49 protein-coding genes, 2 tRNA genes and 3 pseudogenes (1 of these 54 only partly in view) are annotated in these 55,797 nt (G+C 71.7%); 28 read left to right on the top strand and 26 right to left on the bottom strand.

Annotated features, from left to right (window positions below; all coding sequences use genetic code 11):
* Positions 1 to 60: 60 nt before the first annotated feature.
* Complete coding sequence (locus tag ACZ7OO_RS23630; protein ID WP_471507300.1) at positions 61 to 1,002, top strand: cation diffusion facilitator family transporter; 942 nt, start codon at positions 61 to 63, stop codon at positions 1,000 to 1,002.
* Positions 1,003 to 1,213: 211 nt separating this feature from the next.
* Complete coding sequence (gene idi / locus ACZ7OO_RS23625; RefSeq protein WP_471507298.1) at positions 1,214 to 1,807, top strand: isopentenyl-diphosphate Delta-isomerase; 594 nt, start codon at positions 1,214 to 1,216, stop codon at positions 1,805 to 1,807.
* 6 nt (positions 1,808 to 1,813) lie between these two features.
* Here the strand turns inward: idi and ACZ7OO_RS23620 are convergent, their stop codons facing one another.
* Positions 1,814 to 2,308, bottom strand: a complete 495-nt coding sequence (locus tag ACZ7OO_RS23620; RefSeq protein ID WP_351743605.1) for an ATP-binding protein — start codon at positions 2,306 to 2,308, stop codon at positions 1,814 to 1,816.
* 273 nt (positions 2,309 to 2,581) lie between these two features.
* Here ACZ7OO_RS23620 and ACZ7OO_RS23615 point away from each other — a divergent pair, with 273 nt between their 5' ends.
* Positions 2,582 to 3,337, top strand: coding sequence for an enoyl-CoA hydratase/isomerase family protein (locus tag ACZ7OO_RS23615; RefSeq protein WP_471507296.1), 756 nt, complete (start codon positions 2,582 to 2,584; stop codon positions 3,335 to 3,337).
* On the opposite strand, the pseudogene ACZ7OO_RS23610 reads toward ACZ7OO_RS23615, so the two are convergent.
* Positions 3,309 to 3,609: pseudogene (locus tag ACZ7OO_RS23610) on the bottom strand (DJ-1/PfpI family protein); the annotation flags it as partial. The gene ACZ7OO_RS23615 and the pseudogene ACZ7OO_RS23610 overlap by 29 nt on opposite strands.
* Positions 3,610 to 3,661: 52 nt before the next feature.
* On the opposite strand from ACZ7OO_RS23610, the gene ACZ7OO_RS23605 reads away from it, so the two are divergent.
* Positions 3,662 to 4,531 carry an SCO6745 family protein gene (locus tag ACZ7OO_RS23605; protein ID WP_471507294.1) on the top strand — a complete coding sequence of 290 codons (870 nt, stop codon included), beginning with the start codon at positions 3,662 to 3,664 and terminating at the stop codon, positions 4,529 to 4,531.
* A gap of 156 nt (positions 4,532 to 4,687) precedes the next feature.
* The gene (locus ACZ7OO_RS23600) at positions 4,688 to 7,096 is read left to right on the top strand and encodes a Tex family protein (protein WP_471507292.1); all 2,409 of its coding nucleotides are present in this window, start codon (positions 4,688 to 4,690) and stop codon (positions 7,094 to 7,096) included.
* Positions 7,097 to 7,297: 201 nt separating this feature from the next.
* Here the strand turns inward: ACZ7OO_RS23600 and ACZ7OO_RS23595 are convergent, their stop codons facing one another.
* Entirely contained in the window at positions 7,298 to 7,420 is a 123-nt protein-coding gene (locus tag ACZ7OO_RS23595) for a hypothetical protein (protein WP_471507290.1), read from the bottom strand.
* Positions 7,421 to 7,433: 13 nt separating this feature from the next.
* On the opposite strand from ACZ7OO_RS23595, the gene ACZ7OO_RS23590 reads away from it, so the two are divergent.
* The gene (locus ACZ7OO_RS23590) at positions 7,434 to 7,919 is read left to right on the top strand and encodes a DUF4232 domain-containing protein (protein WP_471507288.1); all 486 of its coding nucleotides are present in this window, start codon (positions 7,434 to 7,436) and stop codon (positions 7,917 to 7,919) included.
* A 56-nt stretch (positions 7,920 to 7,975) separates the two neighbouring features.
* Here ACZ7OO_RS23590 and ACZ7OO_RS23585 read toward each other — a convergent pair whose 3' ends face one another.
* The gene (locus ACZ7OO_RS23585) at positions 7,976 to 9,616 is read right to left on the bottom strand and encodes an ABC-F family ATP-binding cassette domain-containing protein (protein ID WP_471507286.1); all 1,641 of its coding nucleotides are present in this window, start codon (positions 9,614 to 9,616) and stop codon (positions 7,976 to 7,978) included.
* 58 nt (positions 9,617 to 9,674) lie between these two features.
* Positions 9,675 to 10,697 (bottom strand): oxidoreductase, encoded by a 1,023-nt coding sequence (locus ACZ7OO_RS23580; protein ID WP_471507284.1) that lies wholly within the window; start codon positions 10,695 to 10,697, stop codon positions 9,675 to 9,677.
* A 65-nt stretch (positions 10,698 to 10,762) separates the two neighbouring features.
* Between ACZ7OO_RS23580 and ACZ7OO_RS23575 the strand changes: the two genes are divergently transcribed.
* Positions 10,763 to 11,758 (top strand): NAD(P)/FAD-dependent oxidoreductase, encoded by a 996-nt coding sequence (locus tag ACZ7OO_RS23575; RefSeq protein ID WP_471507282.1) that lies wholly within the window; start codon positions 10,763 to 10,765, stop codon positions 11,756 to 11,758.
* 4 nt (positions 11,759 to 11,762) lie between these two features.
* Here ACZ7OO_RS23575 and ACZ7OO_RS23570 read toward each other — a convergent pair whose 3' ends face one another.
* A complete protein-coding gene (locus ACZ7OO_RS23570; RefSeq protein WP_471507280.1) occupies positions 11,763 to 13,718 on the bottom strand; it encodes a Xaa-Pro dipeptidyl-peptidase in 1,956 nt (651 codons plus the stop codon).
* 222 nt (positions 13,719 to 13,940) lie between these two features.
* Between ACZ7OO_RS23570 and ACZ7OO_RS23565 the strand changes: the two genes are divergently transcribed.
* Complete coding sequence (locus ACZ7OO_RS23565; RefSeq protein WP_471507278.1) at positions 13,941 to 15,425, top strand: M1 family metallopeptidase; 1,485 nt, start codon at positions 13,941 to 13,943, stop codon at positions 15,423 to 15,425.
* A gap of 69 nt (positions 15,426 to 15,494) precedes the next feature.
* Here ACZ7OO_RS23565 and ACZ7OO_RS23560 read toward each other — a convergent pair whose 3' ends face one another.
* A complete protein-coding gene (locus ACZ7OO_RS23560; RefSeq protein ID WP_471507276.1) occupies positions 15,495 to 15,986 on the bottom strand; it encodes a macro domain-containing protein in 492 nt (163 codons plus the stop codon).
* 42 nt (positions 15,987 to 16,028) lie between these two features.
* A complete protein-coding gene (locus tag ACZ7OO_RS23555) occupies positions 16,029 to 17,498 on the bottom strand; it encodes an amino acid permease (protein WP_471507274.1) in 1,470 nt (489 codons plus the stop codon).
* Positions 17,499 to 17,762: 264 nt separating this feature from the next.
* Between ACZ7OO_RS23555 and ACZ7OO_RS23550 the strand changes: the two genes are divergently transcribed.
* Positions 17,763 to 18,488: a MerR family transcriptional regulator gene (locus tag ACZ7OO_RS23550; RefSeq protein WP_471507272.1), complete on the top strand. Its 726-nt coding sequence runs from the start codon at positions 17,763 to 17,765 to the stop codon at positions 18,486 to 18,488.
* Positions 18,489 to 18,557: 69 nt separating this feature from the next.
* Here the strand turns inward: ACZ7OO_RS23550 and ACZ7OO_RS23545 are convergent, their stop codons facing one another.
* Genes ACZ7OO_RS23545 through ACZ7OO_RS23530 form a run of 4 tightly spaced genes read right to left on the bottom strand, consistent with a single transcriptional unit; the run spans position 18,558 to position 24,216 of the window.
* Positions 18,558 to 20,735 (bottom strand): 3-hydroxyacyl-CoA dehydrogenase NAD-binding domain-containing protein, encoded by a 2,178-nt coding sequence (locus ACZ7OO_RS23545; protein ID WP_471507270.1) that lies wholly within the window; start codon positions 20,733 to 20,735, stop codon positions 18,558 to 18,560.
* Positions 20,736 to 20,773: 38 nt separating this feature from the next.
* Positions 20,774 to 21,988 carry an acetyl-CoA C-acetyltransferase gene (locus ACZ7OO_RS23540; RefSeq protein ID WP_471507268.1) on the bottom strand — a complete coding sequence of 405 codons (1,215 nt, stop codon included), beginning with the start codon at positions 21,986 to 21,988 and terminating at the stop codon, positions 20,774 to 20,776.
* Between the two features lie 39 nt (positions 21,989 to 22,027).
* Complete coding sequence (locus ACZ7OO_RS23535; RefSeq protein WP_471507266.1) at positions 22,028 to 23,041, bottom strand: LLM class F420-dependent oxidoreductase; 1,014 nt, start codon at positions 23,039 to 23,041, stop codon at positions 22,028 to 22,030.
* Positions 23,041 to 24,216: a CaiB/BaiF CoA transferase family protein gene (locus ACZ7OO_RS23530; RefSeq protein WP_471507264.1), complete on the bottom strand. Its 1,176-nt coding sequence runs from the start codon at positions 24,214 to 24,216 to the stop codon at positions 23,041 to 23,043. Before ACZ7OO_RS23530 ends, ACZ7OO_RS23535 begins: the two co-directional genes overlap by 1 nt.
* 179 nt (positions 24,217 to 24,395) lie before the next feature.
* Here ACZ7OO_RS23530 and ACZ7OO_RS23525 point away from each other — a divergent pair, with 179 nt between their 5' ends.
* Positions 24,396 to 25,574: a saccharopine dehydrogenase family protein gene (locus ACZ7OO_RS23525; protein ID WP_471507262.1), complete on the top strand. Its 1,179-nt coding sequence runs from the start codon at positions 24,396 to 24,398 to the stop codon at positions 25,572 to 25,574.
* Positions 25,575 to 25,583: 9 nt separating this feature from the next.
* Here ACZ7OO_RS23525 and mmpA read toward each other — a convergent pair whose 3' ends face one another.
* The 4 genes and pseudogenes from mmpA to ACZ7OO_RS23505 all read right to left on the bottom strand — a co-directional run bounded on the left by mmpA (position 25,584) and on the right by ACZ7OO_RS23505 (position 28,154).
* Complete coding sequence (mmpA, locus tag ACZ7OO_RS23520; RefSeq protein ID WP_471507260.1) at positions 25,584 to 25,730, bottom strand: morphogenic membrane protein MmpA; 147 nt, start codon at positions 25,728 to 25,730, stop codon at positions 25,584 to 25,586.
* A 62-nt stretch (positions 25,731 to 25,792) separates the two neighbouring features.
* Positions 25,793 to 26,439, bottom strand: a pseudogene (locus ACZ7OO_RS23515) (endonuclease V).
* 232 nt (positions 26,440 to 26,671) lie between these two features.
* Positions 26,672 to 27,004, bottom strand: coding sequence for a plasmid stabilization protein (locus ACZ7OO_RS23510; protein WP_471507258.1), 333 nt, complete (start codon positions 27,002 to 27,004; stop codon positions 26,672 to 26,674).
* Positions 27,005 to 27,050: 46 nt separating this feature from the next.
* Complete coding sequence (locus tag ACZ7OO_RS23505; RefSeq protein ID WP_471507256.1) at positions 27,051 to 28,154, bottom strand: WD40/YVTN/BNR-like repeat-containing protein; 1,104 nt, start codon at positions 28,152 to 28,154, stop codon at positions 27,051 to 27,053.
* 203 nt (positions 28,155 to 28,357) lie between these two features.
* Between ACZ7OO_RS23505 and ssgD the strand changes: the two genes are divergently transcribed.
* Positions 28,358 to 28,774 (top strand): spore wall synthesis regulator SsgD, encoded by a 417-nt coding sequence (ssgD, locus tag ACZ7OO_RS23500; protein WP_471507254.1) that lies wholly within the window; start codon positions 28,358 to 28,360, stop codon positions 28,772 to 28,774.
* A gap of 6 nt (positions 28,775 to 28,780) precedes the next feature.
* Here ssgD and ACZ7OO_RS23495 read toward each other — a convergent pair.
* Positions 28,781 to 29,652: pseudogene (locus ACZ7OO_RS23495) on the bottom strand (isocitrate lyase/PEP mutase family protein).
* A gap of 276 nt (positions 29,653 to 29,928) precedes the next feature.
* On the opposite strand from ACZ7OO_RS23495, the gene ACZ7OO_RS23490 reads away from it, so the two are divergent.
* From ACZ7OO_RS23490 to ACZ7OO_RS23480, 3 genes are all read left to right on the top strand, one after another.
* Positions 29,929 to 31,566: an ABC-F family ATP-binding cassette domain-containing protein gene (locus tag ACZ7OO_RS23490; protein WP_471507252.1), complete on the top strand. Its 1,638-nt coding sequence runs from the start codon at positions 29,929 to 29,931 to the stop codon at positions 31,564 to 31,566.
* Positions 31,567 to 31,663: 97 nt separating this feature from the next.
* The gene (gene ddaH, locus ACZ7OO_RS23485) at positions 31,664 to 32,440 is read left to right on the top strand and encodes a dimethylargininase (RefSeq protein WP_471507250.1); all 777 of its coding nucleotides are present in this window, start codon (positions 31,664 to 31,666) and stop codon (positions 32,438 to 32,440) included.
* Positions 32,441 to 32,667: 227 nt separating this feature from the next.
* Positions 32,668 to 33,642 carry an acyl-ACP desaturase gene (locus tag ACZ7OO_RS23480; protein WP_471507248.1) on the top strand — a complete coding sequence of 325 codons (975 nt, stop codon included), beginning with the start codon at positions 32,668 to 32,670 and terminating at the stop codon, positions 33,640 to 33,642.
* Positions 33,643 to 34,255: 613 nt separating this feature from the next.
* Here the strand turns inward: ACZ7OO_RS23480 and ACZ7OO_RS23475 are convergent.
* The 4 genes from ACZ7OO_RS23475 to ACZ7OO_RS23460 form a co-directional block, all read right to left on the bottom strand.
* Positions 34,256 to 34,525, bottom strand: coding sequence for a hypothetical protein (locus ACZ7OO_RS23475; RefSeq protein WP_471507246.1), 270 nt, complete (start codon positions 34,523 to 34,525; stop codon positions 34,256 to 34,258).
* A 30-nt stretch (positions 34,526 to 34,555) separates the two neighbouring features.
* A tRNA-Ala gene (locus tag ACZ7OO_RS23470) sits at positions 34,556 to 34,627 on the bottom strand.
* 11 nt (positions 34,628 to 34,638) lie between these two features.
* Positions 34,639 to 34,710, bottom strand: a tRNA-Gly gene (locus ACZ7OO_RS23465).
* 90 nt (positions 34,711 to 34,800) lie between these two features.
* Positions 34,801 to 35,055: a WhiB family transcriptional regulator gene (locus ACZ7OO_RS23460; protein ID WP_351705417.1), complete on the bottom strand. Its 255-nt coding sequence runs from the start codon at positions 35,053 to 35,055 to the stop codon at positions 34,801 to 34,803.
* 259 nt (positions 35,056 to 35,314) lie between these two features.
* On the opposite strand from ACZ7OO_RS23460, the gene ACZ7OO_RS23455 reads away from it, so the two are divergent.
* Positions 35,315 to 36,103 (top strand): VOC family protein, encoded by a 789-nt coding sequence (locus ACZ7OO_RS23455; RefSeq protein ID WP_471507243.1) that lies wholly within the window; start codon positions 35,315 to 35,317, stop codon positions 36,101 to 36,103.
* Positions 36,104 to 36,386: 283 nt separating this feature from the next.
* Here the strand turns inward: ACZ7OO_RS23455 and ACZ7OO_RS23450 are convergent, their stop codons facing one another.
* The 3 genes from ACZ7OO_RS23450 to ACZ7OO_RS23440 form a co-directional block, all read right to left on the bottom strand.
* A complete protein-coding gene (locus ACZ7OO_RS23450; RefSeq protein WP_471507241.1) occupies positions 36,387 to 37,424 on the bottom strand; it encodes a LacI family DNA-binding transcriptional regulator in 1,038 nt (345 codons plus the stop codon).
* Between the two features lie 120 nt (positions 37,425 to 37,544).
* Entirely contained in the window at positions 37,545 to 38,564 is a 1,020-nt protein-coding gene (gene ligD / locus ACZ7OO_RS23445) for a non-homologous end-joining DNA ligase (protein WP_471507240.1), read from the bottom strand.
* Between the two features lie 40 nt (positions 38,565 to 38,604).
* A complete protein-coding gene (locus ACZ7OO_RS23440) occupies positions 38,605 to 39,162 on the bottom strand; it encodes a hypothetical protein (protein ID WP_471507238.1) in 558 nt (185 codons plus the stop codon).
* A 154-nt stretch (positions 39,163 to 39,316) separates the two neighbouring features.
* Between ACZ7OO_RS23440 and ACZ7OO_RS23435 the strand changes: the two genes are divergently transcribed.
* Together ACZ7OO_RS23435 and ACZ7OO_RS23430 are read left to right on the top strand one after the other, a co-directional pair.
* Entirely contained in the window at positions 39,317 to 40,381 is a 1,065-nt protein-coding gene (locus ACZ7OO_RS23435) for an ATP-dependent DNA ligase (protein ID WP_471507236.1), read from the top strand.
* 125 nt (positions 40,382 to 40,506) lie between these two features.
* Positions 40,507 to 41,481: a DUF3048 domain-containing protein gene (locus ACZ7OO_RS23430; protein ID WP_471507234.1), complete on the top strand. Its 975-nt coding sequence runs from the start codon at positions 40,507 to 40,509 to the stop codon at positions 41,479 to 41,481.
* Here ACZ7OO_RS23430 and ACZ7OO_RS23425 read toward each other — a convergent pair.
* Positions 41,478 to 41,942 carry a MarR family winged helix-turn-helix transcriptional regulator gene (locus ACZ7OO_RS23425; protein ID WP_471507232.1) on the bottom strand — a complete coding sequence of 155 codons (465 nt, stop codon included), beginning with the start codon at positions 41,940 to 41,942 and terminating at the stop codon, positions 41,478 to 41,480. The genes ACZ7OO_RS23430 and ACZ7OO_RS23425 overlap by 4 nt on opposite strands.
* Before the next feature lie 222 nt (positions 41,943 to 42,164).
* On the opposite strand from ACZ7OO_RS23425, the gene ACZ7OO_RS23420 reads away from it, so the two are divergent.
* From ACZ7OO_RS23420 to ACZ7OO_RS23385, 8 genes are all read left to right on the top strand, one after another.
* The gene (locus ACZ7OO_RS23420; RefSeq protein WP_352221859.1) at positions 42,165 to 42,920 is read left to right on the top strand and encodes a CoA transferase subunit A; all 756 of its coding nucleotides are present in this window, start codon (positions 42,165 to 42,167) and stop codon (positions 42,918 to 42,920) included.
* Positions 42,920 to 43,564 carry a CoA transferase subunit B gene (locus tag ACZ7OO_RS23415; RefSeq protein WP_352221860.1) on the top strand — a complete coding sequence of 215 codons (645 nt, stop codon included), beginning with the start codon at positions 42,920 to 42,922 and terminating at the stop codon, positions 43,562 to 43,564. The genes ACZ7OO_RS23420 and ACZ7OO_RS23415 overlap by 1 nt, the downstream gene beginning before the upstream one ends.
* Positions 43,561 to 44,763, top strand: coding sequence for a thiolase family protein (locus ACZ7OO_RS23410; RefSeq protein ID WP_471507230.1), 1,203 nt, complete (start codon positions 43,561 to 43,563; stop codon positions 44,761 to 44,763). Before ACZ7OO_RS23415 ends, ACZ7OO_RS23410 begins: the two co-directional genes overlap by 4 nt.
* Positions 44,764 to 44,874: 111 nt before the next feature.
* Entirely contained in the window at positions 44,875 to 45,648 is a 774-nt protein-coding gene (gene pcaH, locus ACZ7OO_RS23405) for a protocatechuate 3,4-dioxygenase subunit beta (RefSeq protein WP_471507228.1), read from the top strand.
* A 6-nt stretch (positions 45,649 to 45,654) separates the two neighbouring features.
* A complete protein-coding gene (gene pcaG / locus ACZ7OO_RS23400) occupies positions 45,655 to 46,257 on the top strand; it encodes a protocatechuate 3,4-dioxygenase subunit alpha (RefSeq protein WP_471507226.1) in 603 nt (200 codons plus the stop codon).
* Positions 46,258 to 46,262: 5 nt separating this feature from the next.
* Positions 46,263 to 47,594, top strand: a complete 1,332-nt coding sequence (gene pcaB, locus ACZ7OO_RS23395; protein WP_471507409.1) for a 3-carboxy-cis,cis-muconate cycloisomerase — start codon at positions 46,263 to 46,265, stop codon at positions 47,592 to 47,594.
* Positions 47,591 to 48,712, top strand: coding sequence for a bifunctional 3-oxoadipate enol-lactonase/4-carboxymuconolactone decarboxylase PcaDC (gene pcaDC / locus ACZ7OO_RS23390; RefSeq protein WP_471507224.1), 1,122 nt, complete (start codon positions 47,591 to 47,593; stop codon positions 48,710 to 48,712). The genes pcaB and pcaDC overlap by 4 nt, the downstream gene beginning before the upstream one ends.
* Positions 48,713 to 48,776: 64 nt before the next feature.
* On the top strand, positions 48,777 to 49,568 hold the full coding sequence (locus tag ACZ7OO_RS23385; protein WP_471507222.1) for an SDR family NAD(P)-dependent oxidoreductase: 792 nt from the start codon (positions 48,777 to 48,779) through the stop codon (positions 49,566 to 49,568).
* A gap of 100 nt (positions 49,569 to 49,668) precedes the next feature.
* Here ACZ7OO_RS23385 and ACZ7OO_RS23380 read toward each other — a convergent pair whose 3' ends face one another.
* Positions 49,669 to 52,350, bottom strand: coding sequence for an ATP-binding protein (locus tag ACZ7OO_RS23380; protein ID WP_471507220.1), 2,682 nt, complete (start codon positions 52,348 to 52,350; stop codon positions 49,669 to 49,671).
* 181 nt (positions 52,351 to 52,531) lie between these two features.
* Here ACZ7OO_RS23380 and ACZ7OO_RS23375 point away from each other — a divergent pair, with 181 nt between their 5' ends.
* The 3 genes from ACZ7OO_RS23375 to ACZ7OO_RS23365 form a co-directional block, all read left to right on the top strand.
* Entirely contained in the window at positions 52,532 to 53,803 is a 1,272-nt protein-coding gene (locus ACZ7OO_RS23375) for an MFS transporter (protein WP_471507218.1), read from the top strand.
* A gap of 3 nt (positions 53,804 to 53,806) precedes the next feature.
* Complete coding sequence (locus tag ACZ7OO_RS23370; protein WP_471507216.1) at positions 53,807 to 54,949, top strand: anhydro-N-acetylmuramic acid kinase; 1,143 nt, start codon at positions 53,807 to 53,809, stop codon at positions 54,947 to 54,949.
* Between the two features lie 101 nt (positions 54,950 to 55,050).
* Positions 55,051 to 55,797, top strand: partial view of a DUF2510 domain-containing protein gene (locus ACZ7OO_RS23365; RefSeq protein ID WP_471507214.1) — the 5' portion only. It continues 318 nt past the right edge of the window; 747 of the gene's 1,065 nt are visible here — the first part of the coding sequence; its start codon is at positions 55,051 to 55,053; its stop codon lies beyond the right edge, outside the window.

The following is a 55,797-nucleotide window of genomic DNA, read 5'->3' as shown; positions in this document are numbered from 1 at the left end:
CCGGATACCCCCCACCCGTAGTTCACTGTGATCCCGGGCGGAGCACAGGAGGCGTATCTCATGGGGGCAGGGCACGACCACGGCCACGCGCACACCCACGCGCCGGCCACCGGCACCGCCGCGGCGGCCTATCGCGGACGGCTGCGGGTGGCGCTCGCCATCACCCTCGGGGTGATGGTGGTCGAGATCGCCGGCGGTCTGCTCGCCGACTCGCTGGCGCTGATCGCGGACGCGGCCCACATGGCGACCGACGCGCTGGGCCTGGGCATGGCGCTGCTGGCGATCCACTTCGCGAGCCGCCCGGCGAGCACCAACCGCACCTTCGGCTACGCCCGTGCCGAGATCCTGGCCGCCCTGGCCAACTGTCTGCTGCTGCTCGTGGTCGGCGGCTATGTGCTGTACGAGGCGATCCAGCGGTTCCTCACGCCCGCAGGCACCGAGGGCGACCTGATGATCGTGTTCGGTCTGATCGGCCTGGTCGCCAACATGATCTCGCTCACGCTGCTGGTGCGCGGCCGGCACGAGAGCCTGAACGTGCGCGGTGCCTTCCTGGAGGTGGCGGCCGACGCGCTGGGCTCGCTGGCGGTGCTGATCTCGGCCGCGGTGATCCTGACCACCGGATGGCAGGCGGCCGACCCGATCGCCTCGCTGGTCATCGGCCTGATGATCGTGCCGAGGACGGTGAAGCTGCTGCGCGAGACCCTGGAGGTCCTGCTGGAGGCGGCCCCCAAGGACGTGGACATGGCGGAGGTGCGGTCGCACATCCTGGCGCTGGACGGCGTACAGGACGTCCATGATCTGCACGCCTGGACGATCACCTCGGGGCTGCCGGTGCTGTCGGCGCACGTGGTGGTCCGCTCGGACGTGCTGAACGCCATCGGCCACGAGAAGATGCTGCATGAGCTGCAGGGCTGCCTCGGCCATCACTTCGACGTGGAGCACTGCACCTTCCAGCTGGAGCCTGGCGGGCACGCGGAGCACGAGGCCCGGCTCTGCCACTGATCGCTGCGTTCCGCCCGGCCGGCCGGGCGGAACGCAGCGGCCCGGGCTCCCCCGGCGTCCTTGTGTTCGACACCCCCGGACGGTTCCCGTTCGCACCGGTAGGGCACGATCAACTACCGGGTCCCTCTTCCGGCGTGCCCGTGCCGGGAAGTGCCGGGAGTGTCGGATTCGTACGGCAGACTTGGTGCGAAGACCGAGGCGAAGGATGGGTATGCCGATCACACCTGCCACCGCGACGCAGAGCACGTCGAAGGGCACAACGGACGCGATCTTGCTTGAACTCGTCGACGAGAAGGGTGTGACCATCGGGACCGCGGAGAAGTTGGCCGCGCATCAGCCACCCGGGCACTTGCACCGGGCGTTCTCCGTCTTCCTCTTCGACGAACACGGCAGACTCCTGCTCCAACGGCGGGCGCTGGGCAAGTACCACTCCCCCGGTGTGTGGTCGAACACCTGCTGCGGCCATCCCTACCCCGGTGAGGCCCCCTTCGCGGCGGCGGCCCGCCGCACCTTCGAGGAACTGGGCGTCTCCCCGTCCCTGCTCGGCGAGGCGGGCACGGTCCGCTACAACCACCCGGACCCGGCCTCCGGCCTGGTCGAGCAGGAGTTCAACCACCTGTTCGTCGGCATGGTGCAGGCACCCCTGGCGCCGGACCCGGAGGAGGTCGGTGAGACCGCCTTCGTGACGGCCACCGAGCTGACCGAGCGGCACGCCCGGGACACCTTCTCGTCGTGGTTCATGACCGTGCTGGACGCGGCCCGCCCGGCGATCAGGGAGCTGACCGGCCCGTCCGCGGGCTGGTGAACGGTCTCACGGCAGCGACGCGGGTTTGAGCGGCAGGGCGGCCCAGATCACCTTGCCGCCGCTCGACGTGTGCTCCACGTCCACGACTCCGCCCGCCTCCCGGGCCACCTCCCGCACCAGCAGCAGCCCCCGGCCGCCGGTCTGGCCGTGGTCGGCCTCCAGTGCGGTCGGGCGGTAGGGGTGGTTGTCCTCCACCGACACCCGCACCCACTCGGCGCCGACGGCGACCTCGACGGCGAGCACCGGCGACAACAGCGCCGCGTGCTTGACCGCGTTGGTGACCAGTTCGGAGACGATCAGCAACAGCCCGTACACCAGGTCCTCCGAGACCGGGACGCCCTGGCGCTGGAGCAGGTCCCGTACGGCGCGCCGCGCCTGCGGGACCGAGGCGTCCACGGCGGCGGCGGTGAACCGCCAGACTCCTTCGTACGGCAGCGGATCCGGCGGCGGAGCACCGCCTCCCTCTGGACGCGGATCGTGCCCACGCCCGTGGTTCTCCATCGTCCGGTCGCCACCCTCGCGCTCGATTGTCACCACACGACGAGTGTTGGTAACGACCCCCTCCGCTCCGGATGCCTGAACGCAAGTCAGCAACTATCGAACGCTTCTGACCGCTGGCGTATGACAACGTCAATTGAAGGACTGCTCCTGTCCTACGAAAGCCGCCTTCGCGCACTATTAGGGTTGTACTGCAACCACTGGGGGACGCGGGGTGCGTCGATCCGCGGCTCCGCCGTCTGGGCGCGCAACGCCACGCCGATAGCATCCGGCACTATGGAGCCCCACCTCTCCCACCAGGTCACCGACGCCGTGGTCACGGTCGTCATCCACAACCCCGCCAAACGCAACGCGATGACCGCCGCGATGTGGCGAGCCCTGCCACCACTCCTGGGCGAACTGTCGGCCGACCCCGCCGTCCGGGCTCTCGTGCTGGCCGGCGAGGGCGGAACCTTCTGCGCCGGTGCCGACATCTCCACCCTCCAGGGCTCCGCCGCCGAGGCACAGTCCCTCGCCCGCGCCGCCGAGGAGGCTCTCGCCGCGTTCCCCAAGCCGACGCTCGCCGCGGTCCGCGGCCACTGTGTCGGCGGCGGCTCGCAGCTCGCGGCGGCCTGCGATCTGCGGTTCGCCGAGGAGGGCGCGCTCTTCGGGGTGACCCCGGCCAAGCTCGGGATCGTCTACCCGGCCTCCTCCACCCGCCGTCTGGTGTCCCTGGTCGGCCCCGCCACCACCAAGTACCTGCTGTACTCCGGTGAGTTGATCGACACGGAGCGGGCGTTGCGCACCGGACTGGTCGACGAGGTACTGCCGGACGGCGAGCTGGCCAAGCGGGTGGCCGAGTTCACCCGGATCCTGGTCGCGCGCTCACAGCTGACGCTGGCGGCGGCGAAGGAGTTCGCGAACGGCCGTACCGACCGCGACGACCACTGGACGCGGCAGGCTCACGGCAGCGGCGACACCGCCGAGGGCGTCGCCGCGTTCCTGGAGCGCCGTCAGCCGCGGTTCACGTGGGTTGTTCCCGGCCGAGGATGAACCGGCTCATCGAGCGCAGCAGCTCGACGACCTCGGCGGGCGCCTTCTGCGGGGAGCCCGCGTCGCAGGGGCGGCCGCGGGTCGTACTCGATGCCGAGTTGCACGGCCTGGGCGACGGTGTCTCCAACGATCCGGCCGAGCAGCGCGAACCCCACGTCGATGCCGGAGGAGACGCCGGCCGCGGTGACGTACTTGCCGTCGGTGACGATCCGCTCCCCCGTCGGCTCGGCGCCGAACTTCCGCAGCTCGTCGAGAGCCAGCCAGTGCCGTTTGGTACGGACGCGGCACTGGAAGTCCGTACCGACCAGTCGGTAACGTGCCCGCATGACCACTGCCGCCCTGGAGCCGCGCGCCGGCCGCCGCTGCCACACCCTGCTCAACTCCCTGCACGCGACCCACTTCTTCAGCCCCGAGCTGGCCGAGGAACTCGCCGCGCTCGGGGTCACCCATCCGCGGGCCGTCAACTTCGCGGTGCGGGCCGCCGCGTTGGGGCCGGTCGGGCCCGGCACGGTGACGGCCACGTTCTACAACTACAAGTACGAACTGGTGGCCCGGCATGTCCCGGCCGTCTGGGAGACCGCGTCACCCGGCGATGTCCTCGCCGCACGCGCGCGTGCCGTCGACGCCTCGATGCGGCGGCTGCTCGGCGCGGACGCGGTGGCCTCCGCCGGAATGGCCGAGGCCGCGCGGCTCGCGCTGCGCGCCACCGAGGCCTGCTCCCGCTCCGGCCGCCCGCTGTACGCGGCGCACGCCGACCTGCCGGTGCCCGAGGAACCCCACCTCGCCTACTGGTACGCGGCCACGCTGCTGCGCGAGCACCGTGGCGACGGGCACCTCGCGGTGCTGATCTCGGCCGGTCTCGACGGACTGGAGGCGGTGGTGACCCACACCGCGACCGGCAAGGGCATGAAACCCAAGTGGGTGCTCGCCACGCGCGGCTGGAGCAGGGACGACTGGGACGCCGCGGTGGAGCGGCTGCGGGAGCGCGGGCTGCTCGACGCGGCGGGCGAGCTGACCGAGGCGGGGACGGCCCTGCGGGCGGACATCGAGACGGAGACGGACCGGCTGGACCGGGCACCCTACGAGCATCTGGGGGCCGACGGAGTGACCCGGCTGACCGAGCTGGCGAAGGGGTTCGCGGGTGCGGCGCTCGCCGCGGGGGCCTTTCCGGCGGACCTGGTCGGCAAGGGGTGAGCCGAGCGCCTTCACGGCCGGTTCAAGAGACACGTGGGGCACAGGGAGCGCGACGGGAGTACGACTTCGTGTCGCGGAACGGCGCCCTGAGGCCCGGTTGTCGGTGTCACCTGCCACAATTGCCGCGCAACCTCAGTGAGAAGGCGGTACGGGATCGTGACGACACCCGGGTCCCTGGTTCCAGGGTCCATCGAAGGCAGGATCGCCGAGGAACTCGGCGTACGGGAGCGGCAGGTCAAGGCTGCCGTGGAGCTGCTCGACGGCGGTTCGACGGTGCCCTTCATCGCCCGCTACCGCAAGGAAGCGACCGAGATGCTCGACGACGCGCAGCTGCGCACGCTCGAGGAGCGGCTGCGCTACCTGCGGGAGCTGGAGGAGCGTCGGACGGCGATCCTGGAGTCGGTGCGCGAGCAGGGCAAGCTCACCGAGGAGCTGGAGGCGCAGATCCGGAGCGCCGAGACCAAGGCGCGGCTCGAGGACATCTACCTGCCGTACAAGCCGAAGCGGCGGACCAAGGCGCAGATCGCGCGGGAGGCCGGCCTGGAGCCGCTGGCCGAGGGGCTGCTCGCCGACCCGACGGTGGAACCGCTGGCCGCGGCCGCCGCGTTCGTGGACGCCGACAAGGGCGTGGCCGATCCGCAGGCCGCCCTGGAGGGTGCCCGCGCGATCCTCACCGAGCGGTTCTCGGAGGACGCCGACCTCATCGGTGAGCTGCGCGAGCGCATGTGGGTGCGCGGCCGGCTCGCCGCGAAGGTGCGCGAGGGCAAGGAGGAGGCGGGCGCCAAGTTCGCCGACTACTTCGACTTCGCCGAGCCGTTCACCGAGCTGCCCTCGCACCGCATCCTGGCGATGCTGCGCGGCGAGAAGGAGGAGGTCCTCGACCTCGTCCTGGAGCCGGAGGAGCCGACCGAAGGACCGTCGTCGTACGAGGGCATCGTCGCCCACAAGTTCGGGATCACCGACCGGGGGCGGCCCGCCGACAAGTGGCTGACCGACACGGTCCGCTGGGCCTGGCGCACCCGCCTCCTCGTCCACCTCGGCATCGATCTGCGGCTGCGGCTGCGTACGGCCGCCGAGGACGAGGCGGTCAATGTCTTCGCGGCGAACCTGCGCGACCTGCTGCTCGCCGCCCCGGCCGGCACGCGCGCGACGCTGGGTCTGGACCCCGGTTTCCGTACCGGCGTGAAGGTCGCCGTCGTCGACGCCACCGGCAAGGTGGTCGCCACCGACGTCATCTACCCGCATGTCCCCGCCAACAAGTGGGACGAGGCGATCGCCAAGCTCGCGCGTCTCGCCAACGAGCACACCGTCGAGCTGATCGCGATCGGCAACGGCACGGCGTCCCGCGAGACCGACAAGCTCGCCGGTGAACTCATCACCAAGCACCCGGAGTTGAAGCTCACCAAGGTGATGGTGTCCGAGGCGGGCGCGTCCGTGTACTCCGCTTCCGCCTTCGCCTCCCAGGAGCTGCCGGACATGGACGTGTCGCTGCGCGGCGCCGTCTCCATCGCCCGCCGGCTCCAGGACCCCCTCGCCGAGCTGGTGAAGATCGACCCGAAGTCGATCGGCGTCGGCCAGTACCAGCACGACCTGTCCGAGGTGAAGCTGTCGCGCTCGCTGGACGCGGTGGTGGAGGACTGTGTGAACGGCGTGGGCGTCGACGTGAACACGGCCTCCGCCCCGCTCCTCGCCCGGGTCTCCGGTATCACCTCCGGGCTCGCCGAGAACATCGTGGCCCACCGGGACACCAACGGCCCCTTCACCTCCCGCGGGCAGCTGAAGAACGTGGCACGGCTCGGCCCCAAGGCGTACGAGCAGTGCGCGGGCTTTCTCCGCATCCGCGGCGGCGACGACCCGCTGGACGCGTCGAGCGTCCACCCCGAGGCGTACCCCGTCGTACGGCGCATGGTGAAGGCCTCGCACCAGGAGGTGGCCGCGCTCATCGGCAACACGGGCGTGCTGCGCTCGCTGAAGCCGGGCGACTTCGTGGACGAGACGTTCGGTCTGCCGACCGTCACCGACATCCTCAAGGAACTGGAGAAGCCGGGGCGCGACCCGCGTCCGGCCTTCAAGACGGCCACGTTCAAGGAGGGCGTCGAGAAGATCTCAGACCTGTCGTCCGGAATGGTCCTGGAGGGGGTCGTCACGAACGTCGCGGCGTTCGGCGCGTTCATCGACGTCGGTGTCCACCAGGACGGTCTGGCGCATGTCTCCGCCCTGTCGAAGACCTTCGTCAAGGACCCGCGCGAAGTGGTGAAGCCGGGTGACATCGTCAAGGTGAAGGTCCTCGACGTGGACATCCCGCGCAAGCGGATCTCGCTGACGCTGCGGCTGGACGACGAGGCGGCACCTCAGGGCGGCGGCGGTCGACAGGGGGGCGAGGGCGGCGAACGACGTCAGCGCGGTGGGCGTCCGCCGCAGCAGCGGCAGCAGGGCGGCGGGCGTGGTGGCCAGGGTGGCGCCGGCGGTGGCGCGCGGCAGGCGCCGGCGCCGGCCAACAGTGCGATGGCCGATGCTCTGCGCCGGGCGGGGTTGCTGGACGGCGGCAAGAAGGGGAAGCGCTGACCGTACCTTCCGGAGGGCGTGGGGAGCTGCGGGTCCGTTGTGGCTGGTCGCGCAGCACGCGGCGGTGGCCGCACATCGAATGCGGCCCCACGCCCCTTGGTTGTTCGGCGTGCCCGGTGTGATCTCGCACTGCGAATTCCCGCGGCGCCCGGGGACGCGGCTCATCGTCGTATCTGTTTCCGTCTCCGACACACAGGTGAGTCACGAGGCTACGGCGCGGCCCAGCACCGCCGCGCCGTCGGCCTCCCCCGCCCGGCGCTCCGCCACGGCGACCGACGCCCCCGAGGCACCGGCTTCGAGCCCGGCGGCCGTTCCCTCCGACACACCGTCCCGAGCAGTGGAACCGCCCGCCGCCCCCGACTGCACCTCGCGTGACCTGACGGCTTCGGAGGGAACGGGCCGGGCCTACAACCACGGCCAGTCGATGCGGTACGCCGTGCAGATCGTGTTGGGCAGCCGCTCGGGCTCGACGTGCCGGCTGAGCGGCTGGCCCGGTCTCACCTTCTTCGGTGAGGGCACCATCCGTGTCTGTACGACGGCCGACCCGCCGGGCTGTGAGAGCGGCCCGGTGAGCACCTCGGGCACCCGCCCGTTCAAGGTCACCCGGTCCCGGGCGGTGGCCCCGCCCGCCGTCTTGCTCAGCCCGGGCCGCACGACCTCGTTCACGATGTCCTGGCCGTACTGCGGCGTCGACCTCTACGCCCCGTACGGGGTCGAGACACGGCTGCCCGGCGATTCCCGGCCGCTGACCGTGGCGCCCACGAAATACGTCATCCCGTGCGAGGAGAAGCTGGATGTCACCCCCTTCGGGGTCACCACCTGACCCGCCGCGTCCCCGTCACAGGTGTCCGCGCCGCTGTACGAAGCCAGAGGCGGCTCTCAGCGTTCGGTCACCTTGCCTGCCGCTACCTCCAGGCGGCGGGTGACGTGGACCGCGTCCAGCATGCGGCGGTCGTGGGTGACCAGCAGAAGCGTGCCCTCGTAGGTGTCGAGGGCCGACTCCAGCTGTTCGATCGCGGGCAGGTCGAGGTGGTTCGTCGGCTCGTCCAGGACGAGGAGGTTGACGCCCCGGCCCTGGAGCAGCGCCAGCGCCGCACGTGTCCGTTCCCCGGGTGACAATGTCGCCGCGGAGCGAAGGACATGGTCCTGCTTGAGGCCGAACTTGGCGAGCAGAGTGCGGACTTCGACCGGCTCGGTGTCCGGGACGGCCGCGCAGAAGGCGTCCAGCAGGGCCTCTGTGCCGTGGAAGAGCTTGCGCGCCTGGTCGACCTCACCGACGACGACGCCGGAGCCGAGCGCGGCGTGCCCGGCGTCCAGCGGTACCCGGCCCAGCAGGGCGGCGAGGAGCGTCGACTTGCCGGCCCCGTTCGCGCCGGTCACCGCGACCCGGTCCGCCCAGTCGATCTGCAGGGACACCGGCCCGAAGATGAAGTCACCTCGTCGTACTTCCGCATCCCGCAGGGTGGCCACCACGGCGCCGGAGCGCGGGGCCGCCGCGATCTCCATGCGCAGTTCCCACTCCTTGCGAGGTTCCTCGACGACGTCCAGGCGTTCGATCATGCGCTGGGTCTGGCGGGCCTTGGCCGCCTGTTTCTCGCTGGCCTCGCTGCGGAACTTGCGGCCGATCTTGTCGTTGTCGTTGGCCGCCTTGCGCCGGGCGTTCTTGACGCCCTTGTCCATCCAGGAGCGCTGCATCTGCGCGCGGTCCTGGAGGGCGGTCCTCTTGTCGGCGTACTCCTCGTAGTCGTCGCGGGCGTGCCGGCGGGCCACCTCGCGTTCCTCCAGGTAGGCGTCGTAGCCGCCGCCGAAGAGGTTGATCCGGCCCTGGGCGAGGTCGAGTTCGAGGACCTTGGTGACCGTGCGGGTGAGGAACTCCCGGTCGTGGCTGACGACGACAGTGCCGGCGCGCAGGCCGGTCACGAAGCGTTCGAGCCGTTCCAGACCGTCCAGGTCCAGGTCGTTCGTGGGCTCGTCGAGCAGGAAGACGTCGTAGCGGGAGAGGAGGAGGGAGGCGAGGCCCGCGCGGGCCGCCTGGCCGCCGGAGAGGGAGGTCATGGGCTGGTCGAGGTCGACGGTGAGGCCCAGGGAGTCGGCGACCTCCTCGGCCCGCTCCTCCAGGTCCGCGCCGCCGAGGCCGAGCCAGCGCTCCAGAGCGGTGGCGTACGCGTCGTCGGCCCCTGGCGTCTCGTCCACCAGGGCCTGGGTGGCCTCGTCCATCACGCGCTGTGCCTCGGCGACGCCGGTGCGGCGGGCGAGGAACGCGCGCACGGTCTCGCCCGGCCGCCGCTCCGGCTCCTGGGGCAGATGGCCGACGGCCGCGGTCGGCGGGGAGAGCCGCAGCTCTCCCTGCTCGGGGGCGGTGAGCCCGGCGAGCAGCCTGAGCAGGGTGGACTTGCCCGCGCCGTTGGCACCGACCAGCCCGATCACGTCCCCGGGCGCGACGACGAGGTCGAGCCCGGAGAAGAGCGAGCGGTCGCCGTGCCCGGCGGCGAGGTTCTTGGCGACGAGGGTGGCAGTCATCAGAACGCCGATCCTAATGCGCCGGGAAGCACACCCTCAGCCCCCTCTTCTCCGCCGGTCAGTGCGCCGTCGCCGCCACCAGGACGCTCCCCGAGGTGCGGGCGACGACATAGGCGCCGCCCTTGGCCGCCTTGCCGTCGAGGGGGATGCGGTGGCTGCCGGGTTCCAGGACGCCGTCGAAGAGATCCTGGGAGCGGAGGCGCGCGAGGCGGTCCAGGCGGTACGCCGTGAGCTGGACCCGGCAGGGTGAGGTGACCTCGATGCCGGCCGCGCCGTCGGCGGCGACCAGATGGGTCAGACGGCGCTGTGGGAGCGGGCTACGGTCGAGGGCGTGTTCGATCTGGGCGACGAGGAGGGGGACGATCGGGGCGAGCCCGTCGACGTAGGTGACCTCCACTCCGGCCCGGTCGAACGCCTTGCGTACGGCGGCCCGTTCGGTCTCGCCTGCCGTGGGGCCGAAGGCCACCGCGCCGTAGCCGCGGAGTTCCTCGGCGGGGACGCCCTCGGCGTCGCGGGTGATGTCGGCGCCGATGCCGATGGTGCGCAGGGCGGCGGCCAGCTTGGCGAGGAGGGCGACGCGGGCGCCGATCAGGAGGACGCGGCGGCCCGGCGGGGGGCCGGAGTCGTCGAGGAGGGCACCGAGGGCCTCGCGGTACTCGGCGCCGCGGAAGCGGAACGGACCGATGCCGTGGTAGCCGTTGAGCTCCAGGTCGGCGTGTTCCTCGGTCTGCCAGGCGAAGTCCCGCCAGACGTAGTCGTCGCCGTCCTTCTCGATGACCGCGGTGACCGCGCCGCAGGCCAGGTCCTCGCACTCGGGGCAGCCATAGATGACGTACCGGTCCTCGGGCAGTGGCGCGTCGGACTCCAGCAACAGGCTGCGCACCTGGGCGGTGAAGATCGCGGGCGGGATGTCGGAGGCGAGCGGGGAGACGGCGTCCAGGTCGGAGAGCTGGAACAGCAGCGGGGCGCCGTCGACGACGAAGTCCACGAAGTCCCGGTGGACCTGGTAGCCGCCGTCGGCGCGGACACCGCCGGCGCGCATCGCCGGGGCCAGGCCGAAGGTCGCGTATGCGGCAGACATGCTGTGAGTATCCCCAGAGCGGGACGATCTGAGCGCGGCATGACATATTCCGCTAACGTCCCGGCATGGGCCGTGAGCTGAGTGACGAAGTGATCGTGGTCGGTGGCGGGGTCGTCGGGCTGACCACGGCGGTGGTGCTGGCCGAGGGCGGGCGCCGGGTGCGGGTCTGGGCGCGGGAGAGCGGCGAGCGTACGACCTCGGCTGTCGCGGGAGCGCTGTGGTGGCCGTACCGCATCCGGCCGGAGCGGTCGGCCGGGGAATGGGCGCTCGAATCCCTGGCGGTGTACGCGGAGTTGGCGGCGCGGCCGGAGGAGACGGGCGTACGCCTGGTCGAGGGCGTACACGGCGGGCTGCGGCTGAACGGGCTGGGTCCGTGGGCGGCGCGGGTGCCCGGGCTGACCGACACGGCCGAGGGGGTTTCGGCGCGGCTGCCGTTGATCGACATGCCGGTCCATCTGGCCTGGTTGCGGGAGCGGTTGGACAAGGCGGGCGGGACGGTCGAGGAGCGGGTGGTGTTCGGGCTGGGTGAGGTGCCTGCGGCTGCTGTGGTCAACTGCACCGGGCTCGGGGCTCGTTCGCTTGTTCCGGATCCGGCCGTGCGTCCGGTGCGCGGGCAGCTGGTCGTGGTGGAGAACCCGGGGATCGCCACCTGGTACACGTCCGTCGACGCGCCCGACGGGAGGCCCGGCGGAGGATCCGAAGGGGGATCCGAAGGGGGATCCGAAGGGGGTGTCTCCGCCTACTTCTTCCCGCAGCCGGGCGGGTTGCTGCTCGGGGGTACGGCGGAGGACGACGCCTGGTCCCTGGAGCCGGATCCAGACATCGCGGCCGGAATCGTGGCGCGTTGTGCGGCGGTACGGCCGGAGATCGCCGGGGCGCGGGTGCTCGGGCACCGGGTGGGGCTGCGGCCGTACCGGGAGGCGGTCCGACTGGAACGTGAACTCCTTCCTGACGGGCGGGTATTGGTGCACAACTACGGGCACGGCGGGGCCGGGGTCACTGTGGCCTGGGGATGTGCCCGTCAGGCGGCCGGGCTGGTGGAACCGGGGCCGGCCGCCTGATCGGTCAGCTCAGCGGGACGCGCAGCGCGGTGTGCGGGGCACGCACGCCGGTCAGGGCGCTCGCCTCGGGCGCGGTCCAGCTCGCGGAGGTCGCACGGGCGAACGCGGCAGCTCCGCCGACGAGCGGGACCCTGGCCGCGGTACGGGACAGGTCCAGGGTGAGCGTCGGCGTCGTGGACGGCGGATCGATGAGGTCCTTGTCCGTGCCCGCGACGATCAGCGCCAGGCGGTGCCCCTTGGGTACGACATGGTCGGTGGCCGCCAGGTCGAGGGTGATCGTGTAGGCCTTGCCGGGGGTGAGCGGGACGCCCTTGCCGGGGTCGGCGTAGGTGCCGAGGTCGGCCCAGCCGCGGCTGAGGACCGTGTAGTCGACGGACTTGGTCTTGGCGGTGGTCTTCAGGAAGCAGGCGCTGTCACCGGCCGTGCTCTCGCCCCAGCAGGTGCGGTCGGTGAGGGTGGTGATGCCCTCGGCGGCGTCGGCGTAGTCCCGGATGGTGTCCGGGCCGAGGTCGACCAGGACGGCGGTCAGGTGGGCCGTCGAGGTGGTCGGGGTGGCGGTGACCGTGGCCTTGGAGGAGCCGGACAGGCGCAGGTCGTGCGTGAGCGGCGCGGTGAGGAAGCCGGCCTTGTCCGAGGTCGGGGTGGCGATCTGGGCCGCCCAGTCGGTCTCGCTCTGCCGCGGGTCGTCCGTGAACGTCTCGGTGCCGGAGCTCCGGCTCAGGCCGAGGGTGCCCACGCCCGCCCGGGTGCCGGTGGCGGGGCGCAGGGTGGTGGCCTGCGTACCGCGCGGCGGCCAGACGGACGAGGTCACCCACTGGTCGGGGTGGCGTTCGACGTCGGCCATCGGCTCGCGGTCGATGCCGTTGTCGTAGCCGAGGAGTTCATGGTCGAACCAGCGGTGCAGGGTGTCGACCCAGGCGCCGCGCCGGTAGTCGAAGGGGTCGACATGGCCCGTCTGGGAGAGCCAGATCTTACGTTCGACGCCGTTCTTGGCGAGCGCGTCCCACCACTGGCCGAAGTTCTTGGTGCGGACGTTGAGGTCCTGCATGCCGTGCACGAGGAACACGCTGGCACGCACCTTGGAGGCGTCCTTGACGTAGTCCCGCTCGGTCCACAGACCGGTCCAGTCACCGGTGCGTGGCGCGCCGTCGACCAGCTTCTGCTGTACGGCGGCGCACTTGGCGTAGGCCGCGTCGCTCTCCACCGCGCCGGCCAGCCAGTCGAGTCCGGAATCGTAGAGCGGGGCGCCCTGGGCGAAGTAGTAGTCGTACCAGGAGGAGATGGAGCTGATCGGAACGATCGTCTTTAGGCCTTTGACGCCGGTGGCGGCGACACCGTTGGCGATGGTGCCGTCCCAGCTCTTGCCGATCATGCCCGTCCTGCCGTTGGTCCAGGTGGCCTTGACGGTGGTGCCGCCGGTGCGGCTGCTGTAGGCCTTGGCGCGGCCGTTCAGCCAGTCGACCACGGCCTTCGCGGACTGGATGTCCGAGCGGCCGCCGACGTCGACACAGCCGTCGGAACGGTTGGTGCCGGCCAGGTCGACGCCGACGGCTGCGTAGCCGCGGGGCACGAAGAAGTTGTCGTAGAACAGCGGCATCCGGACGATGTTGCCGTCGGCGTCGTACGTCTTGAGCTGGCTCTCGTTGCCGCGTCCGCAGCAGGAGTAGTAGGGGCTGGCGTCCATGATGACCGGCACCTTGCGGCCCTGCGCGGCGGGTTCGGCGGGCCGGACGATGTCCGCGGCGACGCGGTCGGTCTTTCCGTCGCCGTCGGAGTCGAGGCCGGTGTCCACCCAGACCGCCTCGCGGATGGCGTCGGCGTAGGAGTAGACGGGACGGCTCTCGCGCGGGGCCGCCCCGGCCGCCTGGGCCGCGACCGGGCTGAGGAAGGCGGCTGTCAGGGCTGCGACAGCCGCGATGACGAACGGTCTCCAGATCGTGAAGCGCGTGCGTTTCGGCATGCGGCGGACGCTACCCCGGTCAACTCCCGTGCAGAAGGGGGCGCCTGAGGGACGCGCCGGGCTGATTGCGGCCGAATGGCGATCGTGTGACAGCAGGGGCCGTGGACAGGCCAGGGGTCACAGGGACTGAATAGGCTCCGAACAGTTTCGTGCTCCATCGACTTGGCGTTCCCGCCCGGTTGTGGCGGGCGCGCCTCGGCCCCCTAGCGATCTGGAGTTCTCGTGCACCGCAGAATCCTCGCGCCGGGCGCACTCGCGGCGGCCTCCCTTCTGCTGGCGATCCCGGCATCGGCCGCGAGCTACAGCCCCGGCGCGCCGGGCATCGGCGACCCCTACTACCCGTACTACGGCAACGGCGGTTACGACGTCTCCCACTACGACCTGCGTCTGCAGTACCAGCCGGCCACCGACGAACTGGCCGGCACGGCGACGATCCTGGCGCGGACCACGCAGGACCTGTCCAGCTTCGACCTGGACTTCCTCCTCGACGTGAGCGAGGTGCGGGTCAACGGGGCGAAGGCGGACTTCACCACGACCGGTCAGCACGAGCTGGTGGTCACCCCCAAGTCACAGCTGGCGAAGGGCACACCGGTCACGGTGGTCGTCCGCTACAGCGGGGTGCCGTCGACGAAGAGCGCCTACGGCTTCAGCACCTGGCACCGCACGCCCGACGGAGCGGTCGCGGCGGACGAACCCGAGGCCGCCTGGTGGTGGTATCCGAGCAATGACCACCCGCTGGACAAGGCGACGTACGACGTCTCGGTCGCCGTCCCGGACGGCACCCAGGTCATCTCCAACGGCCTGCTCCAGTCGACGAGTTCACAGCGCGGCTGGACCCGCTACAACTGGCGTCAGAACAAGCCGCAGGCGACCTATCTGACCACGCTGGCCGTCGGCAGGTTCGACATCACGACGAGTACCTCCGAGGGCGGGGTTCCGGTCGTCAACGCCTACAGCAAGGACCTCGGCGACAACGACGGGGCGGCGCGGGCGAGCGTGGAACGCACCGGGGAACTGGTCGACTGGCTTTCCGGCTACTTCGGGCCGTACCCCTTCAGTTCGGCCGGCGGGTATGTGCCGAACACGACGACCGGGTACGCGCTGGAGACGCAGACCCGCGTGTACTACAGCCCCAGGCAGTTCGCGAACGGCTCCAACACCTCCGTGGTGGTGCACGAGCTGGCGCACCAGTGGTACGGCGACGACGTCTCCCTCAAGGGCTGGAAGGACATCTGGATCAACGAGGGCTTCGCCCGTTACGCCCAGTGGCTGTGGTCCGAGCACGAGGGCGAGGGCACGACGCAGGAACTCGCCGACTACGTGTACGCGTCGCATCCGGCCGACGACGCCTTCTGGACGGTCAAGCCGGGGGATCCCGGCCCGGACGACCAGTTTGACATCGCCGTCTACGACCGCGGGGCGCTGGCCGTGCAGGCGCTGCGGAACGCGGTCGGTGACGACGCCTTCTTCGCGATCCTGAAGGGGTGGCCGAAGGAGCATGCGTACGGCAATGCTTCGGTGGCCGACTTCGAGGCCTACGCGGAGCGGGTGTCGGGGAAGTCGCTGTCCGCCGTGTTCGACGCGTGGCTGTTCCAGCCGACGAAGCCGGCGGAGCCTGCGGTGAAGGCCGCGGGGACGGTCAGGACCGTGGCGCCGGCCCAGCCGAAGTCCTGGAAGACGATCGAGGCCACGAACGACGTGCACTGAGGGGTTGCCGGGTTCGGTGGGGTGGGGACTGCGGGTCCGTCGTGGCTGGTCGCGCAGTTCCCCGCGCCCCTAGTGGGGCGCTTCCTCGCCGTAGTCGTACACCGTGACCGCTATTCCACGCCCCACCAGCCGGTTCTCTATCAGCGGCTCGACGCGCGACCACTTTCCGCCCGCCAGCCCGCAGCCTATGCGGGGCATGTGGACGGACGCGCCGAGTTCGAGTGCCTCGTCGGCCAGCCTGCCGAGCGCCGTGTCGATCGCCTCGTAGCGGACCGGCGCGCCCTTGCTGCCTGTTCTGGTCCCCCGCTGGCCGATCATGTTGGCCACCCAGAGGTATCGCTCGACGCGTACCAGTTGGGTCGCGCCCAGGCCGAAGTCGGTCGCCGCGCGGTCGCGGTGCCAGGCGCGGTACGCCTTTTCCGGCTCCGGCCAGCGACGCGAGAGCGCCAGGACGAAGCCCTTTCCCCAACCCCCCAGGTCGTTGCAGACATGTGCGATCACCTTGACGCCCTTGCCCGACGGCGCGGTGGCGTCACCCCGGATGTAAGTGATCTCCGACATGACGCCACCGTAGGCGATGCCACTGACAGTGGCGCTGAACTGCTACTTCGTGAGCTGCGACAGTTCCTTGTCGGCTGTCTCGGTGACCCTGCGGCGGACGCCGGTCCAGCCCGCCACCAGCAGTGCGGCGATGACCGGGATGAGCAGGAGGGTCTTGCGGCCGACCTCCGGGTCGTTCCACATCATGCCCAGGCAGACCAGCAGGAAGGCGATCGTGGCGATCTCGGTGGCCGGGCTGAAGCGGAGGCGGAACGTGGGGCGGTCGACCAGGCCCGCCTTCGCCCGGCGGACGAAGATCAGGTGGCAGAGCATGATGATCACCCAGGTGCTGATGATGCCGAGGGAGGCGACGTTCAGCACGATCTCGAAGGCCTGGCTGGGCACCAGGTAGTTCAGGCCGACGCCGAGCACGCAGACGGCGCAGGTCAGCAGGATGCCGCCGTAGGGGACCTGGCTGCGGTTCATACGGGCCGTGAACTTGGGGGCCGAGCCGGCCACGGCCATGGAGCGGAGGATGCGGCCCGTGGAGTACAGGCCGGAGTTGAGGGAGGACATCGCCGCGGTCAGGACCACCAGGTTCATGACGTCGCCGGCGCCCGAGACGCCGATCTTGGAGAGGACGGTCACGAAGGGGCTCTGGTCGGCCGAGTACACCGAGCCGGGGAGGAGCAGGGCCAGCAGGACGACCGAGCCGACGTAGAAGATGCCGACGCGCCACATGATCGAGTTCACCGCGCGCGGGACGACCTTCTCCGGCTCGGCGGTCTCGCCCGCCGCGACACCGACCAGCTCCAGGGCCGCGTACGCGAAGATCACGCCCTGCATGACCAGGACGACCGGCATCAGGCCGTGCGGGAGGACACCGCCGTGGTCGCTGATGGCGCTCAGGCCCGGGGTCTGGCCGTCGACCTTGTGCTGGGTGGCCAGCAGGAAGATGCCGATCAGCATGAAGCCGACCAGGGTCGCGACCTTGATGATCGCGAACCAGAACTCCATCTCGCCGAAGATCTTCACCGAGATGAGGTTCACCGCCAGGACCACGGCCAGGGCGATCAGCGCGAGCGTCCACTGCGGGATGCTCGTGAACATGCTCCAGTAGTGCGTGTAGAGCGCGATCGCGGTGATGTCGGCGATTCCGGTCGTCGACCAGTTCAGGAAGTACATCCAGCCGGCGACGTAGGCGCCCTTCTCGCCGAGGAACTCGCGCGCGTACGACACGAAGGAGCCGGACGACGGGCGGTACAGGACCAGCTCGCCGAGGGCACGGACGACGAAGAAGGCGAAGACTCCGCAGACCAGGTAGGCGAGGGCGAGCGCCGGGCCCGCGTTGTGGAGGCGTCCGCCGGCACCGAGGAAGAGGCCGGTGCCGATCGCGCCGCCGATGGCGATCATGTTGACATGGCGGGCCTTGAGGTCCTTGCTGTAACCGGCGTCGCCCGCGTCCGCGGGCGTCTGGGCCACGTCGGTCCGGGTGGTGACGGCCTGTGCCGTGTCCACGGCGTCCTTGCTCACAGGTGGATTCCACTCTCTGGTGCGCCCGAGCGGATCGCGCTCGGGTTTCCGGACGTAGTCGGTCGGCGCGCTCGGTGGTGGGCACAGACCACGACACCACCTTCCCCCGGACACCAGGGCATATGCGATGGCGCACATCACAGAGCGGCACATCTCACAAGACTGCGATCACGACATCTGGGCGAAGATCTGCTGAACAGTTGATTCGCGTACCCGCCCGGGCCCGGGTGTCACAGTGTTGCTGTGACAGCGATACTGTTACGCATGACGACCGACACCGACAGTGAGCCCGGTGAGCCGGCGCTCACGATCGACGAACTGGCCGCCCGGGCCGGCACCACGGTCCGCACGGTCCGGTTCTACGGCACCAAGGGGCTGCTCCCGCCGCCGGTGATCGGTCCGCGCCGGGTGGGCCACTACGGGCCCGAGCACCTGGCCCGGCTGGCGCTCATCGAGGAGCTTCAGCACCAGGGCATGACGCTGGCGGCCATCGAGCGCTATCTGCACCGGCTGCCGCCCGGGCTGAGCCACCACGACCTGGCCGTCCACCGGGCCGTGATGGCCGCCTGGGCCCCGGACGCCGAGGAGACGGTGAGCGCCGGGGAGCTACGGCGGCGGGCCGGGCGGCCGCTGGACGAGGGGGACGTCGAGCGGCTCGTCGCCATGGATGTCGTACGGCGTGACGGTGACGCCTACCGCATCGATCCGGGCCTTCTCCGGCTCGCCGTACAGCTCCTGGACGTACCGCTGTCCGAGAAGGCGATCCTGGCCGCGCGCACGGTGCTGATCGAGCACTCGCGCGCGGCCGCCCACGAGCTGTCGCAGCTGTTCCGGGCCGAGGTGGCGGAGCGGGCCGAGGAGGACGTGAGGTCCCTGTCCGCGCATATGCAGCCGCTGGTGGTGCAGGCGCTGCTGACGACGTTCCAGCGGTCGCTCAGGGAGGAGGTGCACCAGTGGCTCTCCGGCCCGGAGGAAGGCCCGCCCTCCTGAGGGCGGGGACCGGGCCGGACGCCTGCTGGGCGCCCGGCCCGTGGTGTGCCACTGAGCGGCATGGACCGGTCAGCGGCCGTCGGTGAAGCTCTCCCCCTTCGCCGCCTTGTCGACCAGCAGCGCGGGCGGGGTGAACCGCTCGCCGTAGGTCTCGGCGAGTTCACGCGCGCGTGCCACGAAGCCCGCCGGCCCGCCGTCGTAACCGTTGATGTACTGGAGAACGCCGCCGGTCCAGCCGGGGAAGCCGATGCCGAAGAGCGAGCCGATGTTGGCGTCGGCGACCGAGGTCAGGACGCCCTCCTCCAGGAGGCGGACGGTGTCCAGCGCCTCGGCGAAGAGCATCCGCTCCTGCATGTCCCGGAACGGGATCTGGTGGCCCTGCTTCGTGAAGTGCTCGCGCAGGCCCGGCCAGAGCGCACCGCGTTTGCCGTCCTCGCCGTACTCGTAGAAGCCGCCGCCGCCGCTGCGGCCGGGGCGGCCGAACTCGTCGACCATGCGGTCGATGACCGCCTCGGCGGGGTGCGCGGTCCAGGTGCCGCCGGCCTCCTCGACGGCCAGCTTCGACTCACGGCGGATCTTCTGGGGCAGGGTGAGCGTCAGCTCGTCCATCAGGGAGAGCACCTTGGCCGGGTAGCCGGCCTGGGCCGCCGCCTGCTCGACGGAGGCGGGCTCGATGCCCTCGCCGACCATGGCGACGCCCTCGTTGATGAAGTGGCCGATCACCCGCGAGGTGAAGAAGCCGCGCGAGTCGTTGACGACGATCGGCGTCTTGTTGATCTGCCGGACCAGGTCGAAGGCGCGGGCCAGGGCCTCGTCGCCGGTGCGCTCGCCCTTGATGATCTCGACGAGCGGCATCTTGTCGACGGGCGAGAAGAAGTGCAGCCCGATGAAGTCCTCCTGGCGCTCCACTCCCTCGGCGAGGGCGGTGATGGGGAGCGTGGAGGTGTTGGAGCAGAGCAGGGCGTCGGGGGCGACGACCGCCTCGATCTCCTGGAACACCTTGTGCTTGAGCGAGGTGTCCTCGAAGACGGCCTCGATGACCGCGTCACAGCCGGCGAGGTCCTGGGGGTCCGCGGTGGGCGTGATGCGGGCAAGCAGCGCGTCCGCCTTCTCCTGGCTGCTACGGCCCTTGGCGACGGCCTTGGCGCACAGTTTCTCGGAGTAGCCCTTGCCCTTCTGGGCGGCCTCGAGGGAGACGTCCTTGAGGACGACGTCGATGCCCGCGCGGGCGCAGGAGTAGGCGATGCCGGCGCCCATCATGCCCGCGCCGAGGACGGCGACCTTGGTGACCTTGCGGGGCTCGACGCCCTTGGGCCGGTTGGCGCCGGAGTTGACGGCCTGGAGGTCGAAGAAGAACGCCTGGATCATGTTCTTCGAGATCTGGCCGGCGGCCAGCTCCACGAAGTAGCGGGCCTCGATGACCTGGGCGTTCTCGAAGTCGACCTGGCTGCCCTCGACGGCGGCGGCGAGGATGCGGCGCGGCGCCGGGTAGGGGGCGTTGTTGGTCTGCTTGCGCAGGGTCGCCGGGAAGGCGGGCAGGTTCGCCGCGAACTTGGGGTTGGCGGGCGTACCGCCGGGGATCCGGTAGCCCGGCTTGTCCCAGGGCTGCTGGGACTCGGGGTTGGCGTCGATGAAGGCGCGGGCCTTGGCCAGCAGCTCCTCCGGCGTCTCGGCGACCTCGTGGATCAGGCCGTTCTCCTGGGCCCGGCGGGCGTTGTACTGGGTGCCCTGGAGGAGGACCTTCAGCAGGGCGTCGGCGATGCCGAGCAGGCGGACGGTCCGGACGACTCCGCCGCCGCCGGGGAGCAGGCCGAGGGTGACCTCGGGGCAGCCGATCTTGGTGCCGGGGGTGTCGAGGGCGACGCGGTGGTGGCAGGCCAGGGCGAGTTCGTAACCGCCGCCGAGGGCGGCGCCGTTGATGGCGGCGACGACGGGCTTGCCGAGGGTCTCGATACGGCGCAGGTGCCGCTTGATGGCGAGGCCGCCGTCGAAGAGGTCCTGGGCGGTCTCGGGGGTGACCCGGATGAGGTCGCGCAGGTCGCCGCCGGCGAAGAAGGTCTTCTTGGCGGAGGTGAAGATGATCCCCCGGATCGAGTCCTGCTCGGCCTCCAGGCGGTCGGCGACCGCGGCGAGGGACTCGACGAAGGCCGCGTTCATGGTGTTGGCGGACTGGTTGGGGTCGTCCAGGACGAGGGTGACGACGCCGGTGTCGTCCTGTTCCCAGCGGATGGTGGTGCTCTCGGTCATGTGAGGGTCTCCGTGAGGTCTCTTGGTTCCGCCGGGGTTCAGACGCGCTCGACGATGGTGGCGATGCCCATGCCGCCGCCCACGCACAGGGTGGCGAGGCCGTAGCGCTTGTCCTGGCGCTCCAGTTCGTCGACGAGGGAACCGAGGATCATCGCGCCGGTGGCGCCGAGCGGGTGGCCGAGGGCGATGGCGCCGCCGTTGACGTTGACCTTGTCCAGGGACAGGCCCATGTCCTTGACGAAGCGCAGCACGACCGCCGCGAACGCCTCGTTGATCTCGACCAGGTCGATGTCGTCGATGGTGAGGCCGGCCTTGGCGAGCGCCTTGCGGGTGGCGGGGGCGGGGCCGGTGAGCATGATGGTCGGCTCGGAGCCGGAGACGGCGGCCGAGATGATCCGAGCGCGCGGGGTGAGGCCGTAGCGTTCGCCGATCTCCTGGGAGCCGATGGCGACCAGGGAGGCGCCGTCGACGATGCCGGAGGAGTTGCCCGCGTGGTGGACGTGGTCGATCTTCTCGACCCAGTGGTACTTCTGCAGCGCGACCGCGTCGAAGCCGCCCAGCTCGCCGATGTCGGCGAAGGAGGGCTTGAGCTTGGCGAGGGAGTCGGCGGTGGTGCCGGGGCGCGGGTGCTCGTCGTGGTCGAGGACGACGAGTCCCGCGCGGTCCTTCACGGGGACCACGGAACGGTCGAAGCGGCCCTCCTTCCAGGCCGTCGCCGCCCGCTCCTGGGAGAGCGCCGCGTACTCGTCCACGTCCCGCCGGGAGAATCCCTCGATGGTGGCGATCAGGTCGGCGCCGATGCCCTGCGGCACGAAGTTGGTGGCCAGGTTGGTCATCGGGTCGTTGAACCAGGCTCCGCCGTCGGAGGCCATCGGCACCCGGGACATCGACTCGACGCCGCCCGCGAGGACGAGGTCCTCGAAACCCGAACGGACCTTGGCGGCGGCCATGTTGACGGCTTCCAGACCGGACGCACAGAAGCGGTTCTCTTGCACTCCGGCCACCGTGTCGGGCAGTCCGGCGGCGATCGCGGCGATCCGTGCGATGTCGGAGCCCTGGTCGCCGACCGGGCCGACGACACCGAGCACGATGTCGTCGATCGCGGCCGGGTCGAGGCCCGGGAAACGGCCCTGGATCTCGTGGATCAGACCGACGACCAGGTCGATGGGCTTCGTGCCGTGCAGGGCGCCGTTCGCCTTGCCGCGGCCGCGCGGGGTGCGGATCGCGTCGAACACGTACGCTTCGGTGCTCACTGACAAGCCTTTCAACGAGGGTTTGGGGGCGGTTGGGGGTCAGAGCCAGTTCTTGACAGTCTCGACCAGGCGGCCCGGGTCGGGGCCGACGGGGATGACGTCCAGCGTGGTCACGCCCGCCTCGCGGAAGGCGGCGATGCGCTCACGGACGTAACCCTCCGGGCCGCACAGTGATATGAGCTCGCAGAACTCGTCCGGTACGGCCGCCGCCGCGTCCCGGTGGCGGCCGGCGAGGTACAGCTCCTGGATGAGCCGGGCCTCCTTCTCGTAGCCGTAGGCGACGGCGAGGTCGTTGTAGAAGTTCTTGCCGGGTGCGCCCATGCCGCCGACGTACAGGGCGATCCTGGGGCGGGCCAGGTCACGTGCCGCGGCCGCGTCCTCGCCGATGGCGAGCAGGCCCCCCGCGACGATCCGCAGCGGCCCGAGAGCCGGGTCGCGGCGGGCGGCGCCCTCCTTCAGCGGGGTCCCCCAGACGGCCTGCGCCTTCTCGGGGACGAACAGGGTGGGCAGCCAGCCGTCGGCGATCTCGGCGGTCATCCGGACGTTGGCGGGGCCGAGGGAGGCCACATAGAGCGGGACCTCGGCGCGGACCGGCCTGGTGAGGATCTTCAGGGGCTTGCCGAGGCCGCCGGGGCGGGGCATGTCGGTGATGCCGTGGTGGTCGATGGTCTCGCGGCGCAGGATCCGCCGGGTCAACTCGATGGTCTCGCGGGTGCGGCCGAGGGGCTTGTCGTACGCCTTCCCGTGCCAGCCCTCGACGACCTGCGGGCCGGAGGCACCGAGCCCGATGATCGCCCGGCCGCCGGAGATCGCGTCGAGGCCTGCGGCCGTCTGGGCGATGAGGGCGGGGGTCCGGGAGTAGACGTTGAGGATCGCGGACCCGATCTTCATCCGCTCGGTGCGGGCGGCAAGGTAGCCCATGATGGTGGGCGAGTCGAAGCCGTAGGCTTCCGCGACCCAGACCGTGTCGAGGCCCGCCGACTCCAGCGCGGCCGCCTGGTCCGCCGCGGCACGCGGGTCGCCCGCGTAGTCGAGGAAGGTCGAGAGCTCCATCAGGCGGTGTCCTTGTCGTCGTCGAGCAGGGCGGGTACGGCGTCGTCGTCGAGCAGGGCGGGTACGGCCCAGTCGTGGGCCACCTCGATGGTGTCCGCGCCCGGCTGGGCGGGGGCGGTGCGCACGGTCGTGGGGGTCGCGGAGAAGCGGGGGGCGGGGGCGGGCTGGGTGATGCCGCCATGGTCGGTGAAGGTGCCGCGGGCCGCCAGATGGGGGTGGTGCGGGGCCTCGCCCAGGGAGAGCACGGGGGCCACGCAGGCGTCGGAGCCCTCGAAGACGGCCGTCCACTCCTCGCGGGTGCGGGCCTTGAAGCGGGCGGCGACACGCTCGCGCAGCTCGCCCCAGCGGGTCCAGTCCTTGCGGGCGTCGGCCAGGTCGTCGAGGCCGCCCAGCAGCCGGAGGAACTCGGCGTAGAACTGCGGCTCCAGGGCGCCGACCGCCATGTGCCCGCCGTCGGCGGTCTCGTAGGTGCCGTAGTACGGGCAGCCGCCGTCGAGCAGATTGGCCGCGCGCCGGTCCTGCCAGCCGCCGGCGGCCACCATGCCGTGGATCATCGCGGTGAGGTGCGCGGTGCCGTCCACTATGGCTGCGTCGACGACCTGGCCGGTGCCGGTCGCGCGCGCGTGGTGCAGCGCGGCCAGGACGCCGACGACGAGGTAGAGGGAGCCGCCGGCGTAGTCGCCGAGCAGGTTGGCGGGGACGGCCGGGGGTTCGTCGGGGCGGCCGATCATGCCAAGGGTGCCGGTGACGGCGATGTAGCCGATGTCGTGGCCCGCGCGGTGGGCCAGCGGCCCCTCCTGGCCCCAGCCGGTCATCCGGCCATAGACCAGGCCGGGGTTGCGGGCGTGGCAGGCCTCGGGGCCGACGCCGAGACGCTCGGCGACACCGGGGCGGTAGCCCTCGACGAGGATGTCGGCACGCTCGGCCAGGTCGAGGACGCGGGCCGGGCCGTCGGGGGCCTTCAGGTCGACGAGCACCGAGCGCTTGTTGCGGTTGGTGAGGTCGTACGCCGGGTCGATCGCGAGCCCCGGGCCGCCGGGCCGGTCGACGCGGACCACGTCGGCGCCCAGGTCGGCCAGGAGCATGGCGGCGAACGGGCCCGGTCCGATGCCGGCCAGCTCGACCACGCGCACGCCGGAGAGCGGGCCGTGTCCTGGCGTCCCTGCCGTGGTCATGCCGCCCCCAGTCATTGACACAACTGATGTAACACCAACGATGCTAGGAACACGTTCCACCGGGCACAAGGGTGGACGAGCAAGCGCTTAGTCAAGATACCCGGTGGGGGTGCGTCCGCACTCCTCACGCTAGCCTCAGCCACCGACAACGGCGCGGGCTGCAACGACCGAGAGGTGTCATGAGCAGGCTGAAGACGACGGACCGTCCCTACGACATCGTGCTCTTCGGGGCCACCGGCTTCGTCGGCGAGCTCACCGCCGGCTATCTCGCCGCCCACGCGCCCCAGGGGCTGCGCTGGGCGATCGCGGCCCGGGACGAGCGCAAGCTGGAGGCGCTGCGCGAGAGACTGCCGGGCGGCACGGAGGTCGGGCTGCTGCGCGCCGACGTCACGGAACCCGCCACGGTCCGCGCGCTCGCCGAACACGCGCGCGTGGTGGCCACGACGGTCGGTCCGTACGGCCGTTACGGCGAGGATCTGGTCGCGGCCTGCGCCGACACCGGCGCGGACTATCTGGACCTGTGCGGGGAGCCCGAGTTCGTGGACCTGACGTATGTGCGGCACGACGCACGCGCGCGGGAGACCGGGGCCCGCCTGGTGCACGCGTGCGGGTTCGACTCGGTCCCGCACGACCTCGGCGCGTACTTCACGGTCCGTCAGCTGCCCGAGGGCGTGCCGCTGACCGTGGACGGCTTCGTGACCGCCGACGCGACCTTCTCCGGCGGCACCTTCGCCTCCGTCCTCGACCAGTTCGCGCGCCCCCGGCAGATGATCGCTGCCGCCCGGGACCGCGCCCGGCACGAACCCCGGCTGATAAGCCGCCGCGCGACCGCGCCCGCCGGGCCGCCGCGCTTCGCCAAGGAGGTCGGTGCCTGGGCGCTGCCGCTGCCCACCATCGACGCCCAGATCGTGCGCCGTTCGGCGAAGGCCCTGGACCGCTACGGCCCGGACTTCCGCTACCGGCACTACGCCGCGGTCAGGCAGCTGCCGGTGGCGCTCGGCGGGGTCGCGGCCGTCGGCGCGGTCGCCGCAGCCGCCCAGCTGCCGCCCGCCCGGCGCTGGCTGTCGGACCGGCTCAGGCCCGGCGAGGGGCCCAGCGCCGAGAAGCGCGCCCGCAGCTGGTTCACGGTCCGGTTCGTCGGCGCGGGCGGCGGACGGCGTGTCTTCACGGAGGTCTCGGGCGGCGATCCCGGCTACGGCGAGACGGCGAAGATGTTCGCCGAGGCCGCGCTCTCCCTCGCCTTCGACGACCTGCCGGCGACGGCCGGCCAGGTCACCACCGCGCAGGCGATGGGCGACGCGCTGACCGAGCGGCTGCGCGCGGCCGGGATCGGCTTCCGGGTGGCGGCCACGCTGTAGGAGACGCTGTCAGGACTGCCACGAGACCACGGTGTAGAGCATCCCGGCGATCCAGGCGAACCCCGCCACCACGGCGAGGACGAGCGCCGCGTTCACGGCGCGCTCGACGGGCTGGGCGGGGTCGGCCGCGGGCTTGGGGGCACGGTGTGTCGTCATGCGGGCCAGCCTGCCGCCCAGGCCGGGGCGGCCACATCCGTACTCGTACTCAGTACGGGTACTCAGGCCTGGGCCTCCCGGAGCGCCCTGCGGCACAGCGCGTCCGCGCGGCGGGTGGTCTCCGGCAGGCGGTAGTCCGGGGTGAGCGCCAGCGTGTGGGCGCAGGCGTTGTCCAGGCTCACCCGGTGGCCGACGGAGACGAACACCGGCTTGACGCCGTCCCGGGTGCGTGGCTGCCGCGCGGGGCGTCCGGGTCGTCGTACGCGAAGGCGAAGGGGTTCTTGGCCACGCCGATGGTGGGCAGGCCGGTGAGGACACCGAGGTGGCTGGCGAGGCCGAAGCGGCGCGGGTGGGCGAGGCCGTAGCCGTCGCAGACGACCAGGCCCGGCGGGCAGGGCAGGGCGTCCAGGGCGGCCCGTACGGTGGGGATCTCGCGGAAGGCGAGCAGGCCGGGCACGTACGGGAAGGAGACCCGGCCGACGGCGGTCGCCTCGGCGACGGCCTCCAGGGTCACCGCGTCCAGGACGACGGCCGCCGCCGCGACCAGGTCCCGCTCGTCGTCGTAGGCCACGTCGACGCCCGTGACATGGCCCGCGCCGGGCGCCGGTCCCGGCTCGTCGAGGACCACCCGTCCCAGCAGCTCGTCCTGTACGGCCAGGGCCGCTTCCTCGGTCGCGGGCCAGCCCGCGGGTACACATACGGTCGTCATGGTGGCCACGAGCGTACGACGCACCACACGCGCGTGCGGTGACGGCCCGAAGCAGAACCCTGCGCAGGGCCCAACTCACGGGCGTACGCCGACGGCTCTGAACAGAACCCGGCGTACACACACGCGCCCCGCGAAGACCGGCCGAACCGGAACCCCGCGCGGGGCCCGCCCGCCCCACGCGCGTGCGGCGCAGCCCACACCAGGGCCCCGCCTCGCGCGTATGTGGGGTGGGTCAGCTCTTCTTGGCGTTCAGGGCGCGTTGCAGCTGGGCCTTGTTCATGTCCGAACGGCCCTCGATGCCGCGCTGCTTGGCCTCCTCGTAGAGCTGGTCGTAGGTCGGGCCCCCGGAGCCGCTGTGCGACCGCTTGCCGCCGCGCTTGGAGGACGACATGTCCTGGGTGGAGGTACGGCTGGCGGTCTTGGACTCGCCGGAGCGTGCGCGTTCCTTGTTGACGGTCCGCGCGGCGATCTCCTCGGCGCGGTCTTCGCTCTCGCCCCGGTCGAGCGCGCTCTCCTTGATGTGCTCGTACTGGCGTTCCCGCTTGGGGCTGGATCCTCGTGGCATGATCATCGCTCCCTTCGTGGGTGTGCCGACACCGGGTACCCGCGGGTCAGCCCTCCAGACGTGCAGCCCGCCCCTGCTCACCGGCCGCCCAGCAGCTCAGGTCCGGGGTGCAGTCCACGGTGTCGTACGAGCCGGTGTCGACGGTCCGCCAGGTGCGACCGCCGTCGGTGGTCAGGTCGGTGCCGGTGGGGCCGACGGCGAGGGCGGCGGTGCGGCTGTGCGGGAGCCAGGCGGCGCCGGAGCGGTAGGCCGGCGGCGGTGTCGTCGTGGACTGCCAGGTGCGGCCGCCGTCGCGGGTGACCGCGGCCGCCTGCGGGGAGGGCTGGTCGGGGCGGTAGTCGCCGCCGACCGCGAGGCCGTGGGTGCGGTCGCGGAAGGCGAGGGCGAAGACGCCCTTGGCCGGATCACCCGCCGGGACGGGGGTGTCGGCGGCGGTCCAGGTCAGTCCTCGGTCGGCGGAGTGCAGCACGCGCGCGTGCGCGCCCCCGCCCGTGGCCAGCCAGGCATCCTTCGGCCCGGAGGCGACCAGGCACTGGCCGCTCGCCGCGAAGCCCGCCTCGCCGCCCAGGGCGGCCGGCATCCCGCGGTCCGGCAACACCCGCCAGGTGCGGCCGCCGTCGCCGGTGGACAGGATGCGGAACCTGCCGTCCACCGGGTCGCTCATGGCGAGGCCGTGGCGGCGGTCGAAGAAGGTCATGCAGTCGTAGAAGGCGGCGGGGTCGGTGTTGCGGAACGACTCGGTCCAGGTCGCTCCGCCGTCGTCGGTGCGGTAGACGCGGGACGCCTCGCCCTCGCCGATGGCAAGCACCACCGCGCGGCGCGCGTCGAACGCCTCGACGTCCCGGAACTGGAGGTCGCCCGCGCCCGGCGGAGAGACGTTCCGCCAACTGGTCCCGCCGTCGGTGGTGCGCAGCACGGTGCCGGCCGTTCCGGCCAGCCAGGCGGTGTGGCGGTCGACGGCGGCCAGGCCGCGGAACCGCACGTCCGGTGTGCCGGTGTCCTTGAGCGCCCAGTGCGGTGCCGGTGTCGCCGCGCGCGCGGAGCCCGCGGTCAGCGCGGCCAGCGCCGCCCCGCACGCCACCGCCGCCGTCACCGCCCGGCTCGTACGTCCCGTCCGCCCTGCCCGCCGCGTGCTCCCCAAGCGCCTCATGGCGCGGGAAGCTATCCCAGTGTCCCGGTGCCGTCCAGAGGGCCCGACCGCCCCAGGGGCCAGGTAAGCCCCGGTTGTGAATGAGCCCGGTGACAGAGGTCACTCGCACTTCGTGTGCACGGATCGGCCGCTTCCGTCGTCTCTTCCAGTGCCAGGTCTTACACGCCCGGAAATTCGTCCAGCCGTCACTAGGGAGCAAGGCGTTGTCAACCGTCATCGAGCAGCCCGTAGAGGCCCGCCTGGTCGCCGCGTCGCCGCGCATGCCGAGCATTCCCGCCAGCCTGCGCTACGACAGCGAGGACCCCTTCGCCGTCCGTATGACCTTCCCGGCCCCGGCCACCCTGGAGGGCGTAGACGTCTGCTGGACGTTCTCCCGCGAGCTGCTCGCGGCAGGCCTGCACGCCCCGGAGGGCGAGGGGGACGTCCGGGTGCGGCCGTACGGCTACGACCGGACCGTGCTGGAGTTCCACGCCCCCGAGGGCACCGCCGTCGTCCATGTGCGCACGGGCGAGATACACCGCTTCCTGGAGGCGACCGGTGACTTGGTGCCCACCGGTCTCGAGCACCTCCGGCTGGACCTGGACCACGACCTGGCCGAACTGATGGGCGACGCCCGCTGAGCCGCCCTACCGCGCCAGCAGGGTGTTGAGCTCGCCGTAGTCGAGCCCGCCCGCCAGCGCCCCGTACGTTCCCGCGTCCAGCAGTTCCCGCGCGGCGCGGCGGACGGCCGCGTGCGCGGCCCCGGCCAGGCCGGAACCGGCGCTCACCCGGGCCACGCCGAGGGCGGCCAGTTCGGCGACCGGCGGCGCACCCGGACCCACCAGTACGTTGAGCGGCCCGTCGACACCGTCGACGAGCGCCCTGACCGTTTCCGGGTCGACGGCCCCGGGGACGAAGATCCCGTCGGCGCCCGCGGCCCGGAAGGCGGCGGCCCGCTCCAGAGTGGCGTCCACTCCCCCGGCATCGCGCAGGAAAGTGTCGATCCGGGCGTTCACGAACAGCGGCACGCCCTCCTTGTCGGCGGCCTCACGGGCGGCGGCGATACTCCCCCAGACTTCGTCCGGGGGGACCCCCATCTCGCTTCGCTCGCCTGCCCCGAGACCGACCGCAGCGGCCCGCTCCCCTCCTCGCCGTACAACGCGTCCTCGATGTTGACCCCCACCGCGCCCGCCGCGAGCACCGCGCGGACGGTGTCGGCGACTGCCTCCGGATCCTCGGCGTACCCGCTCTCCACGTCGGCACTGACCGGGACCCGCACCGTGGCCGCGATGCGCGCGACGGCCTCCAGCGCACGGTCGCGGTCCAGCCGGTCACCGTCGGCGGCGCCGAGGGCCCAGGCGAGCCCGGCGCTGGTGGTCGCCACGGCGGCGGCGCCCACGTCCTCGGTGAGCCGGGCGCTCACCGCGTCCCAGGCGTTCGGGAGGACGAGCGGACGCCCCGGGACGTGCAGGGCGTGGAAGGCGAGGGCGCGATCTCGAAGGGTGTTCCGGTTCGTCATGCGGACGTGGGCCGGGGACTGGTGATTAATTGCGTTGACACCCCGTTGGGGCTCTCCTACGTTGTACGACGGTTCTGTTGCCGTCGATTGGAGAAGGACGTTGCTCGTCTGAGGATCCGAGACACCGCGTCACACCCGTGAGGTGTGTCTGTGGGGTTCGACCTCGGCGTGCGAGCCGTCCTCCGGCACGGGATCTTTCCCCGGCCCCTCGGCTGCTGTCTCGCGGTGTCTCGACATGCGTCTGTCCCCGACACCGCAAGCAACCGCGAGGCGCCCATGTCTGCATCCATCACCTGTACGTCCCTGTCCTTCTCCTGGCCCGACGGCTCCTCCGTCCTCGACGGCCTCGACGTCGCCGTAGGTCCCGGCCGGACCGGTCTCGTCGGCGTCAACGGATCAGGGAAATCAACACTTCTGAAGCTCATCGCCGGCGAGCTCTCCCCGTCCGACGGCACCGTGAAGGTGACCGGCGAGGTCGGTTACCTCCCGCAGAACGTCACCCTCGACACCGCACTGCGCGTCGACGAGGCGCTCGGCATCGCCGCCCGGCGGGCCGCGCTGCACGCCATCGAGGCGGGCGACGCGTCCGGGGCGCACTTCGAGACACTCGGCGACGACTGGGACGTCGAGGAGCGCGCCCTGGTCACCCTCGGCGAACTCGGGCTCGGCCACATCGGGCTGGACCGGACCGTCGGCGAGGTCTCCGGCGGCGAGTCGGTGCTGCTGCGGCTGGCCGCGCTGCTCCTGGACCGGCCGGACGTGCTGCTGCTCGACGAGCCCACCAACAACCTCGATCTGTACGCGCGCAAGCGGCTGTACGCGGCTGTCGGCTCCTGGCCGGGTCTGCTGATCGTGGTCAGTCACGACCGTGAGCTCCTCGACCTGGTCGACCAGATCGCCGACCTGCGCTCCGGGGAGGTCACCTGGTACGGCGGCAACTTCTCGGCGTACGAGGAGGCTCTCGCCGTCGAACAGGAGGCGGCCGAGCGCATGGTGCGCGTCGCCGAGGCCGATGTCCGCAAGCAGAAACGCGAACTGTCCGACGCCCAGGTCAAACTGGCCCGCCGCAAGCGGTACGGGCAGAAGATGTACGAGCAGAAACGCGAGCCGAAGATCGTCATGGGGGCGCGCAAGCGGACGGCACAGGAGTCCGCGGGCAAGCACCGCATCATGCACGAGGGGCGGCTCGCCGAGGCCAGGGAACGGCTCGACGACGCGGTGGAGGCCGTACGGGACGACGACGAGATCCGTGTCGAGCTGCCGTACACGGCCGTACCGCCGGGCCGGAACGTGCTGACGCTCCAGAACCTGGAGCTGGCACACGGCGCGCGGGTGTCGGGCATTCTCGATCTGCGGGGTCCTGAGCGGATCGCGCTGATCGGGCGCAACGGAGCGGGCAAGACGACGCTCCTGCGCACGATCGCCGGGGAGCTGGAGCCGGTCGCGGGCGAGGCGTACGCGCATGTGCCGCTCCGCTTCCTGCCGCAGCGGCTTGACGTGCTCGACGGGGAGCTGACCGTGGCCGAGAACGTGGCCCGGTTCGCGCCGGGCGCCACCAACAACCGGATCCGGGCGCGACTGGCCCGCTTCCTGTTCCGGGGCGCCCGCGCCGACCAGCAGGCGGCCACGCTCTCCGGCGGCGAACGCTTCCGGGCGGCGCTGGCCGCGCTGCTGCTGGCCGAGCCCGCCCCGCAGTTGCTGGTGCTGGACGAGCCGACGAACAACCTCGACATGGCGAGCGTGCGGCAGCTCACCATGGCCCTGGCGTCGTACCAGGGCGCTCTGATCGTGGCCAGTCACGATCTGCCGTTCCTGGAGACGATCGGAATCACCCGCTGGCTGCTGATGGCGGACGGGGAGCTGACGGGCACCACACCGGAGGAGGTGGCGCGTCTCAGGAGGGGCACAGCCTGACAACGAGGGTTTTGTCGACACGGACCCGCCCTGCATGATGGCGGTCCGGCGCCCCCACAATGGGCGCCGGACCGAACCGCCGAACCGGAGACCCGCCGTGCCCAGCAAGAAGGCCCTCATCCGCCGCCCCAGCCCGCGCCTCGCCGAAGGTCTGGTGACGCACATCGAGCGGGAGAAGGTCGACGTCGAGCTCGCCCAGGACCAGTGGGAGGCGTACGCCGGGACACTGCGCGCGCACGGCTGGGAGACCATCGAGGTCGATCCGGAGGACGACTGCCCGGACTCGGTCTTCGTCGAGGACACGGTCGTCATGTACCGGAACGTGGCGCTGATCACCCGGCCCGGCGCCGAGTCCCGGCGCGGGGAGACCGCCGGGGTCGAGGAGGCGGTGGCCCGCCTCGGCTGCTCGGTGAACTGGGTCTGGGAGCCCGGCACTCTGGACGGCGGTGACGTCCTCAAGGTCGGCGACACCGTCTACGTCGGCCGTGGCGGGCGCACCAACGCTGCCGGGGTGCAGCAGCTGCGGGCCGCGTTCGAGCCGCTCGGCGCGCGGGTGGTCGCCGTACCGGTGAGCAAGGTGCTGCATCTGAAGTCGGCGGTGACCGCGCTGCCCGACGGAACGATTCTGGGGCACATCCCGAACGTGGACCGGCCCTCGTTGTTCCCAGGCTTCCTGGCGGTGCCCGAGGAGGCGGGCGCCCATGTGGTGCTGCTGGGCGGCGGCAAGTTGCTGATGTCGGCGAGCGCCCCGAAGACGACGGAGCTGCTGACCGATCTCGGCCACGACGTCGTCACGGTGGACATCTCCGAGTTCGAGAAGCTCGAGGGATGTGTGACGTGCCTCTCGGTGCGGCTGCGGGAGCTGTACGTCTGATCAGGTGATCGATTCGCGCCTCCAGTCTCCGGACTTGCGGGCCCCGGGGCTGTTTGGCATGTCCGGATTCGCCCGGGGCACAAGACCCGATCAGCGGTCTTTTACGGCGCGCTTAACCTACGGCTTCGTAACCTACGGGTTCGTAGCCTACGATCACGTAGGCTCCGGCACCGCTCGCCGGTCCTCCCTTGTTCATTCGCTCTTGTTCGGCGTCCCCTGGAGTTCTCGTGACGATCACTTCTCCCCATCTCGGCAGCTCATCCGCATGGACCGACGCGCGGCTGCTGTACGCCCTGGAGGAAGTGGTCGAGAAGGAGCTGAACCGCCATCTGAAGGTCGCCAAGGACTGGATGCCGCACGAGTACGTGCCGTGGTCGGACGCCCGTAACTTCCCCGGCTTCTTCGAGGACGGCGAGGCCTGGGGCAAGGAGCAGTCCAAGGTCACCGAGGTCGGCCGGATCGCCCTGGTGGTGAACCTGCTCACCGAGGACAACCTGCCCAGCTACCACCACGAGATCGCCTCGCTGTTCGGCCGGGAGGGTGCCTGGGGCACCTGGGTGCACCGCTGGACCGCCGAGGAGGGCCGGCACGGCATCGTGATGCGCGACTATCTGCTCGCCTCGCGCGCCGTCGACCCGGACAAGCTGGAGCAGTTCCGGATGTCCCACATGAGCGAGGGCTTCGAGTCGGACAACCGGCACTCGATGCTGCACTCGGTCGCCTATGTCGCCTTCCAGGAGCTTGCGACCCGCGTCTCGCACCGCAACACCGGCCACCAGTCCGGCGACCCGGTCTGCGACCGCATGCTGGCCCGCATCGCTACCGACGAGAACCTGCACATGGTCTTCTACCGCAACCTCCTGAAGGCCGCCTTCGAACTCGCCCCCGACCTGACCATGCAGGCCGTCCGGGACGTCGTCGTCAACTTCCGCATGCCAGGCCACGGTATCCCCGGTTTCGAGCGGGCCGCCGCCCAGATGGCCATCGGTGAGGTCTACAACCTGCGCATCCACCATGACGACGTGATCCAGCCGGTGCTGCGCCACCTGAAGGTCCTGGAGATCGACGGGCTCGGCCCGGAGGGCCTGAAGGCACAGGAGGAACTCGGCCTGTTCATGGGCGGTCTGGACGCCGAGGCTCTGAAGTTCGACGAGAAGCTGGCCGCCCGCAAGGCGCGGATGGCGGCGCGCGCCGGCGCCTGAACCCACGACCGACGGGCGCGCGGATTTACCGGTGCGCTCTGTCGGCGGCCTGCGGCATCATGCGCGCATGCCTGCTGGCATCACCTCCGGCCGGGCGGTCGGCTTCCTGCTGGACCTGATCGACTCCGGGGACGCCGACCGGGTACGCGCGCGTGCCGGGCTGCCGCGGCCGGCCCCGGAGGACCTCCGGGAGGCCCGGCGCCGGCTCCCGTGGGAGCTGTCGGCGTTGCCGTCCTCGGTGGTGCTGTGGATGCTCCAGGAGGACGACCCCGATCTCAACGCCGTCATCTGGCGCCTCCTCCCGGACCAGGACACGGCGCTGCGCCGGGCGATTCTCGATGGAGTGCCCTTCGGCCCGGGCCGGTTGCTCGCCGTGGAGGTCGACCCGGTCCTGCGCGACACCTACCGGGAACCGCCGGTCCCGGACCGGGTCGCCCGCTTCGGACTGGTGCCTGCCCTGCGCGAGTCGTCGACCACCATGGCCGCCGCGCGGGAGGCCACCTCCATGGTCTACCGGCGCGAGCACTGGCAGACGGTCGCGGAGGCCGACCGCGAGAACTCTCTTCCGGGCTACGTCCGTTGGGCGCTGGCCATCCGCGCGGACTGCCCGCCCTCACTGCGCGCCCAGTTCGGCGCGCACCGCAAGTTCGACTTCCGCGTCCGCCAGGCCGGGATCATGACGGACCCCGCCGAGTACGCCGTGGGCCACGGCCCCGCCCTGCTCGGTGCCGCGGGTCTTGCGGCGGCGCAGCCGTCCGTCGCGGGCGAAGGAGGCGTCGACCTGCTCGGCGCGCAGCCGCACCGGGTCGTCGACGGGCAGGGCCCGCAGCTTCCCCACCTCGTGGAAAGCCGCCAGTCCCGCCTCGGTGATCGCCTCGCTCATCCGTCCCGCCGCTCCGTGCCCGCCGTACCGTGGTCCCGGCCGGATTCGAACCGGCGTATCCGCCTTGCAAAGGCGGCGAGTCTGCCTCTGCTCTGCAGGACCTCGTCACGCGGCCCGGACGACCGGATTCGAACCGGCGTGCTCGCCCGGGCAGGACGGTGCGACTGCCTCTGCGCTACGTCCGGCCGCGTCCCGGGACCGTAGCCGGGCCGGGCGGGGGACCGTACACATTTTCCGGGGCGGCCGTGGTTCGGCTTCTCCGGGGCGGCCGGGGTTCAGCGGGAGGCGCGCCGGAGTTCCAGTCGCTCCTTCTCGGACAGGCCGCCCCAGACGCCGAAGCGTTCGTCGTTGTCCAGCGCGTACTCCAGGCAGGCCGAACGCATCTCGCACATACCGCAGATGCGCTTCGCCTCGCGCACCGAGCTGCCGGGCTCGGGGAAGAAGAAGTCCGCCCCGGTCTGCGCGCACAACGCCTGCGCATGCCAGACCGGGACAGGCGTGCGGGGCGGGATGGTGGTGTCGAAGTGCATGGCCAGGATCGTGCCGTGCGGCGAAAAACGTTCGATCAACGCCCGCTCAACGCAGGCGCGACGGACCACCGCAGCCTCGATGATGCGCGACGGCAACACGCCTGCGCACGGCGGCGCGCGCAACGGATTCAAAACTCGGCGAGTGCGTCAAGTGACCCACGGTAACCGGGTTCCGGTGGGCGCGCTCCGGCAGCGATTGTCAGTGGACGGTGGAAGACTCGGCTGTGCAATGAACGGGACCCTTCCGAGGAGGGCGATGATGCTCACCACCCGTTTTGTCAACGGCGCTCCCAACTGGATCGACCTCGGCACCCCCGAGATCGACGGCGCTGTCTCCTTCTACAACGGTCTCTTCGGCTGGCAGTTCCAGTCGGCGGGACCCGAAGCCGGCGGTTATGGCTTCTTCCAGCTGGGCGGCAGGACGGTCGCCGGCGGTATGCAGACCACTCCCGAACAGGGGCCGCCGTCCTGGACCGTGTACTTTCAGAGCGAGGACGCGCAGGCCACCGCCAAGACCGCCGAGCAGGCGCACGGCAGCGTCCTCGCCCAGCCGATGGACGTGATGGGCCGGGGCCATATGGCGATCCTCACCGACCAGGCGGGCGTGCCCTTCGGTATCTGGCAGCCCGGGCTTACCAAGGGCGTGGAGGTGGCGGGCGATCCGGGTTCGCTGTGCTGGGTCGAGCTGTACACCCCGGACATCGCGGCGGCCGCCGCTTTTTACCACAAGGTGCTCGGTCTGGAGACCTCCGGAGTGCCCTACCCCGGCGGCACCTACACCTGTGTCAACCCGGCGGACGGCGACGACGACTCGGTCTTCGGCGGGGTGGTCCCGCTGGCCGAGGACCCGGCCGAGGCGCAGGTCGGCGCGTACTGGCTGCCGTACTTCGAGGTCGAGGACCCGGACGCGGTGGTGGAGAAGGCGCAGCAGACCGGTGGCAAGGTGCGGATGCCCGCGACCACGCTGGAGGGTGTGGGCCGCATGGCCAAGCTGGCCGACCCGTACGGCGCCCGCTTCGCGGTGATCAAGAGCGAGCAGCAGAGCTGAGGCGGAGAGGGGCCAGGGGATGTCCGGCGGATCAGGTCGGCTATGGGAACGGCGCCTTGTGGCCGAGCCAAGCGTGGTCTGGTGCGTGCAGTTGCAAGGCGGCGGAGCCCCGGACGATCAGCCTCCCCCACGCTCGAACAAGCTCGCGCTGGGGCACCCCCATCGCGGCGGGCGACGCGGTGGGGGCGCCCCCGGCCGAAGACTGGGGGACGTCGGCGAGTGACGACAACACGGCAGATGCGCGTGCCGGACCCCGCGACACCGGCATGATCCGCCGGGCACCCTAAGCCGTGGCGCGTCGTACCAGTGTCGTGGGCAGGATGACGCTGGACGGCGTGCCGGTCACCGGCTTGCCCCGGGTCAGGGAGCCCAGCAGGAGCCGGGCCATCAACCGGCCCATCTCCTCGATGTCCTGACGGACCGTCGTCAGCGACGGCTCGGTCTCCTCGGTGACGGGCAGCACATCGTCGAAGCCGATCACGGCCACGTCCTCAGGCACCCTGCGGCCGCGCTCGCGCAGGACACGCAGGGCGCCGAGCGCGGTGAGGTCGTTGGCCGCGAACACGGCGTCGAGGTCCGGGCAGCGGTCGAGGAGTTCGCCCATGGCGCGCTCGCCGCCGGCCGGGGTGAAGTCGCTGGGCACGACCAGCCGTGGATCGGCCTTCCCCAGGACGTCCATGACGTCGCGATAGCCCTGGAGGCGGTCGGCGGCCGACGTCTGATCCAGCGGCCCGGTGATATGGGCGATCCGGGTCCGGCCCAGGGCGGCGAGATGCCGTACGGCGTCCTGGGCGCCGCCGCGGTTGTCGCAGTCGACGTACACGGCGCTGTCCGTGCCATCGCTCCAGCCGGGCCGGCCGCCGAACACGGCGGGGACTCCTGCGCCCTCGATCAGTCCGGGCAGCGGGTCGTCGAGATGGAGCGAGAAGACGAGCGCGCCGTCGACATGGCCGCCGGCGAGATAGCGGGCTACGCGGGCGTGGTCGTCGCGCCCCTCGGTGAGCAGCAGCACGAGCTGGTTGTCGTGGGTGGTCAACTCCTTGCTGATACCACGTAGCTGGAGGGCGAAGAAGGGGTCGGTGAAGATCCGGGTCTCGGGTTCGGCGATGACGACGGCGACCGCGTCGTGCCGTTTGGTGACCAGGCTGCGGGCCGCCTGGTTGGGGACGTACCCGAGTTCCTCGACCGCTTTCCGGACCCGCTCGACGAGGGGTTCGCGCACCCCGTCGCCGCCGTTGACCACCCGTGACACGGTGGCCCGGGACACCCCGGCCCGCGCGGCCACGGCCTCCAGTGTGGGGCGCGACACTGCCTCGGACACCACGGCCCTCCTCGTCGGCGGCTGGCGATCAGCATAGCCCCGGGTGGCAGGGGCGCCGGGAGCGCTCTCGGGGGTGTGGCAGCCCGTCGGCGGATCGGGCATCCGCCCCGAGTACCGTCGTCAGGAAGCCTGTTCGGGCCGGGCGCGGCTCGGCTGGACGCGTTTGGGCTCGCCCGGCATCTTGGGGTACTCGGGCGGATACGGCAGGTCGCCGAGGCCGTGCTCGTGTTCGTCGTGGCGGGCGAGTTCCAGGAGTGCGTCGAGGGAGTAGGCGTGGTCGTCCATGTCGGCGTGCACATCGCCGACTTCGGCGAAGCGGGCCGGCATCGTGGCGAGGTCGAAGTCGCCCGGCTGCACCTCGTCGACCTCCTCCCAGCGCAGGGGGGCGGAGACCGGGGCGTTCGGGCGGGGCCGCAGGGAGTAGGCGGAGGCGATGGTGCGGTCCCGGGCGGTCTGGTTGTAGTCGACGAAGATGCGCTCGCCACGCTCCTCCTTCCACCACCTGATCGTCACCTGGTCCGGCATCCGGCGTTCCAGTTCACGGCCCACGGCGATCGCGGCGCGCCGGACCTGGGTGAAGGTCCAGCGGGGTTCGATGGGCACGAAGACATGCAGCCCACGGCCGCCCGAGGTCTTGGGCCAGCCCCGCAGCCCGCCGAACTCGTCGAGGACAGCGCGCAGTTCGTGGGCGGCGCGGACGGCGTCGGCGAAGTCGGTGCCGGGCTGCGGATCAAGGTCGATACGGAGTTCGTCGGGACTGTCCACATCGGCGCGGCGCACCGGCCAGGGGTGGAAGGTGAGGGTGCCGTACTGGGCGGCCCACACCACGGCGGCCTCCTCCGTGGGGCACATCTCGTCGGCGGTGCGGCCGCTGGGAAAAGCGATGTGGGCGGTGGGGATCCAGTCGGGCATGCCCTTGGGCGCGCGCTTCTGGTAGAACCACTCGCCCTCAATGCCGTCCGGGTAGCGCTGGAGCGTGGTGGGGCGGTCGCGCAGGGCGCGGAGGATGCCGGGGGCCACGGCCGCGTAGTAGCGGGCCACGTCCAGCTTGGTGAAACCGCGCTCCGGGAAGAACACCTTGCCGGGGCTGGACAGCCGTACGGTCCGGCCGGCCACCTCCAGTTCCACCGCATCACCCATGCGGCTACGGTAGGCGCACCGTCCGGCCCTCGCACATCGGTTACGCCCAGGGCACGGACCAGGTGACGGCGGGCCGGCGCCGGACGTCGTAGACGATCCGCTCAGGACGGCTGCCCTTGGGCACACTGAACGTGATCTTCCCGCGCAGGCAGCCACCCGGTCGCACGGCTTCGCCCGAGACGGGATAGGTCGGCGCCGGTATGCCGTGTCCGCTGAGCCCCAGCGGCTTGACCTCGGTGCCGTCCTTGAGCCGGAGGGTCCAGGGGGACTGCGCGACGATGACGTCGGTGCTGTCGGCGTCGGCGCAGGTCTTCACCTCCAGCACCGCCCACTCCGGGTCGGGGATCTCGGCGAGGTAGCGGGGGAGGTTCACGCCCTTGGCGGGCTGGGTGTAGCTGACGGCGGTCGTCGTGGCGCTGATGTAACTGCCGTCGCCGTCGATGTCCTTCCAGTGCCGGCCGGAGCCGAGCGTGAGGGCCTCGGCGGCGGCCGACGGGCGGGACGCCTTGGCGCCGGTCGCGTCCGCGCCACCGCCGGCGCAGGCCGTCGCGGTCGCGGCGAGCAGCAGGGCGGCGGTGACGGCCGTACGGGTACGCATGGATGTTCCCCCGTGGAGCGTGTGTACCGAACGAGCATCATGCTGCCTGTGCGGGCGCTGTGCGCACGCCGTGTCCGGGTTGTGATCAACAAGTGCGGATCCGGGGCGTGCCGTGCGACGAGCGGACCCCGGGGACCGCTCGTAGAGTCGTGGCATGGATCTGCCGGTGATGCCACCCGTGAAGCCGATGCTCGCCAAGTCGGTGGCGACGATCCCGCCGGACATGCAGTACGAGGCCAAGTGGGACGGCTTTCGCGCGATCGCGTTCCGGGACGGCGCCGAGGTGGAGCTCGGCAGCCGCACCGGGAAGCCGTTGACCAGGTACTTTCCAGAGTTGGTAGCGGCATTGAAGGAGCGGGTGCCCGAGCGGTGCGTGCTGGACGGGGAGATCGTGATCGCCCGGGAAGGCCGGCTGGACTTCGACGCGCTGACCGAGCGGATCCATCCGGCGGACTCCCGGGTGCGCACCCTGGCGGAACGGACGCCCGCCTCCTTCGTGGCCTTCGATCTGCTGGCGCTGGCGGACGAGTCCCTGCTGGAGGTTCCGCTGACCGACCGTCGCGCCCTGCTCACCAGAGCGCTGGCCGGGGTCGCCCCGCCGGTGCATCTGGCGCCGGCGACGACCGATGTGGACGTGGCCCGGCAGTGGTTCGAGCAGTACGAGGGGGCCGGTCTCGACGGGGTCATCGCCAAACCGCTCACCCTGCGCTATCTCCAGGACGAGCGCGCCATGTTCAAGGTCAAGCACGAGCGGACCGCCGACGTCGTGGTGGCGGGCTACCGCCTGCACAAGAGCGGCCCGGTGGTCGGCTCGCTGCTGCTGGGACTGTACGACGACCGGGGCGCCCTGCAGCACGTGGGCGTGTCGGCCGCGTTCCCCATGAAGCGGCGGGCCGAGCTGATCGAGGAACTGGAGCCGCTGCGCATGGACGACGTCTCCGGGCATCCGTGGGCCGCCTGGGCGGAGGAGGCCGCCCATGAGTCGGCCCGGCTGCCCGGCGCGCCGAGCCGCTGGTCGGGCAAGAAGGACCTGTCCTGGGTGCCGCTGCGGCCGGAGCGGGTGGCCGAGGTGGCGTACGACCATATGGAGAACGGCGCCCGCTTCCGCCACACGGCCCGCTTCCGCCGCTGGCGCCCGGACCGCACACCGGAGAGCTGCACCTACGCCCAGCTGGAGGAACCTGTGCGCTACGACCTCACGGAGATCCTGGGGGCGTAGCCCCAACGCCCCCTTCACCCTCCGTCGGGTCATCCGGCGGTCCGTGATCGGCTTCGACCGGATATGGCCACCGATAAGCCGATGAGCACACAATCAAGGGGACGAACGGGGTGGCAACGGTGGGCATGCGACACAGGGCGCCGACGCGCCGGACCGCGCTGACGGCAACGCTGGCCGCGGCCGTGATGGCGGCCTCCCTCACGGCCGGCTGCACCCGGCACGGCACACCGGACGACGGCCGCGCATCACACGGCAGCCAGGCGCCGGACGGGCAGCACACCGCCGGCACCGGCTCCGTACTGGCCGTGAAGATCGACAACGTTGCCGCGGCCCGCCCGCAGACGGGGCTGGACTCGGCGGACGTGGTGTACACGGAGCAGGTGGAGGGCGGGCTCAGCCGGCTGATGGCGGTGTACGCCACTCAACTCCCCGACGCCGTCGGCCCGGTCCGCAGCGCTCGCGAGTCCGACCTGGAACTGCTGCGTCAGTTCGACCGGCCGACCCTCGCGTTCTCCGGTGCCCAGCACAAGCTGCTCCCGCTGATCGACCGGGCGCCGCTGCGGCCAAAGACACCCGAGGCCGCATCCCACGCCTACTACCGGGGCAGCGACAGGCCGGCCCCGCACAACCTGTATCTCCGACCGGCCAGGCTGATGGCCGGGGTGCCCGGCAGGGCGACGCTCACCACCGGCTTCCGCTACGGCCCGGCCCCGGTCGGCGGCACGGTCACCGCCACGCGCACCGTGCGGTACCCGGCGGCCCGCTTCACCTTCACCTGGTCCGCCGACCAAAAGCGCTGGCTGGTGTCGATGGACGGCACCCCGGCCCGGACGACGGCCGGGAAGCGGGTGGCGGCCGCGACGGTCGTGGTGCAGCACGTGCGGGTGCGCACGTCCAGGTATCACGACGTGCTCGGCAACCACACGCCGTTCACCGAGACAGTGGGGTCGGGGAAGGCCGAAGTGCTGCGGGACGGACGCTCGTTCGCGGCCACCTGGACGCGGCAGGCGGCCACGGGCGGTACGACGTTCACCGGGCCGGACGGCCGTCCCGTGGACTTCGCCGCCGGGCAGGTGTGGGTGGTGTTCGCGCAGGCCTAGGCCTGCGGGACGAGGGGTTCCGTGGGATTGCGCAGCCCCTCCGCCGCGTCCGAGACCCGGCGGATCAGATCGAAGAACTGGGTCTGCTCCTCGGCCGAGAGCGGGGCCAGGAAGACCTGGTTCATCCGGGCGGTGCGCACGGTGAGCTTGCGGTGGGTGCGCAGCCCGTCGTCGGTGAGGCGCAGCTGGAAACGGCGGCCGTCCTGCGGGTCGCGCACTTTGTCGAGGAGCCCGCGCCGGCCGAGCCGGCTGATGACCTCGGCGATGGTCGACCGGTCCAGACCCACCCGCTCCCCCACCGTGCGCTGGTCCAGCCCCGGCTCGGCGACGAGCGCGTTCAGGACGGCGAACTGCGGCGAGGTGATCTCCTCCGAGACCATCGTGTTCCACAGCAGGTAGTGGGCCTGCTGAAGCCGCCGGGCCAGGTGCCCGGGGTGGGTGGTGAGGTCCACCGCGGCCATATGCACTCCCATGATCTGAATTCGTTGGTGCACTGAACGATACCTGCGGCCAGCCATCCTGTCTGTGTACCCGTCTGCCATTGTCCGAGGTCTTGACGGGCGGGGACGCGGGTGGCAGCGTGAAAGATATCTCGCTGAAATACTCAGTGCCCTGATTAATTCCCTGATTGATCAGACGCGGAGCGCGTCACCCGGGCGCCAGGAAGAGATGGGGCTTCACGGATGGACAAGGTGGTCGCCACGGCCGCGGAGGCGGTGGCCGACGTGCCGGAGGGCGCGTCGCTCGCGGTCGGCGGCTTCGGGCTGAGCGGTGTTCCGAACGTGCTGATCGGTGCGTTGTACGAGCGCGGGGTGAGCGGCCTGTCGGTGGTCTCGAACAACTGCGGGGCGATGGACACGGGGCTCGCGGTACTGCTGGCGGCGGGCCGGATCGCCCGGGTGACCGGCTCCTACATCGGGGCGAACAAGGAGTTCGCGCGTCAGTATCTGGCGGGTGAGCTGGAGGTGGAGCTGATCCCGCAGGGCACTCTCGCCGAGCGACTGCGCGCGGGCGGCGCCGGGATCCCCGCCTTCTACACCCCGGCCGGGGTGGGCACGCAGGTCGCGGAGGGCGGGCTGCCCTGGCGCTACGACGGCTCCGGAGGCGTCGCCCTGGCCTCGCCGGCGAAGGAGGTCCGGGAGTTCGACGGCACCGAGTACGTCCTGGAGCGTGGGATCCGTACGGACTTCGCTCTGGTACGGGCGGCGAAGGGCGACCGGCACGGGAACCTGGTCTTCAACAAGTCCACCCGGAACTTCAACCCGCTCGCCGCGATGGCCGGCAAGGTCACGATCGCGGAGGTGGAGGAACTGGTGGAGCCCGGCGAGATCGACCCGGACGCGGTTCATCTGCCAGGGATCTTCGTCCAGCGGGTGGTCGCGCTGACGGCGGAGCAGGCGGCGGACAAGAAGATCGAGCAGCGGACGGTGAGCAGCTGATGGCCTGGACGCGTGAGCAGATGGCGGCGCGGGCGGCCCGCGAACTGAGGGACGGGCAGTACGTCAATCTCGGCATCGGCCTGCCCACACTGATCCCGAACTATCTGCCCGAGGGCGTGGAGGTGGTCCTGGAGTCGGAGAACGGCATCCTGGGCACCGGCCCGTACCCCACCGAGGACGCCGTCGACCCGGATCTGATCAACGCGGGCAAGGAGACGGTGACGGTCCTGCCGGGGGCGTCCTTCTTCGACTCGGCGTTGTCGTTCTCGATGATCCGCGGCGGGCACATCGATGTCGCGGTGCTGGGCGCGATGCAGGTCTCCGCGAGCGGGGACCTGGCCAACTGGGCCATCCCCGGGAAGCTGGTCACCGGGATCGGCGGCGCGATGGACCTCGTCCACGGCGCCCGCACGGTCATCGTCGTCATGACGCACACGGCGAAGGACGGCTCGCCGAAGATCCTCACCGAGTGCGCGCTGCCGCTGACCGGCAAGGCATGCGTCGACCGGATCATCACCGACCTGGGTGTCCTGGACGTCACGGACGACGGACTCGTCCTCGTCGAGACCGCACCCGGGGTCGGCGTCGAGGAGATCGCCGCCAAGACCGACGCGAAACTCACTGTCCTGGAGGGTCTGCTGTGAACACGGTGTACATCGTCGACGCGGTGCGGACGCCGATCGGCCGTTACAACGGCGGTCTCGCGGGCGTACGTCCGGACGACCTGGCCGCCCACGCGGTCCTTGAACTCCTCTCCCGCACGCCGGACTTGGACCCTGCCCGGATCGAGGACGTCTACTTCGGCAACGCAAACGGCGCCGGCGAGGAGAACCGCAACGTGGGCCGGATGGCCGCGCTCCTGGCCGGCCTGCCGACCAGCGTGCCGGGCGTCACCGTCAACCGGCTGTGCGCGTCGGGGCTCGAAGCGGTCATCCAGGCGGCCCGCGCGATCGCGGTCGGCGATGCGTCGATCGCCGTGGCGGGCGGCGTCGAGTCGATGACCCGCGCGCCGTACGTGCTGCCCAAGAACGACCGGCCCTTCCCTGCAGGCCACACCGAGCTGTACTCGACCACACTGGGCTGGCGCATGGTCAACCCGAGGATGGACCCGCAGTGGACCATCCCGCTCGGTGAGAGCGCGGAACTCATCGCCGACAAGCACAAGATCAGCCGCGAACAGCAGGACGAGTTCGCCCTCGCCTCCCATCAGAAGGCTGCGGCGGCCCAGCAACAGGGGCTGTTCGACGCCGAGTTGGCCCCGGTATCCATTCCGCAGCGCAAGGGTGAGCCGGTGGTCTTCGGCGCGGACGAGTGCGTACGGCCGGACGCCTCCCTCACCGCGATGGCCAAGCTGAAGCCGTCCTTCCGCACGGAGGGCGGGACGGTGACCGCGGGCAACGCGTCGCCACTCAACGACGGTGCGGCGGCGCTGCTGCTGACCGACGAGGAGGGGCTCAAGGCGGTCGGGCGGGAGCCGCTGGCCCGGGTCAGCGCGACCGGTGTCTCGGCGATCGACCCGGACTACTTCGGGCTCGCGCCGGTGGAAGCCGTGCACCGTGCGCTGGGCAAGGCCGGGAAGGGGTTTGCGGAGCTCGACGTGCTCGAACTGAACGAGGCGTTCGCGGCGCAGGTGCTGGGGTGCGTGGCGGAATGGCCGGAGTTCGATCCGGCCGTTCTCAATCCGCAGGGTGGGGCTATTGCGCTGGGGCATCCGCTGGGTGCGTCGGGGGCGCGGCTTGCGGGGACGGTGGCGCATCAACTGGCACGTCGAGGGAGCGGTACCGGTGTTGCCACGCTCTGCATCGGGGTCGGGCAAGGGCTCGCGCTGGTTCTTGAACGGTAAACGGCCAGTCCAGCACCTGCGGGTGCGTCGTGGCTGGTCGCGCCCACGCGGCGGAGCCGCACATCGATACAGCCCCGCGCCCCTATCGGGTGCTTACAGCTAGGACTTTCAATGACTCTCACCCAAGCTGACATCGACCTCGAAATCGCCGCCAGGCACGCCGACTACGAGAAGGGCGTCGCCGAAGGCGCCCCCGTCGAGCACCACCCCCGTCGGGACTACGCCCCCTACCGCTCCTCCGTCCTCCGGCACCCCGAACAACCTCTGGTCGCCATCGACACGACCCAGGACCCGGAGCTGGTGGAGTTGCACTCGCCCGCCTTCGGGGAGCGGGACATCACCGAGATCGACAACGATCTGACCCGGCAGCACACCGGTGAGCCGATCGGCGAGCGCATCACCGTGTCCGGGCGGCTCCTTGACCGGGACGGCCGGCCGATCCGCGGGCAGCTGATCGAGATCTGGCAGGCCAACTCGGCCGGCCGGTACGCCCACCAGCGCGAGCAGCACGACGCTCCGCTGGACCCGAACTTCACGGGTGTCGGCCGTACCATCACCGATGCCGAGGGCGGCTACCGCTTCACCACCATCCAGCCGGGCCCCTACCCCTGGCGCAACCACGTCAACGCCTGGCGTCCGGCGCACATCCATTTCTCGATGTTCGGTACGGCGTTCACCCAGCGGCTGGTGACGCAGATGTACTTCCCGAGCGACCCGCTGTTCCCGTACGACCCGATCATCCAGTCGGTGACGGACGACGCGGCCCGGCAGCGCCTGGTCGCGACCTACGACCACAGCCTGTCCGTGCCGGAGTTCTCGATGGGCTACCACTGGGACATCGTGCTGGACGGCCCGCACGCCACCTGGCTCGAAGAAGGACGCTGACCTGCCATGACGAAGATCGACACAAGCAGCCCGGAGCAGGTGCTGCCCACCCCGTCGCACACGGTCGGCCCGTTCTACGGCTATGCGCTGCCGTTCCGCGGCGGCGAGGAGATCGCCCCCCTCGGCCACCCGGACACGATCACGGTCCACGGGTACGTCCTCGACGGGGAGGGCAGGCCGCTGCCGGACGCCTTCGTGGAGCTGTGGGGCGCCGACCCGGACGGGAACGTGTCCACCACGGACGGTTCGATCCGGCGCGACCCGGCGACCGGTGACTACCTCGGCCGCAACGGCGTGGAGTTCACCGGCTGGGGCCGGATCCAGACGGACGCCGACGGGCACTGGTACGCGCGGACGCTGCGGCCCGGCGCCCGCGGCGACAGCGCGCCCTACATCAGCGTGTGCGTCTTCGCCCGCGGCCTGCTCATGCACCTGTTCACCCGGATCTATCTGCCCGGCGACGACACCGCGCTCGCCGCGGACCCGCTGCTCACCCGGGTGGGCGAGCGGCGCGACACGCTGATCGCCGGCGACGAGGGCCGGGGGACCTACCGTTTCGACATCCGCCTTCAGGGCGAGGGCGAAACGGTCTTCCTGGAGTTCCAGTGACATCACTGAGCCATGGCGGCGGTGACGCCGGGCTGCTCGGCCCCGGGTGGGCCGGTTCCGCCGCCGCGTCCGCGACCGGAGACGGCGCCTGGCTGCGGGCGCTCCTTGCCGCGGAGGCGGCCCTCACCAGGGCACAGGCCGCCCTGGGGCTGGCCCCTGCCGAGGCCGCGGCGGCCGTGACCGAGGCGGCCGATCCGGACCGCTTCGACGTCGGCGCCCTCGCGGCGCGGGCCCGCGCCGGCGGCAACCCGGTCATCCCGCTGGTCGCCGATCTGACGCAGGCGGTCGGCGCGGAGTACGGGCCGTATGTTCACCGGGGCGCCACCAGCCAGGACATCATGGACACGGCGACAATGCTGGTCGCCGCCCGCACCCTGGACCTGGTCCTCGCCGACCTCTGGCGCACCGAGCAGACGCTGGCCCGGCTGGCCGCCGAGCACCGCGACACGCCGATGCCGGGCCGCACGCTCACCCAGCACGCCGTACCGACGACCTTCGGGCTGAAGGCTTCCGGCTGGCGTTCGCTGGTCCTCGACGCCCGGGACCGTATGGCCCGGGTCCGGGAGTCACTGCCCGCGCAACTCGGGGGCGCGGCGGGCACGTTGGCGGCTTTCGGAGCGTACGGCGCGGAACACGCGGAAGAGCTGCCGCAGGCGTACGCGCGTGAACTCGCCCTGGCCGCTCCCCTGTTGCCGTGGCACACCCTGCGTACCCCCGTCGCCGATCTCGCCGGGTGCCTCGCCTCCACGGCCGGGGCGTTGGGCAAGATCGCCGTGGATGTACTGACCCTGTCCCGCACCGAGATCGGTGAGCTCTCCGAGGGCAGCGGCGGCGGCTCGTCGGCGATGCCGCACAAGGCGAACCCCGTGCGCTCCACCCTCATCGCGGCCGCAGCCCGGCGGGCCCCGCAGCTCGCGGCCGTCCTGTACGGCTCCCTGGTCGCGGAGGACGAGCGGCCGGCCGGTGCCTGGCACGCCGAGTGGGAGCCGTTGCGGGATCTTCTGCGCGCCGTCGGGGGCGCGGCCCGGGACGCGGCGGAGCTGGCGGAGGGGCTGCGGGTGCATCCGGAGGCGATGCGCCGGAACCTGGATCTCACCCGCGGTCTGATCGTCTCCGAGCGGCTGTCCGCCGCACTGGCTCCCGTGCTCGGCCGGGCCCGGGCGAAGGAGCTGCTCACCGAGCTCGCCCGCCGTACCTACACCGAGCAGCGCACGCTGCGCGAACTCCTCGCTGAGGAGCCAGAGTTGACGGACGTCGACCTCGACGACCTGACCGACCCCGCCCGCTACACCGGCTCCGCCGGCGCTCTCACCGATCGTGCACTGGAGCGACGTTGACCGAGAACCTCCTCAACCACCGTGCCGAAGGCCCTGCTTCCGCTCCCCCGCTGCTGCTCGGGCCGTCACTCGGCACCTCGTACGCGCTGTGGGACGCGGTGGCGCCCGAACTGTCGACCAGCCACCGGGTGGTGCGCTGGAACCTGCCGGGGCACGGCGGTTCGGCACCGGATCTGATCAAGGCGGGGGCGACCGTCGGTGACCTCGCCGACCTGGTGCTCGCGCTCGCCGACTCGCTCGGCATCGAGCGGTTCGGGTATGCCGGGGTGTCACTGGGCGGTGCGATCGGGCTGCACCTTGCCGTCCACCACCCGGGCCGGCTGGAGAGCCTGGCCGTGATCTGCTCGTCCGCCCACTTCAACGGGGCGAGGCCCTGGGAGGAGCGGGCCGAGCGGGTCCGCCGGGAGGGCGTGGAGTGGCTGGCGGACAATGCGGGCACCCGCTGGTTCACGCCTGGCTTCACCGTGCCGCGCCTCGTCGAGGACCAGCGGACGGTGGACCCGGAGGCGTATGCCGCCTGCTGCGACGCGCTGGCCGCCTTCGACCTGCGCGACCGGCTCGGTGAGATCGCCGCACGCACCCTGCTGATCGCGGGCCGTCAGGACCCCGCGACTCCGCCGCCGCATCTGCGGGAGATCGCGGACGCGGTGCCGGCGGCCACGCTGGTCGAGCTGCCCGGCGCCTCGCATCTGGCGCCCGCGCAGTGCCCCGAGGCCGTCCTCACCGCGCTCCGCTCCCACCTCGACGGCGGTGCCAGGCGGGGCATGGCGGTGCGCCGGGAGGTGCTGGGCGACGCACACGTCGACCGGGCACAGGCCCGCCAGACCCCCTTCACGGCCCGCTTCCAGGACTTCATCTCGCGCTACGCCTGGGGCGAGATCTGGACCGACCCCACCCTCTCCCGCCGCGAACGCAGCATGATCACCCTCACCGCACTGGTCGCGCACGGCCACTACGACGAGCTGGCCATGCATGTACGGGCCGCCCGGCGCAACGGGCTCACACCGGAGGAGATCGGCGCGGTGCTGCTGCAGACGGCCGTGTACTGCGGAGTTCCGGCGGCGAACGCGGCGTTCGCGACGGCCCAGCGGGTGCTGGCGGAGGAAGAAGAAGGGTGACCCTGGCAGTCGTAGCCTCAGGAGTACCAAGCAGCCGGCGTCGGCTCGTGCCTACGCTGGAAGCATGTCCACTGTTCTGATCACCGGTGCCACCTCCGGGCTCGGCCGGTACGTCGCCTTCGAACTGGTCCGCTCCGGACATGTCGTCCTCGCGCACGGCCGCGATCCGGGCCGTACCGAGGCGCTGGTCGAGGAGCTGCGCGCCGAGGGCGAGGCGGAGGGTTTCGTCGCCGACCTGGCCTCGCTGGCGCAGGTCCGCGAGCTGGGCGCGCGGGTCGCCGACGCGCGTCCCGGCCTGGACGTACTGGTCAACAACGCGGGCGTCGGCGCCGGCGCGCCCGGCACGGGGCGCGAACTGAGCGCCGACGGCCACGAACTGCGTTTGGCCGTCAACTACCTGGCCCCGGTGACCCTGACCCATGCCCTGCTGCCGGTCCTGCGCGCCAACGCTCCGGCCCGGATCGTCAACGTGGGCTCGGCCGGCCAGGAGCCACTGGACTTCGACGACCCCGAGTTCACCCGGGGCTACCAGGGCTTCGCGGCGTACTGCCGGGCCAAGTTCGCCCTGGCGGCCCACACGTTCGCCCTGGCGGAGGAGCTGGCGGGCACGGGTGTGGCCGTCAATGTGCTGCACCCGGCAACTTTCATGGACACGGCGATGGTGCGAGAGGGCGGGGTGGCGCCGTTGAACACGGTGGCGGACGGTGCACCGGGGGTACTGGCCCTGGCCACCCAGGACGTCGGAACCGGCGGCTACTTCGACGGCACGAACCCGGCGAGGGCCCACGAGGCAACGTACGACAAGGACGTCCAGAAGCGCCTGTCAGCGGTGACCGACCAACTCCTCGCGCTGTAGCGCGCCTGCTTTTTTGGGGGGCGCGGGGCTGTGTCGATGTGCGGCTGCCGCCGCGTGGGCGCGACACGCCCCCACGCACCCGCGCCCCGCAACGCACCTTTCAGCGCAACCCCCGACCCGTATCCAGAACCTCCCGAGCCTGGGCGACCAGCCCGTCCGCCCCACACGACCGAGCCAACGCCAGCCCCCGATTCAGCTCGGCCACCGACCGCGCGGCGATCCCGTACTCCACCCGGGCCGCCGCATGCTCGTACTGGCACGGCGACGCCTCCAGATAGGCCACCGCCTGCGACGCGAGCCGCACCTGCCGCTGCCCGGTCTCCAGCGCGGCGGCGCACCGCAGCGCCTCGCCGATCGCCGTGTCCGTGCCGAACCGCTCGGCCTGCCGCCGCGCATCGGCCGTCAGCCGTGCCGCGCGCGCCGGGTCCTCGCTCGCGAGGGCCCGCGCGAGGTCGAGCGCCCAGGGCACCACGACCGGGTTGAAGTGGCCGCCTGCGGCGGCCGCCTTCTCCGCCGCCTCCAGTTCGTTGACGGCCTCCTTCGTACGGCCGACGGCGAGCAGCAGCCGGCCGCGTACGGACCGCGGGTCCGGCATCACGATCATGGAGGGGTACGGCGGTGCGAAGCCGTACTGCTCTGCCGTGTCCCAGGCCTGCTGGACATGGCCGCGGGCGAGCAGCGTGTCCACCAGGTTGCAGGTGGCGGTCCAGTACAGGGGCAGCCTGCGGCCGACCCGCTCGGCGATCCGCAGGGACTCCCGCAGGGAGATCTCCGCGTCCCGCAGCCGGCCGCGCCTGCGGTGCCCGAGGCCCACGGAGGCATGGGCGAGGGCGAGGTGGCCGCCGCTCCAGCCGGAGGACTCGTAGGCGCGCAGGGCCTCGTTGTAGAGGCTCTCCGCACGGTCGAGGCGGTCGGTGAAGACGTAGGCGTTGGCGAGCATCAGCAGCAGCTCGATGCCCCACTCGCTGTCGGTCCAGCCGAGTCCGGGCGCGAGCCGGCCGTTGACGAGGGCGCGGTCGCAGAGTTCCACGACCTCTTCGGCGCTCTCCCCCTGGATGAGGAGGTCGAAGCCGCGCAGCATCAGCAGGGCGCGCTCGGAGTTGTCCCGGCCGGTGCAGGTGTCGGCGAGCGCGCCGAGGCGTTCGGAACGGCGCGGGGACACTGCCTCGCCGGCGATACCCTCCCACATGAACTGGACGGCCTGGAGCCGGAGTTTGGCGGGGCCCTCCTCGTGCCGGGCGGCCTCCGCCTCGACGGTGCGCACGGCTTCCTCCAGCTGGTCGTTGTGGAGGAGGGCCTGGGAGAGGCGGAAGACGGCGTCGACGCGTTCGGCGCCACCCAGGCCGGGCATGCCGAGCGCGGTGCGCAGATGGCCGATGGTGACGGCGGGCTTGGTGAGCAGGGTGGCGCAGCCCAGTTCGTAGAGCACGCGCGCGTGGACCTCGGGTACGGGCGGTTCCCGCAGGGCGCGTTCGAGGCAGCGGCGGGCCGCGTCCGGGGCGCCGACTGCGAGGTGTTCCTTGGCCGCGTCCCGCAGCTGCTGGACGAGTTCCTCGTCGTCGTCCGGATGCACTTTCAGCAGATGGCGGGAGGCCTCGGCGATGCCCCGGCCGTCGTCGATGACGATCTGTGCGGCGATGCCGTGCATGGCGGTGCACATCGCCGGCGGAATGGAGTTGTAGACGGCGGTGGCGATCAGCGGATGGACGAACTCCAGGTCACCGGTGGGGGAGCGGGAGCCGGCCGGGTCGGGCGCGGTGAGGATACGGGCGCTGCGCAGCAGTTCGGCGCAGCGCTCGGCATCCTCCATGCTCATGGTGGCGAGCTGGGCGACCAGGTCGACGGAGATGCCGGTGCCGAGGATGGCGGCGGCCCAGGCGAACCGGGTGGCGTCGATACCGAGGCCTTCGAGGCGGGTGACGAGTCCGCCGCCGCGGGCCGACCGGTTGAGCGCGCGCAGTTCGCCGGCCCGGGCCTCGACGGGATCGACCTCGCTGTCCTGGACCTTGGCGAGGAGTTCGACGGTCTCGTAGGGGTTGCCGCCGGTGACGGCCCAGACCTCGCGGCAGAACGGGGCGTCGGCGTGCGCGCCGAGGGTGGCGAGGGTGAGTCCGGCGGTGGCGCCCGGGGTGAGGGCGCTGAGATGGTGCCCGGGGTTCGCGGCCGCGGCGGCCACGGTGTCGAGGTAGCGGGCGCTGTCGCCGCTGACCTCGCCGGGGCGGCGGGCGACCAGGACCAGGACGGACAGGTCGTCGAGACGCTCCACGAATGCGGCGAGCCAGGCCAGGGTCTCCTGGTCGGCCCAGTGCGCGTCGTCGATCAGCAGCACCAGTGGCCAGTCCCGTCTGGCCAGCCGGCGGACGGCGGCGACCAGGCCGTCGCAGACGCCCTGTGGGTCGGCCTGGCGCTCACCGGGGTCGGTTATGCCGAGGGCGGGGCCGGCGATGTCGTACCAGTCGCCGAGGTATTCGCGGGCCTCGTCGGGGTGCAGGGAGACCAGGGCGGGCTGGAGCAGTTGCCGTACCACGTTGAAGGGAACGCTGCGCAGGGTCTCGCCGCCGCGGGTGGACCAGACGGTGCAGCCGCGGCGCTCGGCGATACGGCGGGTCTCGGCCAGCAGCGCGGTCTTGCCGAGTCCGGCCTCCCCGCTGAGGATCAGCAGGTTCCCGGCGGTGGACCGGTCGGCGCACAGGACGTCGAGTGCCTCGGTGATGGCGGCGATCTCCGCGTCGCGCTCCCAGAGGGGAGCAGAGGGGCCCTCTGGGGGTTGTTCCTCCGTCATCCCGTTACCTCCCCAAGTCGCCCGAACGACGTACAGACCACGAGCGTAGCGGTCCTGTTGGCTGTCCGGAGGCGGGACCGGGCAGCTGTGGCCGTGACGGGTGACAGCGGGCGCGGCCGGGCGACGCATGCCGGGCCCGACCTGCCGCTGTCTAGCTGACGGATCGTCAATGGGCGTGGAAATGAAGCTGATTTTCGAAGATCGGGCAGTACGGGAGCGGAACCGGCCCCTCCGGGCGCTGGCGGCGGGCTCGGTGGGCAACTTCGTCGAGTGGTACGAGTTCGGGGTCTACGGCTACTTCGCGACGGTCGTCGCCGAGCGGTTCTTCACCCCGGCGGGCGGCAGCGCGGCCGAGGGGCTGGTGCGCACCTACGCCTCGTTCGGACTGGCGTTCTTCTTCCGTCCGCTGGGCGCGGCCGTGTTCGGCCGGCTCGCCGACCGGCTCGGACGGCGGCCGGTGCTGATCCTCGTGGTCGCGCTGATGACGGGCGCCACGGCACTCATCGGTCTGCTGCCGACGTACGCTCAGGCCGGCGCGCTCGCGCCCTGGCTCCTGACCTTCCTGAGGGCCGTTCAGGGGTTGTCGGCCGGCGGGGAGTTCGGGGGTGCGGTGGCGATGCTGACCGAGTTCGCGCCGCCGGGGCAGCGAGGGCTGTACGGGGCGTGGCAGTCGTTCACCGTGGCGCTGGGCCTGCTGGGCGGGGCGGGCGTGGCGGCCGGGCTCGCCTCCGTGCTGACGGATAATCAACTAAACACCTGGGGATGGCGATTGCCGTTCCTGCTGGCGTTGCCGCTGGGTGGGCTCGCGCTGTGGCTGCGGGTGGGGCTGGAGGAGACGCCGGAGTTCCGGGAGCCGGACGTGCGGGCGGTGCGGGTGTCGGCCGGGGCGATCGCGCTGGCCGTCGGCCGGGTGATGGGCTGGTCGGCAGCCGGGTACACCTTGCTGGTCGTGCTGCCGTCGTACCTCCAGACAGCGCTGCACACCGGCTTCCGTGCGGCGCTGCTGGCGACCGTGCTGGCGAACCTGGGTTTCGCGGCGGCGATCCTCCCGGCGGGGCTGCTCAGCGACCGGGTCGGGCGGCGGCCGGTGATGCTGACGGGCGCGGGCCTCGTGGTCGTGCTGGCCCTGCCGCTGCTCGGCCTCCTCCAGGACGGCGGGGTGTCCGCCTGGGCGAAGGGCGCGGCCCTGTTCGGTGCGGGTGCGGTGGTGGGGCTGATGGCCGGGCCGGGGCCCGCGCTGCTGGCCGGGATGTTCCCGGCGCGCGCCCGCTGCACGGGCCTGGGACTCGCCTACGCCCTGTCCAATGCCGTGTTCTCGGGCTGTGCGGGCCTGATCATCACGGAGGCGGTGAAGCGCACCGGGAACCTGGACGTTCCCGGCTACTACGCGGCCGCGGCCTGCGCGGTCAGCGTGCTCGCGCTGGTGAGGTCACGGGAGACGAAGGCGGGTTGAGCGGTGCTGGTGATCGGTCTGATGTCCGGGACGTCGTACGACGCGGTCGACGCGGCCGCCGCCGAGCTGCGCCTGGCCGGCGACACGCTGCTGCTGAAGCCGCTGGGGCTGGTGAGCACGCCGTACGACGACGAGTTGCGCGGGACCCTCGCGGGCGCGCTGCCCCCGGCGGCCGTACCGCTGGCGCGGGTGTGTCTGCTGGACACCCGGATCGGGCAGGCTTTCGCGTCGGCGGCCGCCCGCGCCGATCGTGAACTGTGCGGCGGACGGGCCGATTTGATCGCCTCACACGGGCAGACCGTCTTCCACTGGGTGGAGGGCGGCCGGGTGCACGGCACGCTGCAGCTCGGGCAGCCGGCCTGGATCGCGGAGGCGACGGGGCTGCCTGTTGTCGCCGACTTCCGGCCGCGGGACGTGGCCGCCGGGGGCCAGGGCGCTCCCCTGGTGAGCCTGGTCGACCTGCTGTGGCTGCGCGGCCGGCCGGGCACGCCGGTGGCGCTGAACATCGGGGGGATCGCCAACCTCACCGCGCCGGACGGCACGGCCTTCGACACCGGGCCCGGGTGCGCGCTGATGGACGCGGCGGCCCGGGAGTTCACCGGCGGCCGGCTGGCGTACGACGTGGACGGGGCGCTGGCGGCGCGTGGACGGCCGTACGGACCGCTGCTTGAGCGGTTGCTGGCGGACCCGTACTACGCGCTGCCCGCGCCGAAGACGACCGGCAAGGAACTGTTCCACGCCGGGTACTGGCAAGCGCCGGAGGGCTTGTCGGCCGAGGACGCGCTGGCGACGCTCACCGAACTGACGGCCCGGACGGTGGCGGACGCGGTACGCGGCGTGGGCGCCACGGAGGTGATCGCCTCGGGCGGCGGCACCCGCAACCCGGCGCTGATGCGGCTGCTCCGCGGCCTGCTCCCCAAGACCCCCGTCCGCGCCTCCGACGAACTCGGCCTGCCCGCGGTGGCGAAGGAGGCATACGCCTTCGCGGTCCTCGGCTTCCTCACCGCGCACGGTCTCCCGGGCACAGCCCCGACCGCCACCGGCGCCCGCCACCCGAGCATCCTGGGCTCCCTGACCCCGGGGCGGGACGGTCTGCGGCTGCCGCCTCGGGCATCGAACCCGCCGGTGCGGCTGCGGGTCGAATGAGGGTGCGGGATCGGCTCGTCCGAAGCGAGCCGGATCCGACTCATCCGAAAGTCGCCGGATCCTCTCATCCGACTTTCACCGATGCCTCATACGGTGGGGGCATGACGCAGGTGACTCCCCCCGGGTGGTACCCCGACCCCGGGCAGACAAGTGGCGGTCCGGCCACTGAGCGCTGGTGGGACGGCAAGGCGTGGACGGAGCAGACCCGCCCCGCCGGGTCGGGTGCCGACTGGGGTCCCCCGACGCAATCGCCCGAAGACGCGGCCTCCCAGGCATACCCGGCCTATCCGGCCTACCCCGGATATCCGGCACCGCCGGCCACCGGGAAGCGCGGGCTGCGCACCGGCGTTGCCGTCGGTGTCGCCGTGGCGCTGCTTGCCGCGATCGGGGTGGGCGCGTGGGCGCTCAGCGACAACGGCGGTGACAACGGCGGCGGCCAGGCCTCGCAGCAGAGCTCGGGCGGTCAGGGCGGCGGCTTCGGCCAGGGCGGCCCCGAGGGACAGAGCGGTGGGCAGAACGGCGGACAGGGCTTGCCGTTCGGCGGGTCGGGCGGGTCGGGGTCCGGCGGCTCGGGCTCGGGTGGCTCCGGCGGCGGTGCGTCGCCGTCGCCGAACCAGTCCGAGGCGCCGAAGGTCCAGGGCGGCGGGACGGTGTCGGACTCCTTCAACGCCATCAGCATCCCGGTACCGGACGGCTGGACGGGGCAGGCGGGCACCGTCGGCGCCCAGATCACCTCCGACGGCTCCTACAAGTGCCCCGGCGACACCTCCAAGACGTGCACCACCGGCGGTGCCTACTCGGAGCCCGCGCTGCTGCTGGGCACCCGGGGCAGCACGGCCGAGGCGGTC

The organism is Streptomyces sp. NPDC111744 (assembly GCF_055634995.1).
Note: the sequence above shows the minus strand (reverse complement) of the source record. Positions and strands in the feature narration are given on the sequence as shown.

Coding starts and splice junctions, on each gene's coding strand:
- ACZ7OO_RS23630 (WP_471507300.1), top strand. CDS start 61: ATGGGGGCAGGGCACGACCACGGCCACGCGCACACCCACGCGCCGGCC.
- idi (WP_471507298.1), top strand. CDS start 1,214: ATGCCGATCACACCTGCCACCGCGACGCAGAGCACGTCGAAGGGCACA.
- ACZ7OO_RS23620 (WP_351743605.1), bottom strand. CDS start 2,308: ATGGAGAACCACGGGCGTGGGCACGATCCGCGTCCAGAGGGAGGCGGT.
- ACZ7OO_RS23615 (WP_471507296.1), top strand. CDS start 2,582: ATGGAGCCCCACCTCTCCCACCAGGTCACCGACGCCGTGGTCACGGTC.
- ACZ7OO_RS23605 (WP_471507294.1), top strand. CDS start 3,662: ATGACCACTGCCGCCCTGGAGCCGCGCGCCGGCCGCCGCTGCCACACC.
- ACZ7OO_RS23585 (WP_471507286.1), bottom strand. CDS start 9,616: ATGACTGCCACCCTCGTCGCCAAGAACCTCGCCGCCGGGCACGGCGAC.
- ACZ7OO_RS23580 (WP_471507284.1), bottom strand. CDS start 10,697: ATGTCTGCCGCATACGCGACCTTCGGCCTGGCCCCGGCGATGCGCGCC.
- ACZ7OO_RS23575 (WP_471507282.1), top strand. CDS start 10,763: ATGGGCCGTGAGCTGAGTGACGAAGTGATCGTGGTCGGTGGCGGGGTC.
- ACZ7OO_RS23570 (WP_471507280.1), bottom strand. CDS start 13,718: ATGCCGAAACGCACGCGCTTCACGATCTGGAGACCGTTCGTCATCGCG.
- ACZ7OO_RS23560 (WP_471507276.1), bottom strand. CDS start 15,986: ATGTCGGAGATCACTTACATCCGGGGTGACGCCACCGCGCCGTCGGGC.
- ACZ7OO_RS23550 (WP_471507272.1), top strand. CDS start 17,763: ATGACGACCGACACCGACAGTGAGCCCGGTGAGCCGGCGCTCACGATC.
- ACZ7OO_RS23545 (WP_471507270.1), bottom strand. CDS start 20,735: ATGACCGAGAGCACCACCATCCGCTGGGAACAGGACGACACCGGCGTC.
- ACZ7OO_RS23535 (WP_471507266.1), bottom strand. CDS start 23,041: ATGGAGCTCTCGACCTTCCTCGACTACGCGGGCGACCCGCGTGCCGCG.
- ACZ7OO_RS23530 (WP_471507264.1), bottom strand. CDS start 24,216: ATGACCACGGCAGGGACGCCAGGACACGGCCCGCTCTCCGGCGTGCGC.
- ACZ7OO_RS23525 (WP_471507262.1), top strand. CDS start 24,396: ATGAGCAGGCTGAAGACGACGGACCGTCCCTACGACATCGTGCTCTTC.
- mmpA (WP_471507260.1), bottom strand. CDS start 25,730: ATGACGACACACCGTGCCCCCAAGCCCGCGGCCGACCCCGCCCAGCCC.
- ACZ7OO_RS23510 (WP_471507258.1), bottom strand. CDS start 27,004: ATGCCACGAGGATCCAGCCCCAAGCGGGAACGCCAGTACGAGCACATC.
- ACZ7OO_RS23505 (WP_471507256.1), bottom strand. CDS start 28,154: ATGAGGCGCTTGGGGAGCACGCGGCGGGCAGGGCGGACGGGACGTACG.
- ACZ7OO_RS23490 (WP_471507252.1), top strand. CDS start 29,929: ATGTCTGCATCCATCACCTGTACGTCCCTGTCCTTCTCCTGGCCCGAC.
- ACZ7OO_RS23475 (WP_471507246.1), bottom strand. CDS start 34,525: ATGAGCGAGGCGATCACCGAGGCGGGACTGGCGGCTTTCCACGAGGTG.
- ACZ7OO_RS23460 (WP_351705417.1), bottom strand. CDS start 35,055: ATGCACTTCGACACCACCATCCCGCCCCGCACGCCTGTCCCGGTCTGG.
- ACZ7OO_RS23455 (WP_471507243.1), top strand. CDS start 35,315: ATGCTCACCACCCGTTTTGTCAACGGCGCTCCCAACTGGATCGACCTC.
- ligD (WP_471507240.1), bottom strand. CDS start 38,564: ATGGGTGATGCGGTGGAACTGGAGGTGGCCGGCCGGACCGTACGGCTG.
- ACZ7OO_RS23440 (WP_471507238.1), bottom strand. CDS start 39,162: ATGCGTACCCGTACGGCCGTCACCGCCGCCCTGCTGCTCGCCGCGACC.
- ACZ7OO_RS23435 (WP_471507236.1), top strand. CDS start 39,317: ATGGATCTGCCGGTGATGCCACCCGTGAAGCCGATGCTCGCCAAGTCG.
- ACZ7OO_RS23430 (WP_471507234.1), top strand. CDS start 40,507: ATGCGACACAGGGCGCCGACGCGCCGGACCGCGCTGACGGCAACGCTG.
- ACZ7OO_RS23425 (WP_471507232.1), bottom strand. CDS start 41,942: ATGGCCGCGGTGGACCTCACCACCCACCCCGGGCACCTGGCCCGGCGG.
- ACZ7OO_RS23420 (WP_352221859.1), top strand. CDS start 42,165: ATGGACAAGGTGGTCGCCACGGCCGCGGAGGCGGTGGCCGACGTGCCG.
- ACZ7OO_RS23415 (WP_352221860.1), top strand. CDS start 42,920: ATGGCCTGGACGCGTGAGCAGATGGCGGCGCGGGCGGCCCGCGAACTG.
- pcaH (WP_471507228.1), top strand. CDS start 44,875: ATGACTCTCACCCAAGCTGACATCGACCTCGAAATCGCCGCCAGGCAC.
- pcaG (WP_471507226.1), top strand. CDS start 45,655: ATGACGAAGATCGACACAAGCAGCCCGGAGCAGGTGCTGCCCACCCCG.
- ACZ7OO_RS23385 (WP_471507222.1), top strand. CDS start 48,777: ATGTCCACTGTTCTGATCACCGGTGCCACCTCCGGGCTCGGCCGGTAC.
- ACZ7OO_RS23380 (WP_471507220.1), bottom strand. CDS start 52,350: ATGACGGAGGAACAACCCCCAGAGGGCCCCTCTGCTCCCCTCTGGGAG.
- ACZ7OO_RS23375 (WP_471507218.1), top strand. CDS start 52,532: ATGAAGCTGATTTTCGAAGATCGGGCAGTACGGGAGCGGAACCGGCCC.